Raw genomic sequence first — 55,728 nt, 5'->3', positions numbered from 1 at the left:
CACATGCAGGAAGAGGCCCCCGGTCAGGTGTTCTGGCATCCCAATGGCTGGACGATCTACACGACGCTGCAAGACTACATGCGCCGCAAGCAACGTGCAGGCGGCTATGTCGAGATCAACACCCCGCAAGTGGTCGACCGAAAGCTCTGGGAAGCCTCGGGCCACTGGGACAAGTATCAGGAGCATATGTTCATCGTAGAGGTGGACGAGGATCACGCACGGGAAAAGACCGTCAATGCGCTCAAGCCCATGAACTGTCCCTGCCACGTTCAGGTTTATAATCAGGGACTTAAGTCCTATCGCGACCTTCCTCTGCGCATGGCCGAGTTCGGGTCCTGCGCGCGCTACGAGCCGTCCGGCGCGCTGCACGGCATCATGCGGGTGCGCGGGTTCACCCAAGACGACGCGCATATCTTCTGCACCGAGGAGCAGATCGAATCGGAATGCGCCCGCTTCATCGAATTCCTGGCGTCCGTCTACAAGGATCTTGGGTTCGAGAAGTTCGAGATCATGTTCGCCACCCGTCCCGAAAAGCGCGTCGGCACGGAGGAATCATGGGATCACGTTGAAAACGCCTTGGAAAATGCGATCAAGGCAACCGGCAACGCGTATACGCTCGACCCCGGAGAAGGCGCGTTTTACGGCCCCAAGCTGGACTTCAAGCTGACCGACGCCATCGGGCGCGAGTGGCAGTGCGGCACGTTCCAAGTCGACCCCAATCTGCCCGAGCGCCTCGACGCCACCTATATCGGCGAGGACGGGGCCAAGCATCGGCCCTATATGCTGCACCGCGCAACACTGGGAAGCTTCGAGCGGTTCATCGGCATCCTGATCGAAAACTCTGCGGGCAAGCTGCCGTTCTGGCTGGCCCCGCGTCAGGTCGTTGTCGCCTCCATCGTGTCGGATGCGGACGAGTATGTGCTTGAAACCGTTGAGAAACTAAAGGCCGCAGGCATTCGTGCCGAGGCGGACATCCGCAACGAGAAGATCAACTACAAGGTGCGCGAGCACTCGGTCGGCAAGGTGCCGGTAATCCTTGCGGTCGGCAAGAAAGAGGTCGAGGACGGCACGGTCACGCTGCGCCGTCTGGGGGAAAAGCAAACCTCCGTCGTGGCGACGGATGCGCTGATCGCGGACCTCAAGGCCGAGGCCTGCCCGCCCGATCTTAAGTAAGCGCGGCCTGCACGTCCTTGCCCCAGCCCAGATAAAGCGTCCCGTCGTCAATGACGGGGCGCTTCATCAGGGTCGGGTGCGCCACAAGCTGGTCCAGCGGGTCGGCGGCGCGCTCTGACTCGGATAGGCCGCGCCATGTGGTGGAGCGGGTGTTGACCAAGTCGGCCCCGAACGCGTCCAGAAACCGCTGTAGCTCCGCGCGGTCAAGGGGCGTGGCGCGGACGTCTATGAACTCGGCATTCGGCAGGGCTTTGAGCGCCTTTCGGCAGGTGTCACAGGTCTTGATTCCATAGAGTTTCATGCGGTTTTCCTCTTTGATTCCCTTGGTTTTACAGGGTTTGTCACAAAAATTGTCCAGAAACTGCTCAGAGAAGCGTTTTCTGGAACAATGGCTTACGCAGCGGAAACTTGCCGATGCGCGGGCAGTTGATTTCTGTCATTGAAGTTTCACGAACCGTGCATAATCTATTGTTTGTGAGACAGACTTTACGTTTCGGCCTACTTCTACGGATGCACGCGCCCAACTTGAAGACACTGCTGCACCACCCCGCCGCATACCGCGGGCGGAGACTAGAAGGAGACACGGAATGGCCACTGGCACCGTAAAATGGTTCAACACAACCAAAGGCTTCGGCTTTATTGCACCTGACGATGGCGGCAAGGACGTCTTCGTCCATATTTCCGCGGTCGAGCGCGCTGGTCTGACCGGCCTGCGTGACGACCAGAAGATCCAGTACGAGATGATCGAAGGCCGCGACGGCCGCGCATCGGCTGGTGATCTGGTCGCGCTAGACTAAGCCCCAGAGTGTTAAGAAGCGATGAAAGCCCGCCCCACCGGCGGGCTTTTTGCTGCGTGGCGTTAAGGTTTGAGGGCTGTCTGCAAGGCGTGGCACAGTGTCGGCTTTTTGTCGGGCATGGTTTTGGGTGGGATTACGATCCGTTAATTTCTTTCCAAATAGATTTTTTCGAAAATCCTCGCGCAACTTCTGCCAAAACACTCTGGGCAGAGATTAGAACGTCCCTTACTTGAATTCGCGTCCAAGCCTTTTCTTCATATCGGCTACGAACAAAATGTGGCAACTTTTGTAAGGCTTCACCTATTAATTTAATGTCATAATTGCCGACCTTGTCGAGATGGACAATCGACTTGGTCAAGTCATGGCCGATTTCATTTCTCAAAAAATCTTCGCTTTCTCCCGACACCAATAATGCGGATTTAATTGCTAATTCGGAACAGATGAGCGCTGATTGAATGCTCCCGCGGAGATCGTAGGCACCTAGCGCCGTCGCTGCGGCCGCTTGGTTGTGGAACGCAGCCATATCAAAATATTTTCCGGCCTCGCCATCCGGCTTCTTAAATCCGCTCCACGGTGCTAGACACGCCCCAATATCAAGCACGTCACAAACCGCTTTAAAGAACTCAACCTCATCTTTCGCATTCCCACGAAGGCGCTGGAGTTGCATCTCGGTCGCGTCTGTCAGTGACGCAAGTTCTAGCTTGACCGTCCCATATGCGATGGGGACACTTACTTTGAAGAACAGATCAAGGTGTACAGTGAGCCCTACGAACTCTCCTCCAATTTGGACATCTTTCGGTCGATAAAACCTCTTGAGTGCAGCTCGAATTCTGTCCACGTCACTATTTGGTGTTGCGCCCATTATAAACACAACGCCAGTTCTCTTGCATACTTCGGATACAGTATGAAATTGTCTTTGTGCGGGAGTATAGTTTGAGTCGATAACCTCTCTATCAACTTCATCGACAAGTCTTAGAAGCTCGGTTTCTGAGAGCTTTCCCAGTTCTCTCACCCAATAACCCCCATAAACTCCCGCCACTCCCCCTTGGACATCCCAGAGGTTTCCTGCGTGACCTCCTCGCCCTTGAGCATCCGGCGGACGCAGTCGACGGCTTTGCCGCTGAGTTGCGCGCCGCCCAGACGGTAGTCCTCGAAGGCGGAGTATGCGGCGGGGACCCAGTCGGCGACGACTTTGCAAATCGCGTCGGCGTAAACCCTTATTTCATACTGTGCATGGCTATCTGCACGCAGGCGCAAGAAGTGAAACAGATTGTGGAGGTCCACCTTCCAGTACCATTGAGTATAGATATTCGCAGGCAGGTTCATGCGGGCCAGCTCGCGGGCGAGGCCGTCCTGGCCGTCGTCGGAGATCATCGCCTCGTAGTTGTCATAGGCGCGGGTGCTGTCGGCTTTGAGGATTTCGAGGACGCGGGCGGCCTCCTCCCCTTCGAGGATTTTGCCACGGCCCTGGTTGTTCACCACGGACTGCGCGTTGATATGCTCGGGCGCGGGGATGTAGAACTCGCGGTCGAGGATCGAATAGCGGGCGGAGTATTCGTTGACGTTGGCGGTCCGGTGGCGGATCCACTGGCGGGCGACGAAGACGGGCAGTTTGACGTGCAGCTTGATCTCGCACATCTCGAAGGGCGTGGAGTGCCAGTGGCGCATCAGGTAGCGGATCAGGCCCTCGTCGTTTTGCACCGACTTGGTGCCCTTGCCGTAGGAAACGCGGGCGGCTTGGCAGATGGCGCTGTCGTCGCCCATGTAGTCGATGACGCGGATGAAGCCATGGTCGAGCACCTCGTGGGCGGTGTAGAGATGCGCCTCCATCCCCGGCACGGTGGCGCGCATGGTGGTGTGCGTCTGGGACCGCGCCTCGGCGATTTCCTGAGCTTGTTCGGGGGAAATAGGCATGGGCGGGTCTCCGGCGTGAGGGGATTCGTGGGTTGAGACCATATATTGCGTCAAAGGGGGCGTATGCATCAAGATGATGTTGGGGTTATCCACAGACTAAAGCCTATCCGGCCCCTGATCGGCGATTGTTTGGCAACACTCGCCATTTTCACCCCTTAACGGGCAGGTGCAGCGTTGACTTTTGAGCGGCGGCGACGGATTTTCTGACAAAACGCGCCAAGAGCGCCAGTCGGGCAGTGAGAAAAGCTATGATCCTAAATTCCGCCGTGAAGGCCCTTGGTATTCTATCCATCACCGCACTTGTCGCCTGTGGCGGCTCGGGCTCGAACCCGGTGACGGGGGGGGATTCAGATGATGGTGCGATTGATAATCCGGGTTCAGATCCGAATGTTAATTTGGAAAATGCGGCGTTTCTATTCGACACCGACAAAAACCTCATTGCCAACAGCTTCGTCTTCAATCCGGGGGCCACACCGGGAACGGGGACCATTTCGATCAACAACCTGCCCTTTGACGGCGTTAGCTCCCAAGGCGGTGAATACACTCCAAGACCAGGGGTCGTTTTGCCAAATGGGACGTTGTACGAAAACAATCCTCAGAGGCGTCCCGATGGAAGCTTAATTGAAGACCAGTACTTCGCAGTCGTTCTGACATCTCCCAACAACACCGGGACCCTCGTAGGGACAGTCGCAACTAACACCTACGTAGATGCAAATCGTAGTTTCGGCGGCGCCTATGCGAGCCGAACCGATAGAGGTTTGCCTGGCACACGACCAGCATCATACGTTTACGAAGGCAGCTACAACGGGCTAAGAATTGTCCGTCAAGTGGCGTTGCCAGGCCAGCCGACCAATTTTGCTAACAACACCGTACAGGCAACAACAGGAGATGCCGAAATCCTATTGGACATGCAGGATTTCGACCTGACCGGAGCAATCAGAGGCGATATTATCAATCGCCAGCTTTTCGACCTGAACGGAAATCCGCTTGGTGCATTGAGCCCGGTTCAACTCATCGTAACCGACCTAGACCCAGACACTTTGAAAACCACCGAAGGGCAAGCGATCGTCCAAAACCGGAACACTACAACATCCCAGTCCGGTGAATGGACAGGCTTGATGGCTGGGCCGAACGGCGAAGAAGTCGCAGGGTTTCTGCTGCTGGAAGGTCTTTTAGACGACGCAGACCCGAACTTCGACACAAATTTGGGCAACAATGCTGTCACCGGCCGCGAAACTGGCGGCTTCATCGCCTCGCGGCCCTAACTGCCCGATGAGATGGCTGTACACATCGGCCGTTCTGATCGTCTTGACGCTGTTGCCCATGGCATCAGCTCAAACGCAGATCAACCTTGATGAAGCGCGCGCCCTGACGTTTCAACTGGTGGCCGAGGGCCAGTATGACAGCGCTGCCGCGCTTGCGCGGACGATACTACAAAGCGACCCCAATGATCAGGCGGCGCTTCTGGCGTTGGCGCAGGCCGAGCATGGGGCCGGGCGAATGCCCGCCGCGATCAAAGCAGCCAAAGCCGCGTGGCGGAATTCTGACACCGATGCGGAGAAATACGCGTCGTCGGTCGTCGCCGCGCAGGCGTTGAGTTCGGACGGCAAGCCGCTGCGTGCGCAGTTCTGGCTGCGCCGCGCGGCGCAACACGCGCCGAACGATCTGTTCAAAGCCCGCGCCAAGCGCGATTTCGGCTATGTCCAGCAGACCAACCCGATGCGGATCGACCTGCGTTTCTCGGTCGCTCCGTCCTCCAACATCAACAACGGCTCCAAATCCGACACGATTGAGATCGCGGGCCTTCCCTTTGCGATCAGCGGCGATGCGCAGGCCTTATCAGGCATCGAATACAACCTTGGCGCGACCCTGTCCTACCGCCTGCCGCGTGCGGGGGACTGGAACCTGATGGCAAGCACGTCGTTTGACGCCAAGTTCTACAGCCTGTCATCTGACGCGAAGGCGCTTGCGCCAAGTGTTTCCAGCTCGGACTACGCATTCGAGGAGCTTGAGGCGCGGCTTGGTGCGCGGCGTGTTGATGAAGATGGCAACGGCCTCACCAGTCTGAGCTTCAAGGTGGGGCAAAACTGGTATGGCGGGAACACGCTCACCAGATTTGCGGGTTTCGACGTCGGCAGGCGGGTCAGGGCAGGCGAGCGTTCAACTCTTGCGTTCCATGCCGGGCTGGAACGGCAATGGCGTCAGGACAGCAAGCTGCGCTCGGCTGACGTTGTCTCGCTGTCGACCACTTGGGGCCACCGTTTCGAGCAGGGGAGCGCAATGTGGATCACGGGCTATGTCAGCGACACAGCCTCCGACTCGGCGGCCATCGCGCAGGAGACGCTTGGTGCGGTGGTGCGCTATGCGCCTGCCAAACCGGTCTTTGCGGACACAAGGCTGGAGCTGTCGCTGGGCTACCAGACCCGCAGCTTCGACCGCGCCCTGCCCCTGTTTGACCGTCGGGTCGACAATCGCGTGACGGCGTCGGCCACGATGATCTTCAACGATCTGGACTATTTCGGCTTCGCCCCCACCGCCGAGTTGAGCGCGAGCAAGACCTCGTCGACGGTGGACCAGTATGACATCGAGGATTTGGGGCTGAAACTGGGCCTTCGGTCCACGTTCTGACGTGACCCGCCCCCTGCCCACCACCCAACGCCTCGAGCGTGCCCTTGGCGACTTTGTCCGCACGCGGATGCAGGGGGCTATGGGCGAGTTGCTCATGTTCTTCCTCAAGCAGGGCTGGGCCGCCTTGTTCGGGTTGCTGTTCATCATCGCCCTGATCGGCAGCAAGCTGGTCTGGCAGGACGACTGGGCGTTGCAGCGCTATGACGGGCTGTTCATCTTCGCGGTGACGACGCAGGCGGCGATGCTTTATTTCAAGCTGGAGACATGGGACGAGGCGCGGGTGATCTTGCTGTTCCACATCACCGGCACGGCGATGGAGCTGTTCAAGATCCGCATGGGATCGTGGTCCTACCCCGAGCCGGGGCTGTTCGTGCTGGGCGGCGTGCCCATGTTTTCGGGGTTCATGTATGCCTCCATCGGCAGCTACATCGCGCGGGTGATCCGGATTTTCCACATGCGCTTTGCGCCCTACCCGCCCTTGTGGGTCACCTTCGTGTTCGGCGCGGCGATCTATGTGAACTTCTTTGCCCACCACTACACGGTCGATATCCGGATGGGGCTGTTCGCAGCCTCGCTGATCCTGTTCGGGCGTACCCGCATCTGGTTCTACGCAGGCCAAACGCCGCGCTGGATGCCGATGCCGGTCGCCGCACTCCTGTGTGCCTTCGTGGTGTGGATCGCGGAGAATGTGGGCACCATGACCGGGACCTGGATATATGCGGGGCAGTCGGCGTTGCAGATGGTGAGCTTTTCCAAGATGGGATCTTGGTATCTGCTGCTTTGGGTGGCCTTCGTGACGGTCACTCTGGTGTCGCGCAAGGCCCTGTCGCGGGAAGCGATGTACCCGGCGCGGCCCCCCTCGCCTTCCGTGGTGGAGGCGCTAGAGTAAGGGGGAACGCAACGTAAGGAGCCCCTGATGAAAGTCGAATATCTGCACACCATGGTCCGCGTGAAGGATCTGGAGAAATCCATCGAGTTCTACAAAATGCTGGGCCTGATCGAGCGCCGTCGCACGGAAAACGAGGGCGGCCGGTTCACGCTGGTGTTCCTGTGCCCGCCCGATCAGGCCGACGGGCGCGCCGATGTGGAGCTGACCTATAACTGGGACGGCGACGACGGGCTGCCATCCGACGGGCGGCATTTCGGGCATCTGGCTTACCGGGTCGAGAATATCTACGAGATGTGCCAGCAGCTTCAGGACGCGGGCGTCACCATCAACCGCCCGCCGCGTGACGGGCATATGGCGTTTGTGCGCTCGCCCGACAATATCTCTGTCGAGCTGTTGCAGATGGGCGATCCCTTGCCTGCGCAAGAGCCTTGGGCGTCGATGGAAAACACCGGCCATTGGTAAAAGCGGCCCTACTGGCGCTGGCCCTGCTGTCCGGCGGGGCCGAGGCTGCGTGCCGTCAGGCATTGGCGTTGGGGTTGGACATTTCCGGCTCGGTCGATGCGCAGGAATACGGGCTGCAACTGGGCGGGCTGGCGGCGGCGCTGCTGTCGCCGGAGGTGGCCGCGAAGGCATTGGCGAGCCCCGAGACGCCCGTCCACATCGCAGTGTTTGAATGGGCCGGGAAAAGCCAGCAAAGGCTACTGGTGGACTGGACAGCCCTGCGCACGCCGGCTGATCTGGAGAATATCGCCGCAATCTTGCGCGGCACGCAGCGGGTCTCGCGCAAGGGGGCGACCGCCATCGGGCACGCAATGCGCTACGCGGAGGGCTTGTTTCGCCAAGCTCCCGACTGCTGGTCGCGCACGCTGGACCTGTCTGGCGACGGCAAGAATAATGACGGCCCGTCGCCCCGCACTGTGAGCGAAGGCGACGCCTTCAAACGGGTGACGATCAACGGGCTGGTGATCGGGTCGGACAACACAATGGGGCGCGACGAGCGGCAGATGGAGATCATGGACCTGTCGGCCTACTACCGCAGACGCGTGATCCACGGCCCCGGCGCGTTCATTGAGGTTGCCTTGGGCTTCACCGACTTCCAACGGGCGATGGAGCGCAAACTGCTGCGCGAGTTGGAAGGGCTGGTGCTGGGGCAGCTGCGCTAGTCTCGCTTGGTGCAGATTTGATCTTGAACAAAGAGCAAGCCGTCCAGCGCTGGTATGAGTTGACCATACGTCAGACCAGACGCCTTCAGGGAGGCGTCGGCGGAGGAGGCCCATATGACCGTATTGATCATCTATGCAACCATCGAGGGGCAGACCGGAAAGATCGCCCGTTTTGTCGAAACCCAACTCAAGGATTCGGGGCACAACGTCCGGCTACTGGATGCCAGCGACAAGCTGGCGGAGGTGTCGTTCGACGGTGTCGACAAGGTGATTCTGGCAGCACCTGTCCACGAGCGGCGTCACCCGAAACCTTTCGAAGTGCTTGTGACGTCCGTGCAAAAGGAACTGGCAGCACGCGAAACGCTGCTGTTGTCCGTCAGCATGAATGCGGCGTTTCCCGAGGGTCGTGACGAGGCCAAGGACTATGTGGATGAAATGGTCCTACGCACGGGCATCTCGCCGAACACAACGCTGCTGGTCGCAGGCGCGGTGCGCAACCACCGCTACGACTACTACGCCAGTCAGGTGCTGCGCCATGTGGTAATGCGGGACCGCGAGTTCGACCCGAACGAGGAAAGCCACGAGTTCACCGACTGGGACGCGGTGAAAGCCGCGGTGGAGAAGTTCGTGGGCGCGACCGAGACGGCCAATTAGCGCGTGACGTCTACACCGGAATAAGCGCGGCCCCGATGCGGCGGCCCTCGGATAAGAGCACGTTGTAGGTGCGGCAGGCGGTGGGGGTGGCCATGAGCTCCACGCCGATTTCCGCCTCGTCCAGCGCGTCGCGCAGGGCTTTGGGGATTTGGGTGATCTCGGGACCGGTGCCGATGAACAGCACGTCAAGCAGGCTTGCACGGCTCAGGATGGTGTCGCGGTCGTTGAGCCCGTCCCACGCGAAACGCTCGGTCGGCAGCAGCAATACGCTCCCCTCCACGACTTCGCCGCCGATGCGGAAAAAACCCGGCCCGTAGCCGTCAACAGGGGGCGCGGTGTCGTAGGTGATTTCGGTCAAGCGCATGGTGTCAGTCCCAGATTGGCAGGCCCATAAGGATGGCCGCCGCAATTATGGCATAAGCTATATTGCGATAAAACACCGCAAAACGCGGAACGAAAATCGCCTGCCCCAGCTTTGCGCCAAACCCGTAAGGGATCAACAGCACCAGGCCCAGAACGATCGCCTCGGTCGTCAGGATACCCTGCATCGCCATGCTGGGGAGCAGCAGCAGGCTGCTCAGGGTCAGAAAAACCAACGCATTCGCGCGCACGCGGGTGACCGTGTCGGTGCCGCTGAGTTGGAACAGCAGCATGACCGGACCCAGCAGACCGGTCGCCCCGCCGACAAACCCCGTCGCGGCCCCTACTCCGGCCTGCGTGCTGCACAGGGAGGACAGGCTTTGCCGCCAGCCGCTCATCAAGGCTGCAAGGGTGATGGCCGCGACGATCAGGACGGCCCAGCGGATGTGGGTGACGTCACTGGTGCGCAGAAGGTAGATGCCAAGAGGCGCGCCCAGCATGGAAAACAAGATCATGGTGAAGACCGACGGTTTGTCCATCTGAGGCCAAGCGCGGGGGACCAGCGTGACGAGGGACGCAAGCGCGGAGACCGAGAACGCGGCGACCGCCAGTTCCGGTGCCCAGAAGATGGTCGCGACCGGCATGAAAATCAGCGCCGCACCGAAGCCCGCGAAGCCGTAGACGATACCTGCAACGATGGTGATAAAGGTGACCCAGCCCAAGCCCGGTTGGGCAAGGGCCGAGCCCAGCAGGTCAAGCATCAATGTTGGCGTATTGCCCACCGGCCTTCGGGTCTTTCTTGGACCAGTCGCGTTTGACGCCAAGGAACAGCAGGATCGTGGAGGCCACGAAGATCGAGGAATAGGTGCCGACGATGATGCCCCAGATCATGGCGAAGACGAAGCCACGGATCACATCCCCGCCCAGCACGAACAGCGCGATAAGCGCAACCAGGGTGGTCACGGAGGTCATTACGGTGCGCGACAGGGTTTCATTGATCGACAGATTCAACACCTCGGACAGGTCCTTGGTCTTGTACTTGCGCAGGTTCTCGCGGACCCGGTCGAAGACAACCACCGTATCGTTGATCGAATAGCCCACGATGGTCAGCAGCGCCGCGATAATGGCGAGGTCGAACTTGATCTGCAGCTCGGAGAAGATGCCCAGCGTCAGCACCACGTCATGCACAAGGGCAATCACCGCGCCTACCGCGAACTGCCACTCGAAGCGCAGCCAGATGTAGATCAGCACGGCGGTGATCGCCAGAATGACAGCAATGGAGGCGGTCTTGATCAACTCGCCGGACACTTTGGGGCCAACGGATTCCACGGAGGGGAACTTGATGTCGGGGTCGACGGTCTGAAGCGCCGCCTCCACGGCCGCGATGGTTTCCGGCGTGACCGCTTCCGCGCCCTCTTGCGCCTGAATGCGGACCATGGCGACGTTCCGGTCATCGCCGAAGGTTGGGTCAAACACTTCGGTGATGGAGATATCGCCCAGCCCCGCAGGCTCCAACGCCGCGCGGTAGGCGGCCACGTCCACGGGCTGTGTGCTTTCGGTGCGGATCGTCGTGCCGCCACGGAAGTCGATGCCGTAGTTGAGGCCCTGGATCAGGAAGGACGCGAAGCCGATTACGATCAGGACGGCGGAGATGCCGAGCCAGAGCTTCCACTTGCTGAAGAAATCCCAGGACGTCTCGGAGGGGACGAGTTTCAAACGCATGGCTTAGACCTCGATCTGTTTGGGGCGACGGCGCTCGAACCAGAACACGATCATCAGGCGCGTCACGTAGATCGCTGTGAAGACCGAGGTCAGGATACCAAGCCCCAGCGTGACGGAGAAGCCGCGCACCGGGCCGGAGCCCATCACGAACAGGATCACGGCGACGATGAAGGTGGTGATGTTGGCGTCGAGAATGGCTGACAGGGCTTTCTCGTAACCCAGCTCGATCGCGCGGGCGGGACCTTTGGAGGTTTTGAGCTCCTCGCGGATCCGCTCGAACACCAGCACGTTGGCGTCGACCGCCATACCGATGGTCAGCACGATCCCCGCGATCCCCGGCAGGGTCAAAGTGGCCCCGATCAGCGACAACAGGGCGAATATCATCGCCACGTTGATGATCAGCGCAATATTGGCGAAGACCCCGAAGGTACCGTAGCTGAGGAACATCAGAACCAGCACGCCGATGAAAGCGACGATGCAGGCGATCTTGCCCGCGTCGATGCTGTCCTGGCCCAGTTCCGGCCCGATGGTGCGTTCTTCAAGGAAGTTCATTTCGGCGGGCAAGGCACCCGCGCGCAGCAGCACAGCGAGGTTGGTCGATTCCGTCACCGAGAAATTGCCGCTGATCTGGCCGGAGCCGCCAAGGATCGCCTCGCGGATGACCGGGGCGGAAATGACCTCGTTATCCAGCACGATGGCGAAGGGTGCGCCGACATTTTCGCTGGTGAAGATGCCGAACTTGCGCCCGCCGGACGTGTTGAAGCTGAAATTCACCGAGGGCTGCCCGTTCTGGTCGAAAGCGGGCTGGGCGTTGGCCAGATCCTCGCCGGTGACGACGGGGGTCTGTTCCAGAATGTAGAAGGTGCCCTGCTCTTGCGGGTCAATGGAGGGGACCAGTATCTGGCGGCCCGACACTCGCTCGTTGGCGTTGGAGGTGCGGGAGATCACCGGATGGAAGGTCAGCTTGGCGGTGGTGCCGATCAGTTCTTTCAACTCGGTGGCCGACCCGATGCCGGGCACCTGAATAAGAATACGCCGGTCGCCCTGACGCTGGATCGTCGGCTCGCGGGTGCCTGCCTCGTCCACGCGGCGGCGGATGATCTCCAGCGATTGCTGCATGGTGCGGTCGTCGGTGGCGATCTTCTCGGCGTCGGACAGGGTGACAGTCAGAACGTCGCCCTGCCCCGACACCTCTATGTCGTCGGAGTTGTTGCCGGTCAGGCTATAGACCGGCGACGCAAGCGCACGCACGCGGGTGATGGCCTCTTGCAGCCCGTCGGGGTTCGATATCTTGACGCTCAGCACACCGGGGGCGGCGGGCTGGCGGCGGATGGTTCCGACCGTGTCCCGCGCATCGCGCAGCGCGTCGCGCACTTCCGGCCAGAGGCCGTCCATGCGGCTGTCATAGACGTCTTCTACCTGCACCTCGGCCAGCAAATGCGCCCCGCCCCGAAGGTCGAGCCCCAGATTGACCAGACCGGACGGCATGAAATCGGGCCAGCCCGCAACGTCGGCAGTCAACTCCGGCGTGGTGGGTGCACCCGCTTCAAGCTGCAACACCGCGTCATTATGCTTTTCGACCTTGGTGTAGAAGCCGTTGGGCAGAGCCAGCACCAAACCCAAAAGCACCGTCAGCAGGATCAGAACCCGCTGCCAGGAAGACATCTGAAGCATGAGCTTACTTCGCCGGTTCGGTCTTGCTGACCACCGAGGCCAGTGTCGACTTGATCACGCGAACCTTGACGCCGTCCGCGATCTCGACCTCGACCTCGCCGTCTTCCTTGACCTTCGAGACCTTGCCCACGATGCCGCCTTGGGTGATCACCTGATCACCGCGGCGCACGGCTTCGACCATCGCCTTATGGTCTTTGAGCTTCTTTTGCTGCGGGCGGATCAGCAGGAAATACATGATCCCGAAAATCAGGATCAGCGGGATGAAAGAGGTGATGGCGCTTCCCGCGCCTCCGGCGGCTTGTGCGTAGGCAGGTGTGACGAACATCTGCGGTCCTTTTGTTTGTGGGCCAAGAGCGGCCTTTGTCAGTTGCGGCGCACCCTACCTTCGGGGCCATGAAGCCGCAAGGCGGGTTGAAGCCGAAAATATCGGTTCAATTGATCTTTGTGATGAGGCATATGGGGCCTCACCATCAACTTTTGAATAAGGACGACCCAGAGATGCACGACATCCGCATGATCCGCGAGACCCCGGAGGTCTTTGACGCCGCCATGAAGCAGCGGAAATCGGACGTGTCCTCTGCGGACGTGCTGGCGATTGACGCCGCCCGCCGCGCCAAGATCAGCGCCGCCGAGGAGGCCAAGGCCGCGCAGAATGCTGCCTCCAAGGAAGTGGGCGCGGCGAAGACCAAGGGCGACGAGGCCGAATTCGAGCGGCTGCGGGCGCTGGTGGGCGAGAAGAAGGCCGAAGTGGCGCGTCTGAACGACGAGGCCAAGGCCGAGGACGACAAGCTGACTGACTTGCTGATGGGCCTGCCCAACCTGCCGCTGGACAGCGTGCCGGAAGGCGACAGCGAGGAGGACAATGTCGAGATCAACCGCTGGGGCACCCCGCGCCGCTTTCCGTTCACGCCGAAAGAGCATTACCAGCTGCCCGGCGTGATCCCCGGCATGGATTTCGAGACGGCGGCGAAGCTGTCCGGCTCGCGCTTCGTGGTGCTCAAGGGCGCCGTGGCCCGCATCCACCGTGCGCTGGCGCAGTTCATGCTGGACACCCATGTGGAAAACGGCCTGACCGAGACATGGACCCCCGTGCTGGTCAACGAGGCGATGATGTATGGCACCGGCCAGCTGCCCAAGTTCGGCGAGGACAGCTACCAGACGACTGACGGCCAATGGCTGATCCCGACTTCCGAGGTGACGCTGACCAACATCGTCAACGGCGAGACCGTGGACGAGGCCAGCCTGCCGATGCGCATGTGCGCCCATTCGCAATGCTTCCGCTCGGAAGCAGGCAGCGCGGGGCGCGACACGGCGGGGATGCTGCGTCAGCACCAGTTCGAGAAGGTCGAGATGGTGTCGATCACCAAGCCAGAGGCCTCGCGGTCGGAGCTGGACCGCATGACCGCTGCCGCCGAAAGCATCCTCGAGACGTTGCTGCTGCCTTTCCGTACTGTGGTGCTATGCACCGGCGACATGGGGTTTGGTGCGCAGCGGACGCATGACATCGAAGTGTGGCTGCCGGGGCAGAACCTGTATCGCGAGATCAGCTCGATCTCGGTCTGCGGCGCGTTTCAGGCGCGGCGGATGAATGCGCGGTTCAAGCCTGCGGACGGTGGCAAGCCGGAATATGTCCACACGTTGAACGGCTCCGGCCTTGCCGTCGGGCGCTGCCTGATCGCGGTGCTGGAGAACGGGCAACAGGCGGATGGCTCGGTCGAGTTGCCGGTGGCGCTGCACCCGTATCTTGGCGGCAAGACCACGCTGGACCCGTTCGGCACGCTGATCTAGGTGCCCCGCCGCGCCTACTACCTCAGCCATCCGCAGGTTCTCATTGACCCTGACGTGGCGGTTGGGGAATGGGGGCTGTCTGATGAAGGTCATGCAAGGGTTGCCGCGCTGATCGAGCGCGGCCTGCCCCAAGTGAGCATGATGTTTTCCTCGTTGGAAGTGAAGGCGTTGGAAACCGCCCGCCCCTTGGCGGACGCTTTAGGGTGCCCCTTGATAACCCGTGCGGAGATGGGCGAAAACGACCGCTCCGCCACCGGCTTCCTGCCGCCTGCGGAGTTCGAGGCCACGGCGGATCGCTTTTTCGCGGAACCGGATGTCAGCGTGCGGGGTTGGAAGACGGCATGCGCGGCGCAACGACGGATCGTCGGGGCCGTCGAGGCCGCGTTGCTGGAAACTTCCGGTGACGCGCTATTTGTCGGGCATGGCGCGGTTGGCACGTTGCTCTACTGCGCTTTGTGCGACGTGGGCATCGACCGCCGATACGACCAAGGCCCAGGCGGCGGCAATGTGTTTGACTGGCAGGTTGGACATGCGCCGAAGGCGGGCTGGAGACCGATGGAGGATTTATGAAGGCTTGGGCAGTATTGATCGCGGCGGTGGCTTTTGTCGTCTCGCCGCTTGTGACCGAAGGCTTCGCGGGGTTCGAGCCGAACCAGTTCCCGATCCCGCAGGACGACGCGCCGGTGCAACCGGCGGGCTATGCGTTTTCCATCTGGTCGGTGATTTACCTCTGGCTGCTGGTGTCTGCCGTGATCGGGGTGTGGAAGCACCGCGATGATCCTGCATGGGACGCGGCGCGCGTGCCGCTGGTTCTGTCGCTGGCGGTCGGGGCGTTCTGGATCAAGGTTGCGACCCTGTCGGTCATCTGGGCGACCGTGCTGATCTGGATCATGCTGGTCACCGCCATCTGGGCGCTGATCGCTGGCCGCAATATCAAGCCCGCGTGGGAGTTTGCGTTGCCTACGGGGCTTTATGCGGGCTGGCTGACGGCGGCGTCCTGTGTCTCCATCGGTCTGCTGGGCGCGGGATACGGCATCGCGGCTGGGGCTGTGGTTTGGGCTCTGGCGATGATCGCGGTGGCGTTAGTGCTTGGCGTTGTGGTGCAAAAGCAAGCCTTCGGCATATGGACCTACGCCTTCGCCGTTGCATGGGCATTGGTCGGGATCATCGTCAGCAACGGAACGCAGACCCTGTCGGTCTCTCTATTTGCGCTGGCGGGTATTGTGGTAATTTCGGGACTTGCCTTGCGTCAGTTGCGCTCTGCGGCGTGAGCCTGCTTTACCGACCGCCTGATTTTCCCTAAAGCTAGGCGAAAAAGGCGGTCAGCACATGCGAATTCTCATCACCAATGACGACGGCATCAACGCGCCGGGTCTTGAGGTCCTCCACACCATCGCCACGGAAGTGGCGGGGGACGGCGGCGAGGTCTGGACCGTGGCCCCTGCCTTCGAGAAATCCGGCGTGGCCCACTGTATCAACTACGCCCACCCCACCATGCTGGTCGAGTTGCGCGAGCGCCGCTTTGCCGCCGAAGGCTCGCCTGCCGATTGCGTGCTGGCCGGCGTGCACGAGGTCATGGGACTGGCGAAGCCGGACCTGATCCTGTCGGGGGTCAACAAGGGCAACAACTCTGCCGAGAACACGGTCTATTCCGGCACTATCGGGGCCGCCATGGAAGGCGCGCTGCAAGGGGTGAAGTCGATTGCCATGTCGCAATATTTCGGGCCTGCCAATGCGAAGCTGAAAAACCAGTTCGAAGCATCGGCCCAACATGGCGCGGCACTTGTCAAAAACCTGCTTGAAAACGGTATCTGGGGCGGTGATGGCTACCAAACCTTCTACAATGTCAACTTTCCACCCGTCGCGGGCGCGGATGTCAAAGGCACCCGCGTGGTGCGCCAAGGACTACGGCCCACAGGTGGTATGGGTGTGCAAAGTCACATGCCGCCAAACGGGCGCAAATACCTGTGGATCAAGGGCAACCCGCAGAACGTATGCTCCGGCAAGAACTCCGATGCGTCGGTCAATATCGACGGCTGGATTTCCGTCACGCCGATGCGGTGCGATCTGACAGCCCACGACCTGCTCGACGATCTGGAGAGCCGTCTGGCATGAGCGACGAGGCGACCAGCGACGCGGAACGCAAGATGCAGTTTCTCTACGGGCTGCGCTCCAAGGGCGTGATGGACCAACGGGTTCTGACCGCCATGGAAAAAGTCGACCGTGGCGCGTTTATCACCGGCACGTTCGCCGGTCGCGCCTATGACGACATGCCGCTGCCGATTGCCTGCGGACAGACGATTTCACAACCTTCGGTTGTGGGGCTGATGACGCAAGCGCTGGACGTGCAGCCGCGCAACAAGGTTTTGGAGGTCGGCACCGGCTCCGGCTATCAGGCGGCTGTTCTGAGCCACCTTGCCCGCCGCGTCTACAGCATCGACCGCCACGCCCGCCTGACGCGGCCCGTGCGCAAACTGTTTCAGGACCTGGATATTCACAACGTCACCGTCGTGACAGGCGACGGCAGCCATGGGTTGCCCGAACAAGCGCCGTTCGACCGTATCTTGGTGACCGCAGCGGCGGAAGATCCGCCCGGACCCCTCTTGGCGCAACTGCGAGAGGGCGGTATCATGGTTGTGCCGGTGGGACAGTCCGATGCGGTGCAAAGCCTGATCAAGGTGACAAAGACCCCGCAAGGGTTTGACTACGAAGAACTAATGCCGGTTCGCTTCGTCCCTCTACTAGAGGGTTTGGGGCAGGACTAAACCAAAAGGCCCAGCTATAAGGGCCATGGATTGAGGAAGAAGATTATGCGCAGCAGGCGTTTTAGCAAGATATTGCCTATCGTGGCTTTGGGATTTGGTCTTTCGGCCTGTGACGGGCAGATCGGTCAGAGCATCGCCAATCTGGATCTGGACCTGCGTGGAACAGCCGGTGGGCTGGATACGTCCGGTGCGGCGCGTCAGGCCACAGGGACGCGGCCCAGCCCCGACAGCAGGGGCGTTATTTCCTATCCGAATTACCAAGTGGCCGTGGCAGAGCGTGGCGACACCGTCACGACTGTTGCCAATCGCATCGGCGTCAGCCCGCAAGAACTGGCAAGCTACAACGGCCTGCGCCCCGATGACCGCCTGAACAAGGGCGAAGTGCTGGCCCTGCGCGGCACCGTTGCGACCGCCCCCGCTGCTGGCGGCGACACCAGACCGCTGGACATAACCCAGATCGCGACCACCGCCATCGGGCGGGCACCGCAATCGCAGATCAATCAGGGCACAGCGTCCAAGCGCATCGACGGCCCCGAGCCGATCCGCCATCAGGTCAGCCGTGGCGAGACCGCCTACTCGATCGCGCGGCTCTACAACGTCTCTGCCCGCTCGCTGGCGGAATGGAACGGGCTTGGCCCCGATCTGGAAGTCCGCGAAGGGCAATACCTGCTTATTCCCGTGGCAAAAGACGGCTCGCCTACGGTCAAGACACCTGTGACCGAGACCGCCGCCGTGGCACCCGGCGCAGGGACACCTACCCCGCAGCCGCCATCAGCGACCAAGCCGCTGCCCGCCGAAAAGATTCCACCGAAGGTGACACCCGCCGCCGCCCCTGCTGCGACCCCTGCTGCGCCAGCCGCTGCGAGCAAGGCGTCGAAGCTGCTGGCCCCTGTGTCGGGCAGCGTACTGCGGCCCTACAAGAAGCGCACGAACGAGGGGATCGACATTGCCGCCAGCACCGGCACGCCCGTGAAGGCGGCGGCGGATGGCGAGGTTGCGGCAATCACCCGTGACACCGACCAAGTTCCCATTCTGGTGCTGCGTCACCCGGGCAACCTGCTGACAGTCTACGCCAACATCTCCGACATCACGGTGAAAAAGGGCGATAAGGTCTCGCGTGGCAAGACGATCGCCAAGGTCGGCAAGGGCTCCCCGAGCTTCCTGCACTTCGAAGTGCGCGAAGGGTTCGAGAGCGTCGATCCGGCACCGTTCCTGAAATAGGGATTAGGGAAAACCGGCGGGGGATGGAACGCAATCATTCCCCGCCATTGTCACAATTGAACCACTGAATACCCAGATTTGAGAGCCATTTTCCGCCCGAGTTGAATGGTAATCGGGGCTGATATGCCAATCTTTTACGGGTATTCCAATGCCATCTTTGGCACGCAGAGCACGGTCAACGGCTCGGTGCATAACTATGCGTTCGGCCCGCCATCGGGCGGCATCTGGTCATGGACAGGTGCCACGACCAGCTTTCACGTCCGTGAAAACAATGGCGCCACCCAGTATAACGGCGACCCCGTCAACGAGCAGATCAGCGCGCAAGAGCAATTTGGCGGCGTGGGCGAGCAGGTCACGCTGATCAACGGCACCTATTATCAGACCATCTGGGACTACACATTTCAGGTCACGGCCCCTGACGGGACGGTCTACCGCGTAGCCGTCATTGACGTCGACCTGAACACCGATGACGACGTCGAAGACACAGTCGGCGGCGTCGCCGAGAACGGCTACTATCTGGTGTTCCCGGACGGCGTGCCGCCTGCGGGCGTCAATTACACCATTGGTGGCATTGTCGAGAACGACAACATGACTCCGCATAACGGGCTTGGCGCGCAAGTGGTCTGCTTTGCCGCGGGCACCCTGATCGAGACGGAGCACGGGGCCGTGGAAGTGCAGTTTCTGCAACCGGGCGATAAGGTCCTGACCCGTGACGCAGGCCTACAGGAATTGACGTGGACCGGCGGTCGCCGTGTGGAGGCTTGTGGCGATCTGGCCCCTATCGTCATCACGAAAGGCGCGCTTGGCAATACGCGCGATCTGATCGTGTCACCGCAGCACCGGATGTTGCTCGAAGGTTGGCAGGCGCAGCTTTGGTTCGGTGAGGACGAGGTTCTGGTCAAGGCGAAAGACCTGGTGAACGATACGACGATTTACGTCCGCGAGGGCGGAAAGGTGAATTATCACCACATCCTGTTTGACGCGCATCAGGTGGTTTACGCCGAGGGCGCGGCCTCGGAAAGTTTCCACCCCGGTCCGCAGGCAATCGGCGCATTGGAGCAGGGTCCGCGCGACGAATTGTTGAAGCTGTTTCCCGAACTCACCCATATGGCCGCGCCAAACATGCCCGCGGCACATAGAAGTCTCAAGGGCTTTGAGGCGGCGTGCCTGCTGAACTGAGACAGGACCAATCTTTCGTTAAACCGACAGCCCCTGACGCCCCGCCAGATCGGTGAAGTACTGCCACGCGACGCGGCCGGAGCGGCCACCGCGGGTCTGTTGCCACTCGATCGCTTCGGCGCGCAGGGTCGCATGGTCAATCTCGACGTCATGCGCATCGCAGTATCCCCGGATCATCGCGAGGTATTCGTCCTGCGTGCAGGGGTGGAAGCCCAGCCACAGGCCGAAACGGTCGGACAGGGAAACCTTCTCCTCGGTCGCCTCGGACGGGTTGATCGCGGAGCCGCGCTCGTTCTCGATCATGTCGCGCGGCATCAGATGCCGACGGTTGGAGGTTGCGTAAAAGATGACGTTGTCGGGGCGGCCTTCGATGCCCCCGTCCAGAACCGCCTTCAGCGATTTGTAGTGCTGGTCGTCATGGCTGAAACTCAGATCGTCGCAATACAAAACGAAGCGGTGGTCGGAGGCACGCAGCAGGTTCAACAGCCGACCGATGGAGGGCAGGTCTTCGCGCTGCACCTCGACCAGTTTTAGCGGCAGGCCGGAGGCCACGATATCGCCGTGAACCGCCTTGACCAGCGAAGATTTTCCCATCCCGCGAGAGCCCCAGAGCAACGCGTTATTGGCGGCAAACCCGTTGGCGAATTGCAAGGTGTTGGCGTGAAGCGTGTCACGTGCCCGCTCGATCCCGATCAGCAGGTCAAGAGCAACGCCGTTCACCTGCGTAACGGGCGCCAGCCGGTCGGGATCTACGTGCCACAAAAACGCGGACGCCGCGTCGAAATCGGGGGTCGCGCCCGGTGGCGGGGACATCCTCTCCAGCGCCGCCGCGATGCGGTCCATAGGGTCGTCAATCATGCTCATGCTAAGGGCCGCGATCCTCGGGATGATGCTCCGGATCGGCGTCATCGTCATCGTCCCACAGGCCCTCTTCGCGGAGTTTGACTTCACGCTCTTTCTCGACGCGGGCGACGAGAAAGATCGAGATCTCGTAGAGCCCGTAGACCACGACAAAGAGGATCAATTGCGTCGTCACATCCGGCGGTGTCACCAGCGCGGCGACGACCAGAATACCGACAACGGCGTATTTGCGGGTGTTGCGCAGACCGGCGGCGGTGGCCAGACCGGCCTTCCCCATCAAGGTCAGCAGCACCGGAAGCTGGAAGCACAGACCGAAGGCCACGATCATTTTTAGCGTGATATCAAGGCTCTCGTTGACCTTGCCGTTGAAGACGATGTCGATGCCGGATGTGCGCGTGGCTTCCGCCACCTCCCCTGTCGCCACCATTGCGGCGAAGAAGGACGGCAGGTCGGCAAAACCAAGGAAGAACTGCATCGCCAGCGGCACAACGATGTAATGCGCGAAGGCCGCGCCGAGCGCGAACAGCATGGGCGACGCGATCATGAACGGCAGAAAGGCGTTCTTTTCGTTCTTGTAGAGACCAGGCGCCACAAAGCGCCAGAGCTGATAGCCGATGATCGGGAACGCCACGAACAGCCCGCCCACCATCGAGATGCGGATCAGCGTGAAGAAATATTCCTGGGGCGCGGTGTATTGCATCACCGGGTTCGGGTTGCCCAGTGACCGCATCGTGTTTTCGATCGGCACCAGCAGGAAGTCGAGGATGGCGCTGCCGAAGGTAAAGCAGATGATCATGCCAACCAGAAACGCCAGCGCGGAGCGGATCACGCGCGTGCGCAGCTCGGCCAGATGCTCGATCAACGGGGCGGAGCTGTCGTCGATATCGCTCTCGGCGCTCATGTGTCGGCCTTCTTGGCTTTAGGCCTGGGTTTGGTTGCGGGTTTCGCTTTGGTCGCAGTTTTCGGCTTTGGTGTCGCCTTGGCTTTCGGCGCGGCCTTCGATTTGGGGGTAGGTTTAGGCTTTGCAGCGACTTTCGGCTTTGGCTCGGCTTTGGCCGCCTCGGCCTCAGCCTCTTTGGCTTTCCGGGCCTCAGCCGCCTTCGCGGTCGCTGCCTGAATCTTCTCGGCGTCGGCGGCGCGTTTCTTGGCCAACTTTTGCGTCTCTGAACCTTCGGCGTATTTGTCGAAGTTTGTTGCTTCGCGGATCTTGTCGATGCCCATCTTTTTTGGGTTCGCCGCCGCCTGCAACGTCTTGGAGACGTCCTTGACGCCGGCCTCGTCGGCGGCGTCCTCCATGGCGCGGCTGAATTCGCGCGCCATGCGCTTTGCCTTGGCCGTGAACTGCCCCAAAGTGCGGAACATGCCCGGCAGGTCTTTCGGTCCCACCACCACAAGGGCGACAAGTCCGATCACCAACAGCTCTGTCATGCCGATGTCAAACATCGCAAGCGCCCTTTGTCCGCGTCATGGTCGTGCCCACCAAGCTCAGACTTTGTCTTTGTCTTTTTCGTCTTCGGGCGTGACGTCCTTGACCACTTTGTCGGCGTCATCAAGTTCTTTCGTGCCGTCATCGACGCCCTTCTTGAAAGCGGTGATGCCCTTGCCGACTTCGCCCATCAGGCCGGAAATCTTGCCGCGCCCGAAAAGCACCAACACCACAACCGCGATCAGCAGCAGGCCCGGCAGTCCAATATTGTTCAACATGAGATAGCTCCCCTTGGATGCGCACATCTGTATTGCGCGCAGATGGATAGGTGTGTCTGGCCTCTATCTAGGCGCTCGGAGGCGCGGGGAAAAGGCGCAAATCGCCTCATTACGCGTGAAAGGCGGGGCAATTTGCATGAAGCTGCGCTTGCGCAAACACTCCTGACAGGTTTATGTCAGTTTTGCGGCGCCATAAAGGCCTGCGATGAATAGAATCACTTCGAGCGCATTCCGAACCCAGCCAAAGGTGACCCTATGCGGCGCACAGATCGTCTTTTCGACCTGATCCTGCTCCTTCGTGACGGGCGGCTTCACCGCGCCGAGGATATGGCCCGCCAGCTGGAGGTCTCCGTGCGGACAATCTACCGTGACATGGAAACCTTGCAGCTATCCGGCGTGCCCGTGCAGGGCGAGCGCGGCATGGGCTACATGATGACCGCACCGATCACGCTGCCCCCGCTGAACCTGACTTTGCCGGAGCTTGAGGCGCTGCATCTGGGCATGGCGATTGTCGGCGAAGTGGCGGACGAGGAATTGCAAGGCGCGGCCAAGTCACTGTCCGCCAAGATAGATGCGGTGCTGCCGGAAGACCGCACGGCGCCGCCGACCGGCTGGGGGTTTGCGGTCTACCCGTTCAAGGACGCCGCCGGGGGCTTCCGCTTCATGCCACAGCTGCGCACGGCAATCCGTAACCGGCAGAAGTTGCAGATCACCTATGCGACGGCGGAGGGCACTCCCAGCGATAGGGTCATCCGGCCTTTGCAGATGGAATACTGGGGCCGCGTCTGGACGGTTTCAGCGTGGTGCGAGTTGCGTCACGATTTCCGTCTGTTTCGCGCGGACCGCATCCGCGCGCTGAAACCATTGGCCGAGCTGTTTGTGGAAGAGCAGGGAAAATCACTAGCTGATTTCATCGCGCAACAAAAGGCCAATTGCTAGGGTCGCGTGTAGCGCGAGATCATGCGGTAATCCTTCGATGGGCCGACGACGCGCCAAATAGCCTCCCACTCCGGCCAGCGGGTGAAGTCATAGCTGACATGGTAGAAATCCGGATCGCACTGGTGGTTGTCGTCGGGCATCAAGCGGTCCAGCGCGATGACATGGAACGGACGCCCATCCTCGAATTCCACCGCGATCTTGTCAGCATGCTCACCGTCGAAACCCCGCCAGATGTAGCGGCGGGTCGCAATCATTGCGGGCTGCTGGCCGTATACCAACTCCCCCTCCTCGGCATAATGCAGCTCCAGCGGCCCTGCCCGCTCAAAACGCGCAACGCCGGTCAACCGGCCTTCCGCGTCGTTGCGACGGTCCTCAATGATACGATCAAGCTGCCATTCACCCTCGAACTGGTCCAAGCGTATATGCATCCGGCCCTCTTGCTTCTCAAAGACACCAACTGTCCGGGCGCCACTGTCGCCGATAAACTTTAAAGCCACGTTATCCGAGCCGCAGCAAGCCCGCCGGTTATTGTTTGCCAGCTAAACGACCATAGCACAGAAATCGTGATAAGTGCAGCGAGGTCGCGCCACATATTGCCATCCGCGGTTGTTCCTCACGCAGGGTCAGTCTAAGACCGCCGCAACTGCCACACAAACTTTGAGAGCGCATGTCATGATCCCCCGCTATTCCCGCCCCGAGATGGTCGCCATCTGGTCCCCCGAGACCAAATTCCGCATCTGGTACGAGATCGAGGCCCATGCCTGCGACGCCATGGCCAAAATCGGCGTGATCCCCGCCGAGAACGCCGCCGCCGTGTGGAAAGCCAAGGACGTGGAGTTCGACGTCGCCCGCATTGACGAGATCGAGGCCGTCACCAAGCACGACGTGATCGCCTTCCTTACCCACCTGGCGGAGATCATCGGCAATGACGAAGCCCGCTTTGTGCATCAGGGCCTGACCTCCTCGGACGTGCTGGACACCACCTTCAACGTGCAACTGGTGCGTGCCGCCGACCTGCTGCTGGCGCAGATGGATAAGCTGCTGGCCGCCCTGAAAACCCGCGCGATGGAGCACAAGATGACGGTGCGCATCGGTCGCTCCCACGGTATTCACGCGGAACCCACGACGATGGGCCTGACCTTCGCGCGTTTTTACGCCGAGATGGACCGCAACAAGCGCCGCCTTCAGGTGGCCCGCGAGGAGATCGCGACGGGTGCTATCTCCGGTGCGGTTGGCACGTTTGCCAATATCGACCCGTCCGTTGAAGAGCATGTGTGCGAGCAGCTTGGCCTGACGCCTGAGCCTGTCAGCACCCAGGTCATCCCGCGCGACCGTCATGCTGCTTTCTTCGCGGCACTCGGCGTCATCGGCTCGTCTATCGAGAACGTCTCCACCGAAATCCGCCACATGCAGCGCACGGAAGTGCTGGAGGCAGAAGAGTTCTTCTCTGCCGGTCAAAAAGGCTCCTCCGCGATGCCGCATAAGCGCAACCCGGTGCTGACCGAAAACCTGACCGGCCTTGCCCGTCTGGTGCGCATGGCGGTGGTCCCCGCCATGGAAAACGTGACCCTGTGGCACGAGCGCGATATCTCGCACTCCTCGGTGGAGCGCAACATCGGGCCGGATACCACGATCACGCTGGACTTCGCCTTGGCGCGCCTGACCGGCGTGATCGAGAAGCTGGTGATATATCCCGACAACATGCTGGCAAATATGAATAAATTCCGTGGCTTGGTGATGTCGCAACGGGTGCTGTTGGCATTGACCCAAGCAGGTGTGTCGCGTGAAGACAGCTATAAGCTGGTGCAACGCAACGCGATGAAGGTCTGGGAGGAAGGCAAGGATTTCAAGACTGAACTGCTGGCCGACGAAGACGTTCTGAAAGCCCTGTCAGCCGAGGAAATCGAAGAAAAATTCGACCTTGGCTACCACACCAAGCATGTCGACACGATCTTCAAGCGCGTGTTTGGCTGACCCGCCCTTTGCGAAACAATCCGCCTGAACGCCCGCCAATTGTGCGGGCGTTTTGATTTTCTCCTGACCCGTGCTACCTTTGACTGATAGACAATAGGAGAGATATTCAGATGAAGACCAAAACGCTCTTGGCCACTCTGGCCCTCACCTTGGCACCGGCACTTGCCTCGGCAGAATGTGCTTTCGGCAAGCAACAGCAGGCCGCTACTTGTCAGGCTGGCGCCACTTGGGACGCTGAAAAAGGCACCTGCGTGGCATTGCCAACCGGATAGGCCTTTGGCCGGTGAAATAGCTTGAAAAAGGCGACGCAGGACATCAGCGCCGCCTTTTTTTGCGGATAGTTTCGCTAAAACTTCACCGATCTACGTCGAGGCCGAATACCTCCCGTTAAGACCTCCCCGATCTACTGAGCGGTGCGAGAATATTAACGGGATGGGATCAGGCCATGGATTTGGTGACACTACCGCGCGGCAGCGCGGGGTTGGGTATTGGCGGCAAGATTGCCACCACGACGTTCAGCTTCGACGGCTCGGACACACCGCTAAAGCTCAACGGGGCGCAAAAAGCGGCGGTCATCGTGCAGATGATCCTGCGCGCCGGCGGGGCCATCCCGCTATCCGTCATGTCAGAGGCGACGCAGGTGCATCTGGCACGCGTCTATGCCTCCATGGGGCCGATCAATAAGGCAACGGTCGCGTCGGTGCTCACGGAATTCGCCACCCATCTGGACGCGCATGGCCTCAGCTTTCCCGTCGACACCTCCTCAGCCCTTGACGCGCTGGAAGGGAATCTGAGCGAAAGCCTGCTGGAGCGGATGCGACAGGTTCACAGCCCCAGCCTGCCGAAAAACACATGGGAGTTGATAGCCGATCTTCCGCCGGAACTTCTGGCCGAACGGATAGCAAAAGAAAGCCCCCGCGTCGGCGCAATCATCATGTCCAAGCTGCCCGCCGCCGCCGCGACGAATGTGATGGAGCTTCTCGATGGTGAGACTGCCAATGCCGTCACCTTCGCCATGTCGGAGACCGAGGCGGTGCGCTCTGAAACTGTAGACATCATCGCGCAAACAATTCTCGACAGCGGCGATACCCCCGACGAGAGCAGCGCCTTCGCAACCAAGCCCGTGGCGCGCGCGGCGTCACTCCTCAACGCCGCCGGTGCATCGCAGCGTGATGCCGTGTTGGAGGCACTCGAGACGCTAGACGCTGTTTTCGCAGCACAAGTGCGCAAAGCGATCTTCACCTTTGCGGACATTCTGACACGTCTGAAACCAACCGATATCCCCGCCGTGATCCGTATCCTGCCGGGCGACGAATTGAACGCGGCGCTGAAAGCAGGCTCCGAAGCGCACGAGGATGTGGTCGAGTTCATTCTGGAAAACCTGTCCAAACGCATGGCTGACGCCATTCGGGAGGAAATGTCGGAGCTCTCACCTTTGTCAGGCAAAGCAGCCGAGACTGCGATGGGCAAAGTGACCGCCGCAATCCGTCAGTTGGAAGAAAGCGGGGATGTGACCCTGATCACCATCGACGACGAAGATACGGGCTAGAGCAACTCCAGCAGTTCTATCCGGTTGCCGAACGGATCTGCGATGTAGACCCGTTTCAAATCGGGCAGATCGTCACCGCCGCTGACCTCCAGATCGTGCGCACGCAGTTCGCGCACGACCTTGTCCAACGAGGCGACCTGAAAGCCCGGATGGGCCTTTTTCGCGGGAACAAAGGGGTCTTCCACGCCGAGATGTAGTCGAACCTGCCCCGCCTCAAACCAGACACCGCCGCGGCCTTGCAGCACATCCGGTTTGGGGACTTCGACAAATCCCAAGATGCCGCAGTAGAAGTCCCGCGCAATGTCCTCCTGGCCTTTCGGCATGGCGATCTGGATATGATGCAGTGCTTCGATCATAACGGTTCCCTCGTCGTCTACCGCAAAAAATTAGGGCGAGCCAATCAGGCCCGCCCCAATAATAATCATGCCAGGCGCTGCTTGCTCAATGAGCCGTAGCGCTGGTGCCATCATCGGACTTCGAGGCCAAAACCGCTGCGGCGGCCTCCTCGGCGGCCTCGTCCCACTCGATCTCCTCCGGCTCGGAGACCAAGGCAAGTTTCAGCACTTCGGAGACGTGGCTGACCGGAATGATCTCCAACCCCGCTTTCACATTGTCGGGAATGTCCGGCAGATCCTTTTCGTTCTCCGCCGGGATCAGCACGGTCTTGATGCCGCCCCGCAACGCCGCCAACAGTTTTTCCTTCAAACCGCCGATGGGCATCGCGTTTCCGCGCAAGCTTACCTCGCCCGTCATGGCAATATCTTTGCGCACGGGGATTTGCGTCAGCACCGACACGATGGACGTCACCATGGCAAGACCCGCAGACGGACCGTCCTTCGGGGTCGCCCCGTCAGGCACGTGGACGTGGATGTCGATCTTGTCGAAGGTCGGTGGCTTCACACCAATCTTCGGCGATACGGAGCGCACGTAGGACGACGCCGCATCAATCGATTCCTTCATCACATCGCCCAGCTTACCGGTGGTTTTCATCCGACCCTTGCCCGGCAAACGCAGCGCCTCGATCGACAGCAATTCGCCCCCGACAGAGGTGTAGGCCAAGCCCGTCACCACACCGATCTGGTCGTCCTTTTCGGCCAAACCATAGCGGTACTTCTTCACGCCAAGATAGTCGTCCAGATTATCGGGCGTGATCTTAACCGAAGTTTCGTCCTTGCGAACGATCTTGGTGACCGCCTTCCGCGCCAGCTTGCCGATTTCACGCTCCAGATTCCGCACGCCCGCCTCGCGGGTGTAGGTGCGGATCATTTCCAGCAACGCCTCGTCGGTCAACTCGAACTCGCCCTTTTTCAGGCCGTGGTTCTTGATCTGCTTGGCGATCAGGTGCTGTTTGGCAATCTCGGCCTTCTCGTCCTCAGTATAGCCCGCCAGCGGAATGATCTCCATACGGTCGAGCAAGGGCCCCGGCATGTTGTAGCTGTTCGCCGTAGTCAGGAACATCACGTTCGACAGATCGTATTCCACCTCAAGATAGTGGTCGACGAACGTGCTGTTTTGTTCCGGGTCCAGCACCTCAAGCATGGCCGACGCAGGGTCGCCACGGAAATCCTGCCCCATCTTGTCGATTTCATCGAGCAAGATCAGCGGGTTGGTCGTTTTGGCCTTCTTCAGCGCCTGAATGATTTTACCCGGCATGGAGCCGATGTAAGTCCGGCGGTGACCACGGATTTCCGACTCGTCACGCACGCCGCCTAGCGAGATGCGGATAAACTCGCGGCCAGTCGCCTTCGCCACGGACTTCCCAAGCGAGGTCTTACCCACACCGGGAGGGCCGACAAGGCACATGATCGGACCTTTCAGCTTTTTGGAGCGCTGCTGCACTGCCAGATACTCGACGATACGTTCCTTAACCTTTTCAAGGCCATAGTGGTCATCGTCGAGCACTTTCTGAGCTTTCACGAGGTCCTTCTTGGTGCGTGAAGTCACGCCCCACGGAATCGCCAGAATCCAGTCCAGGTAGTTGCGAACGACGGTGGCTTCTGCCGACATCGGGCTCATGTTCTTGAGCTTTTTCAGCTCGGCATCGACCTTTTCCTTGGCCTCTTTGGACAGCTTGGTCTTGGCAATCTTCGCCTCAAGCTCGGCCACTTCGTTCTGGCCTTCCTCGCCGTCGCCCAACTCCTTCTGAATGGCTTTCATCTGCTCATTCAGATAGTATTCACGCTGGGTGCGCTCCATCTGGTTCTTGACGCGGGATTTGATCTTTTTCTCGACCTGAAGCACGGACATTTCGCCCTGCATCAGCCCGTAGACCTTCTCCAGGCGTTCGGCCACGGAAAGCGTTTCCAGAAGCTCCTGCTTCTGGTGAACTTCCACACCCAAGTGGCCGCCCACAAGGTCGGCCAACTTGTCCGGCGCTTCCGTTTCGGCAACGGAGGCGAGGGCTTCTTCGGGAATGTTTTTCTTCACTTTGGCGTAGCGTTCAAACTCTTCACCCACAGAGCGTGTCAGTGCGTGAATCGTGGTCTCGTCGCCAATCGTCTCGTGCAACTCTTCGGCCACGGCTTCGAAAAAGCTATCGTTTTCAACATATTCAACGATTTGCACACGGGAGCGGCCTTCGACCAGCACCTTCACGGTGCCGTCCGGCAGCTTCAGCAGTTGCAGCACATTGGCGAGCACGCCAACGTCGTAAATGCCGTCTGTATTGGGATCGTCCTCGGACGGGTCGATCTGGCTCGACAGCAGGATTTGCTTGTCGTCCTTCATCACCTCTTCCAGCGCACGCACCGATTTGTCACGCCCCACGAACAGGGGCACGATCATGTGCGGAAACACGACAATGTCGCGAAGCGGCAGGACGGGGTAGGACAAGTTCTGTTGCTCGGTCATCATTTTTCCTTTTTGGCAAGATCGCAAAGGTCCCGCATTTGCAGCAACCCATGGGCGATCTCCGGTCTCGATCTAAGAGGTGGGGGCGGCCCGAGCCTCTTTCAACCATCCACCGATTGGCTTGACGTCAGTGTGACTGCGCGGGGAGGCAGATACAAGTCGGTGACGCGCGTTTTCTGACGTCATTTTTTAATTCTGAGGGCCTTTGAAAGGCCAATTCCAGCCTTACTGATGCCCCAATACTGGTGCATCAATATCCAATAACAAGTCATACCCCAATTCGCAGGTTGAGAGAATGATCGAGCTTTTGTTACGTCACTACCGCCGTTTCGCCCTGTTTGCAGGTGGTTTGGGGCTTTATGTTGCTTTCGCTTTGGCGGCATTCGGGCTGGAGTTCTCTTCGCTGGAACTGGCAGCCATATTCGCCGCAGTTTGCGTTGCATCATGTGCGATGGCGGTAGGGCTTTATTTTACCATTCCGGGCAAGCGGGGTCTTCTTGAGGTTACAGGGACCTCGGCATTGATCTGCGCTGCGCTCATTTACTTCACGTCCAATGTGTTCACAGCTGGCCTCACCAAAGGCATCTTTGTCGTCATACTTCTGATCATGCTCACTTGTGGCATCTGGATAGGCCTCAACGGCAAGTGGTCCCGCAAGATCGGGGAGCAGACGACTTGGCGCGACCGGCATTCCGGTCACGTGCCCTACCCGGCCCGTCTGGTCTGGCGGCATGCCGTCCCCGGCGCAGCCGACCCGGCCGACCACTGTACGGGAATGATGGAACACTACCGCGAAGACGATGAAGATCCGGATACTGTTCACGTCACCTTCAAGGGCCGCAAAGACAGGGCAGCCGATTACACACTGACATTTCTGGAGCGCGATCAGCCCTCGGCCTGCCGCTTCTTCTTTCAGGGGACAGAGGCAGATGGCACCGTGGTGGATGGCATCTTCTCCCTACGCCTGACCGTGCTGGAACGCGACGCCTGCTTCATGTCCTGCGTCGAAGAGCGGTGCGGGTTGAGCCTGGGACGACTTGTGGAGCGTTGGTTCGACGACACGCTTGGCTACCAGTACGACAAGCTGCTTGAAAAGCTGGACGCGCTTTACGGCGACACCTACGGGCCACGCCGATCCTCCATGATGGCTGCGGAATAGCGGGCCATGAGATCCTTCTTCGCCACACTCTTGCGTCAACGCCGTCGGCTGTTCGTCGGCTTACTGCTCGGATGGTTCTTTATCCTGAGCCACTCGGAATATCTGTTCACGGGGGCACCCATGTGGGCGGTCGTCTTGACGCTGCTCATCATGGCACCGGTTTTCCTGCTGCCGATGGTAGCCTTCATCATGTTGTTGCCGTCAATGCGGACGATCGTCGAAGTTCTAGCAGTCAACGCTGCACTCAATTTCGCGCTGCGCGCAGCTCTACCCGGCGTGTTCGAGTTGTTTGACGCCTACGGAATGGGCATAGTTCTATGGCTGGCTATATTCCTGACCGTCAATTTTTCGATGTATGGTACGCTTCTAGATGGGCTGCCCGGTTGGTTCTCCTACACCGGCCGCGCAGGATTTAGGACCAAGGCCGCTGCAAGCGACATCTTTGCGGCCTTCATTCCCGCCGAAGGCCATGAGGGCAGTTACAGATGCGGCACCTTGCAGTATCTGGGTCCCGACCCAGATGACCCCGAAAGCTACAACGTTCGATATGCTGTTGGCGAAGGTCTGTTTGAAATGCAGAAGATCACGCCACTGGAGGACTTCGAGGCGCCGTATCGCGCCCGCTATTACTTCATCGGCGACGTCACCGCGCAAAACGCAGCCTTCGCGGAAGGCGTCTTCGACCTCACTATTACCGAACTCGAGAACGACACCCGCAGTGTCCGGGTCATCGAGGAGCACCCGGCCTTGCGACTGCGCACGGCGTTGTTCTTGTGGTTCGACGATCATACAGGGGATGTGGTCAACTCGGTGCGGGCTCAGGTCGAGGGCAAGCGCGATTTCAGCTATACGGGTCGCTTCTGGCGCAAGCAGGCAAAACTGGTCTAGATGGCCTCATGGCCATTACGCTCACCTACAGCTTCACCGAGGATCAGTTCATGCAGGCCGCCCGCGCATTTTGGGCGTATCAGGGCATCGGCGACCGCGGCAATTTGGTTTTGTCCGCCCTCACTGGCCTTGTAGGGGCATGGCTGTTGCTGACGGGCATGAGCGTTGGCTGGATATGGATAGGCGCGGCAGGTCTCTTTGTCGCAATCACTCTGGTGCGCAACGCGCTGTGGCGGCGCGGTTTTCGCAAATCCGTGAAATACAGCGCCCCGATCACAGCGCGGTTCAGCCATGGAGACGTGAGCACCGACTCCGCCGAGGGCAATTCCACGCTACTATGGACCACTTTCAGAAAATATGCGGAGACGCCCGACTACTTCTTCCTGCTGCTTCCACGGCGGGGGCTGTCGATCCTCCCCAAACACGCGGTGCAAGACGAATGGCAGCTTGAGACGCTCCGAGACATGATTACGTCAAACCTTCCCCGCGCCAAAAAGCACTGGACCTGAGCTTTACACAGGCTCGATATCGCCCTGCGCACGGGTCGCATGGAACTGCTTGACGAAACCCGACAGATTCCCTTCGGAGATTGCCTCGCGCAGACCGCTCATCAACTCCTGATAGTAGTGAAGGTTGTGCCACGTCACCAGCATCGAGGAGATGATCTCCTGCGCCTTGAACACATGATGCAGATAGGCCCGCGAGTACTGCGAACAGCACGGGCAGGTGCAGTCGGCGTCCAGCGGTCGCGGGTCGTCCATGTGCCGCGCGTTCTTGATGTTGACCACCCCGCGCCGCGTGAACGCCTGGCCGGTGCGCCCTGACCGAGACGGCAGCACGCAGTCGAACATATCAATGCCCCGCTCCACCGCGCCGACGATGTCGTCGGGCTTGCCAACGCCCATCAAATAGCGCGGTTTGTCCTGCGGCAACTGGTCGGGCGCATAGTCGAGACAGCCGAACATTGCCTCCTGCCCCTCGCCCACCGCAAGGCCGCCGACCGCATACCCGTCAAAGCCAATCTTGCTCAGCGCCTTGGCGCTTTCTTCGCGGAAATCCTGCTCCAGCCCGCCTTGTTGAATGCCGAAAAGCGCGTGCCCCGGTCGGTCGCCGAACGCCTCGCGCGACCGCCCGGCCCAACGCATGGACAAGTCCATGCTCTGCTTGATGCGGTCGCGGTCCGCAGGCAGTGCGGGGCATTCGTCGAAACACATCACAATGTCAGAGCCAAGCAGCTTCTGAATCTCCATCGACCGCTCAGGGCTGAGCATGTGCTTGGAGCCGTCGATATGCGATTTGAACGTCACGCCCTCTTCCGTCAGCTTGCGCAACTCTGCGAGGCTCATCACCTGAAACCCGCCGCTATCGGTCAGAATCGGGCGGTCCCAGTTCATGAATTTGTGCAAACCACCCAGATTGGCGATCCGCTCCGCAGTCGGGCGCAGCATCAGATGATAGGTGTTGCCGAGCAAAATATCCGCCCCTGTGGCGCGCACGCTTTCGGGCATCATCGCCTTTACGGTGGCGGCGGTGCCGACCGGCATGAAGGCTGGCGTGCGGATGTCGCCGCGCGGAGTGGAAATCAAGCCGGTGCGGGCCTTACCGTCGGTCGCGCGAATGTCAAACTGAAATCTCTGTGTCATGCCCGCCGCTTTAGGGGTAAAAGTGACGTCTGCGCAAGGGAGACCGCCACAAATGAACGACGATACAATTCTGAAACTGGGCTGGGAAGAATGGCTGAGTTTGCCTGACCTATCGCTTCCGACCATCAAGGCGAAAGTCGACACAGGCGCTAAGACTTCCGCGCTACATGCCTTCGACATCGAACCGTTCGGCTCTGCCACGCGTCCGAAGGTGCGCTTTGCGATTCACCCGATCCCAGGCAATGACAGCCTGATCATCCCGTGTTCCGCGTCGATCATCGACCGGCGCGACGTCATTTCGTCCAACGGCGAAGCGGAACTGCGCTACGTGATTGAAACGCATCTGTCAGTTGGCGGGCAAAGCTGGCCCATTGAGGTGACCCTGACCAATCGCGGTTCCATGGCGTATCGCATGTTGCTGGGCCGGCAGGCTTTGCGCGAAAACACTGTCGTCGCCCCGTCAGAGCGGTTCTGCCAGCCGGAACTCAGCTATGACGTCTACACGGCCTCCAAGCTGCGCACGGCAACCAAGGCGCGGGCGCTGCGCATCGCGGTGCTGTCGCGGGAGCCGGGCAGTTATTCGACCGCCAAGCTGGTCTCCGAAGGGGAGCAGCGCGGCCACGTGGTCGAGGTCATCGACACCACCCGCTGCTACATGGCGATCAACGCCAAGGCCCCCGAGGTCTACTATGATGGCAAACGCCTGCCCCGTTTCGACGCGGTGATCCCGCGCATTGGTGCGTCGATCACTACCTATGGCTGCTCCGTGCTGCGCCAGTTCGAGACGCTCGGCACCCATTGCGTAAACGGCTCCGAAGGTATCGCCGCATCGCGCGACAAGCTGCACGCGCACCAAATTCTGGCCCGCCACCGCATCGGCATGCCGACCACCGCTTTCGCGGCGTCACCCAAGGACACCAAGAACCTGATGGACCTTGTCGGCACCGCACCGTTGATCGTGAAACTGCTGGAATCCACCCAAGGCAAGGGCGTCGTGCTGGCGGAAACCAAAAAGGCTGCCGAGTCGGTGATCGACGCGTTTCGCGGCCTGAAAGCCAATTTTCTCGTGCAGGACTTCGTCAAGGAATCCGCAGGCGAGGATATTCGCTGTCTGGTTATCGGCGGCAAGGTTGTCGCCGCGATGAAGCGCACCTCCGACGGGGACGATTTCCGATCCAACCTGCATAGGGGCGGCACCGCCGTCGTGACGAAGATTTCCAAGACCGAGCGGGATATGGCAACCCGCGCCGCAAAGGCCTTCAAGCTGGGCATGGCAGGCGTCGATCTGCTGCGCTCCTCCGAGGGGCCGAAGATCCTTGAGGTGAACTCGTCCCCGGGACTTGAGGGGATCGAGAAGGCCTCCGGCAGGAACATCGCGGCCCTGCTGTTTGATCAGATCGAGATGCGCGTCCGCCCCGAGCCTTTGAAGAAAGCGCCTAAGAAAACGGCATGAAACGTCGGGCTTTCCTTCTTTGCGCCCTTGCGTCCACCGCGACCGCGCCGGCATCCGCCCAATCGGCGCGGTACGAGTTGGAGAACTCGCTGACCGAACGGGCCAAATGGCGCAGTTTCGGCAACAAGGACTGGATCACCGGCGACCCGATCGAGCGCGCGCGGTCGGGGCGTCCGCGGATTCGCACCATCGAGCTGTCACAGGTCGGCGGCAACTCTCCGGTGGCAAGGCTGAAATCGCTGATTGCCTTGGCGGAGGCTGGTCCAAAAGGATATGACGCGGTGCATGTGGGCGCCAAGGTAAAGACGCCAAAGCGGCCAACCCAGATGACCCTTGGTCAAATTCTCGCATGGATCAAACGCACGCCAGGCCAGCCTCACGCGATTGGGCGCTATCAGTTCATCCCCTCCACCTTGCGGGTTTTGATCGGGCGTGCCGGATTGTCCGGCAAGACCCGGTTCTCGCCTCAGGTGCAGGATCGTCTGGCGGACTTACTGCTCGCAGATGCGGGGCTGGCCCAGTTCGAAGCTGGCCGCATGTCGCGCAAGCGCTTCATGAACCGGCTCGCACGGATCTGGGCAGGATTGCCGACCTCGTCAGGCAAAAGCTACTATGATGGCTACGCAGGCAACCGCGCGACACTTACCCGCGCGTTTTTCGACGCCAAGATGCGTGAATTCTTTCCGCGCGCTTGACGCTGTCGCGTCCCCACTCACGCAGGGGTGACAAATTGGTTCGGGTGCAGCACTGGACGATGGCGGGACTAATCCTTATATCTTTACTCAACAATCCCCGTTTGGATGCAAAACATGAACCAGCCCACTGAACATCTGGAAGGCGCGCCGCTCATCAAGCCGTCTTCAACGGACCACCCGCTATACGAGAACGTCGTCGAGGCGTGCCGTTCTGTCTATGACCCTGAAATCCCGGTCAATATCTACGATCTTGGACTGGTCTACACGATTGACATCAACGACCAGAACGAGGTCTCGATCATCATGACGCTGACCGCGCCGGGTTGTCCTGTCGCCGGTGAAATGCCCGGCTGGCTAGCCGAAGCGGTGGAGCCGCTTGACGGTGTCAAACAGGTCGATGTGGATCTTACTTGGGAGCCGCCCTGGGGCATGGAGATGATGTCTGACGAGGCCCGTTTGGAACTGGGGTTCATGTGATGTTTTCCATTCCCGGCAAACAGGCGGTCACGATTACCGACAAGGCTGCCGCGCAGATTTCCAAACTGATGGCCCGTGATGGCCACAAGGCGCTGAAGATCGGCGTCAAGAAGGGTGGCTGCGCGGGCATGGAATACACCATGGAATACGTGGACGAAGTCGCCGAACACGACGAGATGGTCGAACATAACGGCGCCCGCGTCGTGATCGCCCCCATGGCGCAAATGTTCCTGTTCGGCACGCAGATCGACTACGAGACCAGTCTGCTGGAAAGTGGCTTCAAGTTCATCAACCCCAACGTCTCCGAAGCGTGCGGGTGCGGCGAGTCGATCAAGTTCGACGAAAGCCTCTTCGCCAAGGAATGAGCGTCGGCGAGGCGGATATCGCCTTCGCCCGCGAGCTGTTCGCATCCCTTCCCGCCATATCGACCCGCAAGATGATGGGTGGCCTGTGTCTTTATTCCGAAGGCACGATCTTTGCGTTGCTGCATTCTGACGGCCAGATTTACCTCAAAGCCCAAGGCGGATTCATAGCAGAAATCGAAGCCCTTGGCGGAACGCGCTGGACCTACACGCGCAAGGACGGCAAAGTGACAGGTATGCCCTACTGGTCGCTGCCCGACCGGTTCCTTGACGACCCGTCCGAGGCCAGCGCCCTTGCCGCGCGGGCCTTGGAGCACCTTTGAAGGACACTCGCCCATGCGCCGCAAACTCGCCGCCGGAAACTGGAAAATGAACGGGCTGTCAGCCCAACTGTCCGAGGTAGAGGCGCTGTGCGCGGCCCATCCCGACCCGAAAGTCGATTTGCTGATTGCCCCACCAGCAACGTTGATTTCCTCGATGGTGGTGACGGCCTCCGACCATCCGCTCGCGGTGGCCGGTCAGGACTGCCACGCGCAGGAAAGCGGTGCGCATACCGGCGATATTTCCGCCGCCATGCTGAAAGACGCAGGCGCGTCGCATGTGATACTCGGCCATTCGGAGCGCCGCGAAGACCACGGCGAGAGCGACGACGACGTGCGGTCCAAGGCCCGCACCGCACTGGCCGCTGGCTTGAAGGTGGTGATCTGCATCGGCGAGACGCTGGAAGAGCGCGAGGCGGCAAACACGCTCGACATTATCGCGGGCCAGCTTGCCGGCTCCCTGCCCGATGTGCTGACCGGCGAGAACACGATAATCGCCTATGAGCCCATCTGGGCCATCGGCACCGGAAAAGTCCCGACGATGGGCCAGATCGGCGAGGTGCATGACTACATCCGATCCAAACTGGAAATCCGCTATGGCGAGGGCGTGGGCCTCTCCATCCGCCTGCTCTATGGCGGCTCGGTGAAGCCGTCGAACGCGGCCGAGATATTCGCCGTGTCGAACGTGGACGGCGCGTTGGTCGGCGGGGCGTCACTGAAGGCGGACGACTTCTCTGGCATCATCAAAGCGTTGGAAGACGCGATCTAGATGCAACGCGTTACCCAAGCGCCGACCGATCCGGCACTGAACCAGAACCCGTACCCGTTCTATGACCGTATCCGCCCGTTTGGGCCGCTGGTGTGGTGGGAAGACTACAATATGCCGGTTGCCGCATCCCATGCGGTGGTGTCGGCCCTGCTGCGGGACCGCCGGTTCGGGCGCGAAAACCCGTATCCTCCGACCATTCCCGATCACCAAAAACCTTTCTACGCGGTCGAGGCCCATTCCATGCTGGAACTGGAGCCGCCACGACATACCCGCTTGCGCGGTCTGGTTTTACGCGCCTTCACTTCGCGGCGGATCAAGGAACTGGCTCCCGAAATCGAAGCACTCAGCCACGAATTGATCGACGCTTTTCCCGAAAGCCCGTTTGATTTGCTGGAGCACTTTGCCCAGCATCTGCCGGTCATCATCATCGCCCGCCTTCTTGGCGTGCCTGAGGCCAAGGCCCCCGACCTGCTCCGCTGGTCGAACGCGATGGTGCGGATGTATATGGCGGGCCGGACACGGGCGGATGAAGACGCGGCGTCACAGGCGGCGCAGGACTTCTCGGCTTACCTGACCGGCTATGTCACCGCGCGGCGGCAGGAGCCGCGCGACGACCTGATCACACACCTCATTGCCGCAGAAGAAGACGGCGAGCGTCTGAGCACGGATGAGCTGATAACGACCTGTATCCTGCTGTTGAACGCCGGTCACGAGGCCACCGTTCACGCGCTTGGGAACGGTGTCAAAGCTGCGCTGGAAACTGGGTTGCGCCCCGATGACCCCGATGCCTTCGCCGAGGAGGTGCTGCGCTACGACCCGCCATTACACATGTTCACGCGCTACGCGATGGAGAATGTCGAAGCCTTCGGCCACGAGTTTGCCAAAGGTGACGAGGTCGGGCTGCTTTTGGGGGCGGCGAACCATGACCCTGACGTGTATCCGGACGCAAATCGCTTCGACCCTACCCGCGCTATGCCCGCCCATACGAGCTTTGGCGCTGGCCTGCATTTCTGCGTCGGCGCACCGCTGGCGCGGCTGGAGCTGTCAATTGCGCTGAAGGCATTGTTTGAACGATGCCCGAACCTCGCGCTGGCCGCGCCGCCGGAATATGCACCGGCCTACCACTTTCACGGGCTTACCCGCTTGATGGTGAGCGCCTGAACTCAGGCGGGAAACACGAAACACCTGTCGCGGCGCATCGTCAGCCACAGTGTCGTTCCTTCGTTCGGCAGGAACACCGCAGGCACGGTGGCCTTCAAGTATGAGCCGTCAGACTCCATACGAAACTCCACAAGGCTCTCCCGCCCCATGAACCGCGCACGGGTGACGACGGCGCGGGCCGGTGTGCCGTCTTGCGGCGTGGGGTTGGGGCCGTGGCCGCTGCGGTCGAAGTCGATCTTCAGGTGCTGCGGACGGATCACAATTTCGACCGCCCCGCCATCCGCATGGCCCGGCGTCAGGAACTGGCCGAACGGGGTGTCCGTCAGGGCACCGTTGGATTGCCCGCGTATCACGTTGATATCGCTAAAAAAAGCAGCGGCTTCTTTGTCCACCGGCGCGTTGTAAAGGTTATACGGATTGCCTTGCTGCACAATTCGCCCGCCGCGCATCAGCGCGATTTCGTCGGCCATACGCATGGCTTCATGCGGCTCGTGGGTCACCAACAACACAGCGGTGCCGGCCTCCTTCAGAACCGACAGCGTCTGGTCGCGAATTCCATCGCGCAGCCGGTCATCAAGGCCCGAAAACGGCTCGTCCATCAGCATGATCTTCGGTCGAGGAGCCAGTGCACGGGCAAGCGCCACGCGCTGTTGCTCGCCGCCGGATAACTCGTGCGGATACTTGTCATCGAAGCCGCTCAAGCCCACGCGCTCCAGCAACTCGCCGACGCGTGGAGTGTTGTCTGCTTTGCTGCCCGTCAGCCCGAATGCCACGTTCTGCGCCACGCTAAGATGCGGAAACAGCGCGAAGTCCTGAAACATCAACCCAATGGAGCGGCCTTCCGGCGGCACGCGGACGTCGTCCCCGCTGATCAGTTTGCCGTCCACCCAAATCTCGCCGCTGGTTTGATGCTCGACCCCGGCGATGATGCGTAAGGTGGTGGACTTGCCGCATCCCGACGGCCCCAGAAGGCAGGTTACTTGCCCCGGCGCAACGCTGAGCGACAGGTCGGAGACAACCTGTCTGCCTGCAAATTCCTTGCAGATGTTTTTCAGCTCCAGCCTTGGTGTCACGTCCTGCGCCGCCTCTTACCCGATCAAAACAATCGGAAAATCTTGACGGCGGTGGTATCAGGCGCGCCGCAGGTCGGCAACCCTGCGCGCGCAGCCAGCGATCCGATCATGCGCCAAGGCCTTAAAGGGTGGAATTCACGCCGCCGCCATCCAGAAGGATGTTTTGCCCAACGATGAAGCCCGCATGTTGCGAACACAGAAAGGCGCAGGTCGCACCGAACTCCTGCCTGGTGCCGTAGCGGCGGGCCGGGATGGTCGCCTCGCGGGCGGCGCGGGCCTCTTCAGGCGATATCCCTTGCTGCTTGCTCACACCTGCGTCCAGCGACACCGCGCGGTCAGTGGCATGAATACCCGGCAGAAGGTTGTTCATCGTCACACCCGACGGCGCGACCTGCCGCGAGGTGCCGGCGACGTAGCCGGTCAGCCCTGCGCGCGCAGAGTTGGACAGCCCCAGCACGGCTATAGGTGCCTTGACGGATTGCGAGGTGATGTTGACCACGCGGCCCCAGCCGCGGTCCATCATGGCAGGGACCAGCGCTTTGATCAGGGCGATCGGCGTCAGCATGTTGGCATCCAGCGCGGCAATGAAGTCGTCACGCTCCCAGTCGGTCCACATGCCGGGGGGCGGGCCGCCCGCGTTGTTGACCAGAATATCGACGTCGCCTGCGGCTTCGAGCACCTTCGCACGGCCGTCCTCCGAGGTGATGTCGGCCGCCACCGCAACGACCTCCACCCCGAAGCGGTCACGGATGTCCTGAGCCGCCGCCTGCAACGGACCATCAGTGCGGGCATTCATCACCAAATTCACACCGGCCTCTGCCAACGCCTCGGCGCAGCCGAGCCCCAGCCCCTTGCTGGACGCGCACACCAACGCCCGCTTTCCCTTGATCCCCAAATCCATGTTAAGCCCTTTCAAAGAAGTCAAATATTGTCTCGAACTCTGGGTAGCATCAATTCCCTCGCAAAAGAAGAAAGCCATTTGGCCCGATCTGCGGGGAAGTCTTGAGGCAGCGTTCCGTTCACCAATCTCTCTGGAGGCCGAGTTGTCACAGATGTGATCACTTTTTGAGGTGATTGCTACGGTTTTCATCTTAAACCGTTGCCTCTGGCGCGACAACTAAGGTAAGGTATTCCTTACCTCAAGCCGAGAGTACCTAGATGGTGTTGCATGGGTGCTGGTTGTCATTGCGGCCTCAACAGGCCGCTTTCTAAAAATATGTTGTGAGTTAGATATTAAATGCAACACCATCTACCAAACGACTTCATCGCCAACCATGCGTTTCTGGTCTATCCGGCCGCAGAGTTTCGTGTGGTCAACGGCGTGAATCATGGTGATCCGATATCAGACATGAACGACGTCTGCCTAGGCGACGCATACGGTCTCAAACGCAGCGCCCGGCCCTACTCAATAGACCTTTCGGAACCCGCAGTCTCTGGCGCGCACCCGGTGTTTTCCGTTTCGAGCGGCAGCCAGATCGAAGTCCCTGGCACCCAGACCCGTATCGCAGCACACCTCACCTTCATGACCCAAATCGGCGCGTCGGTGGACGCGCTCATCATCTCCTGCGACGCCACGAACACCCGCAACTACATCTACCCTCTCGGCCCGATCGAACCCGGTGTGGAGTACACCCTGATCGCAGCCGAAGACTCGCCGCGCGAAATCCCGTTGGCGGACCTGACTGGCATGAGCTTTGGACGCGGCACCCGCATCACCATGTCGGACGGCTCGCAACGCCCCGTCGAGAAATTGAGTATTGGCGACCGCGTATTGACCCGCGACAACGGAATGCAGGAGATTCGCTGGATCGGCACCCGCACGGTTCAAGGCGCAGGGGAGTTCGCGCCGGTGGTCATTTCCCAAGGTGCCATGGGCAATGCCGAAAACATCACCGTCAGCCAACAACACCGCATGCTGGTGTCCGATTGGCGGGCCGAGGTCATGGTCGGCTCCCGCGATGTGCTGATTTCCGCGATTGATCTGGTCAATGACGATACGATTTTCATCCGTAAGGGCGGCTTCGTCGAGTATACGCAACTGGTCTTCGACCAGCATCAGATTCTTTATGCAGAAGGTGTGCCAACCGAAAGCCTGCATATGTCACACCATATCCTCAAAGGTCTGCCTGACGACATCGCGACCGAAGTGCTGCAACTTTTCCCCGACCTGCCGTCAGCAGAGCCCAAATTCAGCCGCGTCCCGCTGGAAAGCAAGGACGCGGCTAATTTGCTGAAGCAAACGGGGCGGCTTTAGGTTACTCGCCCGCGTAGAAGAACTCCTCTCGCACGATCTTCCCGTCCGCGACGTGGTAGACCGCGACCTCCTTCATCACTTCCGTCTCGCCGGTCTCCTTGCTCTTGGCGTTCATCTCGAAGATCACCGCGAAGCGGTCGTCGCCATGGGGGAACGGGTCCGATACCTCGCCGCTCAAGATTTCATACATGCTGTCAAACCACGCGTGCTTGCCCTTGATGCCCTCAACTCCGGTAATTTCGCGCCCGTTGCCCATGTCCATGGCTTCCACCGACACCGCATCCTTGGCATAAAGCTTGTCCAGATTTGCCAACTCGCGGTTTTCACGACATCCGGCGACCAGTTCGTTTGCGACATCCATCATTTTCATACTTTCACTCCCGCTAAATGTTCTATCTATGTTCCGAGCATGCCCGACTCGCCTCCCCCGATCAAGACAGACCGTCTGACCGATTGCGGAACCCCGCCGACGCCTCTATATCCCACCCCATGTTAGACCGCGCCCATAACCAGCCCGAACTTCCGCCCGAGATTGCCCGGCGCCGGACCTTCGCCATCATCTCGCACCCTGATGCGGGCAAGACGACGCTGACCGAGAAGTTCCTTCTCTATGGTGGCGCGATCCAGATGGCGGGCCAGGTGCGCGCCAAGGGTGAGGCGCGGCGCACACGGTCGGACTTCATGCAAATGGAGAAGGATCGCGGGATTTCCGTGTCGGCCTCCGCCATGTCCTTCGACTTCGACGGGCACCGGTTCAACCTTGTTGACACGCCCGGTCACTCCGACTTCTCGGAAGACACCTACCGCACGCTGACGGCGGTGGATGCAGCCGTGATGGTCATCGACGGGGCCAAGGGCGTGGAGAGCCAAACGCGAAAACTGTTTGAAGTCTGCCGCTTACGCGACCTTCCTATCTTGACCTTCTGCAACAAAATGGACCGTGAAAGCCGCGATACGTTCGAGATCATTGATGAAATTCAAGAAAACCTGGCGATCGACGTGACACCTGCATCCTGGCCTATTGGTGTCGGCCGTGACTTTCTCGGCTGCTACGACCTGATCAATGACCGGCTTGAGTTGATGGACCGCGCCGACCGCAACAAGGTCGCCGAGAGCATCGAAATCAACGGTCTGGACGATCCGAAGCTGGCCGAACATGTGCCAGAAGCGCAGTTGAAGCGATTCCTTGAAGAGATTGAAATGGCAAAGGAATTGATGCCCGATTTCAATCATCAGGACTTCCTCGACGGCACCCTGACGCCGATCTGGTTCGGCTCCGCGATCAACTCTTTCGGGGTGCAGGAACTGATGCAGGGAATCGCGGATTTCGGCCCGCAGCCGCAGCCGCAAAAGGCGAGCCCAAGGCCGATTTCCCCTGACGAGCCAAAGGTTTGCGGCTTTGTCTTCAAAGTGCAAGCCAACATGGACCCCAAGCACCGCGATCGCGTCGCCTTTGTGCGGCTGGCGTCAGGACACTTTCTGCGGGGCATGAAGCTGACCCATGTGCGCTCTAAAAAGCAGATGTCCATCACCAACCCGGTGTTGTTCCTCGCCTCTGACCGCGAACTGGCGGAAGAGGCTTGGGCAGGTGACATCATGGGCATCCCCAACCACGGCCAGTTGCGCATCGGTGACACACTGACCGAGGGCGAAATGATCCGCGCCACAGGCATCCCCTCCTTCGCGCCGGAACTTTTGCAAACCTGCCGCGCAGGTGACCCGCTGAAGTCCAAGCATTTGGAAAAGGCGTTAATGCAATTCGCCGAGGAAGGCGCGGCTAAAGTGTTCAAACCCGCCTTCGGCTCCGGCTTTATCGTAGGCGTCGTGGGCGCGTTGCAATTCGAGGTTCTGGCGTCACGGATCGAGCTGGAATACGGCCTGCCCGTCCGCTTCGAGGCGTCGCAATTCACCTCTGCCCGCTGGGTCACGGGGCCGAAAAATGCTGTGGACAAGTTTATCGAGGCGAACAAGCAGCACATCAGCTACGACAATGACGGCGACGTCGTTTTCCTGACCCGCCTTCAATGGGACATTGACCGCGTCGTGCGCGACTACCCCGACGTGACGCTAAGCGCCACGAAGGAGATGATGGTCTAGCGTCAGCTTTGAAGCGTCGCGTCCATGGTGATGTCGCAATTCAGCAGTTTGGAAATCGGGCAGTTCTCCTTCGCGCCGTTGGCAGCCTCTTTAAAGGTCTCCTCCGTCGCGTCGGGTATCTTGGCCTTCACGGTCAGGTGCGACTTGGTGACGGTAAACCCGCCCGCCTGCTGTTCCAGCGTGATATCCGCCGTGGTCTCGATGCTGTCGGGTGTCAGGTCATGTTCCCCCAGCACCATCGACAGCGCCATGGAAAAGCACGACGCATGTGCCGCACCGATCAACTCCTCGGGGTTGGTGCCGGGAGCGTCTTCGAAACGGGTGTTGAAGCCATAGGGTTGGTCGCTCAGCGCGCCGCTTTTGGTTGATACGTGGCCCTTGCCCTCTTTGAGGCTGCCAGTCCATTTGGCCGATCCGGTGTTCACAGTCATGATAATCTCCGTTTCTGGGTGAGTGTTTCAAGCTAACGTCTGCCTTGCGCACTATGTTCCATTGCGCACAGTATCACTGTCGATTTGTGCAAAAACATCTGCTACCGTTCGGCGATAAGGGCGTTTAGCGCACCAAATCACAATAAAAACAAAGAAATAGAGCAGCGACAGTGACCACATCCCAAACCGAAGAGAAGATGCCCAAGGGCCTCTTGTCCGCCGCCCGCTGGGCAGCCGAGCGCACGCCCGAGACCCGCAACCGCGCCGTGGACCTCTACCGCGCCATCGCAATCATGTTCGTGATACTGGGCCACTGGCTCCTGGTCGCAGGCGTCATCCGCGACGGGGAGTTGCAATTCGTCATCCTGCTGGCAGAGCAGCGCTGGACTCACTACGCCACATGGCTGTTTCAGGTCATGCCGGTCTTCTTCTTCGTCGGCGGGTTTTCCAACGGTCTGTCATGGACGTCCGCCCGCAAAGACCCTGTCAAAAAGAACGCTTGGGCCGCCTCGCGCCTGTCGCGTCTTCTGAAGCCCACCGTTCCTATCGTCATTGTATGGGCGCTCGCAGGCCTCGTCGCTCACGCCATGGGCGTCCCGGTGGAGCTGATTTCAGACGCATCGCAAGCCGCCCTCGTGCCGGTGTGGTTCCTTGCGGTCTATATCGTCATGACCATGGCCGTGCCTGTCACCGTCGCGGTCTGGGACGGGCTGGGCATCTGGTCCGTCGTCCTGCTGGCCCTTGGTGCCATCGCCGTGGACGCGATCGCGTTCGGTGCGGATCAGGGCTGGCTGCGGTGGGTGAATTACGCCTTCGTCTGGCTCGCGGTGCATCAGCTTGGCTACTGGTGGCGCGACGCGGAGCGCCCGAAGACATGGGCGCTTGGCTTCATCGCCTTGGGCGTGGCGTGGCTTTATCTGTTGATCGTCCAGTTCGGCTTCCCCGTCGCCATGGTCAGCGTGCCGGGCGCGGAGATGTCAAACACCCGCCCGCCAACCACGGCCATGCTAGCCATAGGTGCCGTCCAGATCGGGGTTATCCTGCTGCTGACCGATCTGGCGCAGGCATGGTTGCAAAACGTTAGGGCATGGACATGGGTGATCGTGTTCAACCAGATGATCATGTCGATCTACCTGTGGCACATGACCGCCCTGCTCATCGTTGTGGGCCTCGCCACTTATGTCTTCGGCGGAGTCGGCCTGCACGAGCCGCCCGGAACCGGCCTCTGGTGGGCCGTCCGCCCCATATGGGTGGCGCTGTTCACCGTGGTGCTGATCCCCTTCGTGCTGATCTTCGTGCGCTTCGAGGCGGGCAGCAAAACCACCGCCGACAAACGCCCGCGCCCATGGCAGGCCATGCTGGGCGCGGTGATGACCTGCGCGGGGCTGGTCGTCATGGCGATGGTAGGCCTTGGCAAGGAAAATGCATTCGGCGTCAACTGGGTCGCCGTGGGACTGGTCCTTCTGGGCGTGCTTGTCGCAACACGGCGCATGGGGCGCGGATAGCTGCATCCGCGCCTTTGTTGACCTTCCTGCCCGATGGGTCTAAACGCTTCTTACCTGTGGAAAACGTCCGCAGGTCGACGCAGGGACGCGTTGACACCTGCGTCCCAAATTTCTGACGCTCTTCGCCCCATTACGGGGCCGCGCAATTTGGATATACATGACAAAATTCTCAGACCTGAAACTCCACGCCAAAGTTCTCAAAGCCATCGACGAGGTCGGCTATACCGAGCCTACCCCAATTCAGGCGGGCGCAATTCCCCCCGCCCTTGAGGGCCGCGACGTGCTTGGCATCGCGCAGACAGGCACCGGCAAAACGGCCAGCTTCACCCTTCCCATGATCACCATGCTGAACCGTGGGCGCGCGCGGGCGCGCATGCCCCGCTCTCTGGTGCTCGCCCCTACGCGGGAACTGGCAGCGCAGGTGGCCGAGAACTTCGACCTCTATGCGAAATACACCAAGCTGACCAAGGCGCTGCTGATTGGCGGAGTCTCGTTCAAGGAACAGGACGCTTTGATCGACCGCGGCGTCGACGTGCTGATCGCGACGCCGGGTCGCCTGCTCGACCATTTCGAGCGCGGCAAGCTGATCCTGTCCGACGTGAAGGTCATGGTGGTGGACGAGGCCGACCGGATGCTCGACATGGGCTTCATTCCCGATATCGAGCGCATCTTCCAGATGACGCCCTTCACCCGCCAAACGCTGTTCTTCTCCGCCACCATGGCGCCGGAAATCGAGCGGATCACCAACACCTTCTTGTCAAACCCCGCACGCGTCGAGGTTGCCCGTCAGGCGACCACATCAGCCACCATCACACAGGCGGTCTATGAGTTGCCCGGCACCCGCCGCGACGCGCAGGCAAAACAGAAACGCGACTTCCTGCGGACTCTGATTGATCTCGAAGGCGAGAAAGTCACCAACGGGATCATCTTTTGCAACCGCAAGGTGGATGTGGATATCGTTGCCAAGTCGCTGAAGAAATACGGCCACGACGCAGAGCCGATCCACGGCGATCTGGACCAGTCCTACCGCACACGCACCCTTGAAGGCTTCCGCGACGGCAAACTCCGCTTCCTCGTGGCCTCCGACGTGGCCGCCCGTGGTCTGGACATCCCCAACGTGAGCCACGTGTTCAACTTCGACGTCCCCAGCCACGCCGAGGATTACGTCCACCGCATCGGCCGCACGGGTCGCGCTGGCCGCTCTGGCACGGCAATGATGATCTCCACCCCGAAGGACGAGAAACTTCTGGCCGCCATCGAAAGCCTGATCGAAACCACCATCCCGCGCGGTGACTTGGGTGAACAGAAAGCGCCTGTGTCGAAAGCGAGCGAGGCCGACGTTGCCGCCGACAGCAAGGAAGAGCGCCCGAAGTCTCGGTCGCGTTCCCGCTCGCGGAGTAGCTCGAAGCCGAAGGACGAGCCAAAGCCAGACACGGTCGAGACACCGGTCGAGGCAACAGCGCCCGACACAAAGCCGGAACCTGCCGCCAAGCGGAAAGCCGAGAAACCTGCTGAGCCGCAGGAAAAACCACAGCAGAGCGAGGCCAAGGCCAACTCCTCCCGCTCCCGCGGTGGCAAAGGCCGCGGCCGCAACGAAGATCGCGGCCCCAAGGTCGTGGGGCTGGGCGATCACCTGCCCACCTTTATCGAGAAAAGTTTCGACGAGCGCCGCACTGACTAGGCCCCGCTCCGACAGCAACAAAAAGGCCCTGAAGCGGTGATGCTTCAGGGCCTTTTTTGTTCACTGAGGAAGGGTCGCGTCAGGCGGTCAAACGCGAAATCAAGACCACGACTTCCGGCTTCTTGCCAATCTCGTTTTGCGAGGTCTGACGCACAATCCGTTTGATCTTTTCCTCCAGCTTGTCGTCGTCGGCAATGGTCTTGGCATCGGCACGACCAAGGAACTGGCCCACCTCTTCTTCCAGAACGTCCTGCAACGGGGCTTTGGAGCGTCCCGTTTCCGGCAAACCACGCAGCTCGCACCACGCATCCGTCAGCGGCTCGTCATCCTCGTCGATCAGAATGCCGATCACCGCCTGCCCGTTCAGCGCCATGCGGATACGGTCACGCACGACCCCGTCCAGCGCGCCGATCTGCACGGAACCATCCAGATACAGACGACCCGTCTCAATGAACTCCACGATCTCGGGACGGTTGCCCGACAGCGACACCATGGTGCCATTCGGGGCCACCACGGACGCGATGCCATTGGCCTCCCCCACCTTGGCGTGCTCGCGCAGCATCCGGTGCTCGCCATGGTTCGGGATCAGGATTTGCGGCTGCAACAGCCGATGCATCTCTTCCAGATCAGGGCGGTTTGCGTGGCCCGACACATGGATATCAGCCAGCTTGTCGTCGATCACATCGACGCCCAACTCACTGAAGTTATTTACAATTTCACCGACGGACCGCTCATTGCCGGGAATAGTCTTGGACGAGAACAGCACCGTGTCGCCTTCCCGCAGCGATATCCCTAGGAATTTACCGCGCGAGAGTTGCGCCGTCGCCGCACGCCGTTCGCCCTGCGATCCGGTGGCAAGGATCATCAGGTTTTCGCGCGGCACGTCGCGGGCTTCTTCCGGCAAGATGTACGGTGGGAAGTCTTTAACCACACCGGTATCCGTCCCGGCCTGCACCATGCGCTGCATGGAGCGGCCCATCAGGCAGATCGACCGCCCGGCCTCACGGCCCGCCTGCGCCAATGTCTTCACCCGCGCAATGTTCGACGCAAAGGTGGTCGCCACGACCAAGCCGGTCGCCTCGCGCACAAGGGGGACGATGTTCGGGCCAACGGTGGCTTCGGAACGGCCCTCGTGGCGCGAGAACACGTTGGTTGAATCGCAGATCAGCGCCTTCACAGGGGCAAGTGCGGCCCATGCTTCGGGGTCGAACGGCTCCCCCACACCGGGCGTCAGGTCAATTTTGAAGTCGCCGGAATGCACCACACGCCCGTCCGGCGTGTCGATAACAAGGCCGGAGCTTTCGGGAATCGAGTGCGAGATCGGCATGAAGCCGACCTTGAACTTGCCCACCTGAACTTGACTTGGCATCTTGTCGACCACAGTGATTTCGGAGCCGTCATAGCCGTGCTCCGCCATTTTCAGCGCCGCGATATGGGCGGTGAATTTGCGCGCGTAGACCGGCGCTTTCAGTCGGCCATAGAGATGCCCGAGTGCGCCGACATGATCCTCATGCGCGTGGGTGATAAAGATCGCATCAAGCTGCTTCGCGCGATCCGCGATCCACTCGATGTCGGGGAAAATCAGGTCGACACCCGGGGTGCCGTCCATATCGGGGAAGGTCACCCCCGCGTCGACCAGTATGAACCGCTCCTTGCCCGGTTTCCCGTAGCCGTAGAGATACATATTCATGCCGACTTCACCCGCCCCGCCAAGGGGAAGGTAGACCAATCGTTCGCCTGCCATATTAGATATTCTTTCTGTTGTACTCGTTGATAACCACCAAGCCGCGCGAGGTCAGGTCATCGTGAAATTCGTCAAAGAGAGCGTCTGCCTGTTGGAACAACGGCGCCAACCCTCCGGTGGAAATTACTTTCATCTCGCGGCCATGCTCGGCCTTGATGCGGGCGCAGATCTCCTTGATCAGCCCGATATAGCCCCAGAACACACCCGACTGCATACACGCAACCGTATTCGTGCCGATGACGTTCTGCGGTTTGGTGATGTCGACATGCGGCAACGCTGCCGCCGCTTGGTGTAAAGCCTCAAGCGAGAGGTTCACACCCGGTGCGATGACGCCCCCGATATAGGCTCCGTCGGTGTCGACCACATCAAAGGTGGTCGCGGTGCCGAAGTCGACGACGATCAGGTCACCCCCGTATAGATTGTAACCCGCGACCGTGTTTACAAGGCGGTCCGGTCCGACGGCGGTGCCTTCATCCACGCGCACGTCGACCGGCAGTTCGCAGCCCTCCTTGCCGACGACAAGAGGGCGGGTGTTGAAATAGCGGTCCGCAAAGACCCGCAGATTGAACACCACACGCGGCACGGTGGAGGAGACGATCACCTCGGTGATCTCGACGTCGATCTTCTGGAAATGCATCAGGGTCGACAACCAGACGTAATACTGATCCGCCGTGCGCTGCCATTCGGTCGAGGCACGCCACGTCGCGATGAACCGCTCCCCGTCCCAAATGGAAAACACAGTGTTGGTGTTGCCGCAGTCAATCGCCAGTAGCATATCTCAAGCCCTCTCGCTTCGTATCCCGTCTCTATAGTGCGCGTCGATCAGGGTCAAAACGCACTCTGTGACGCCCCTTACTCACGAGAAAAAGACATCCGCCGCAGCAATCGCCTGCGCGCCTTTCGGCGTGCGCAGGATCAGGTTGCCAGCCTCGTCTATGCTCTCAAAAGTGCCGGTGATTTCCTCGCGGGACGTCCGGGCGGTAATGACCTCCCCCAGACGCGCGGCGCGTTTTAACCAGTTCTCGCGGATCTTGCCAAAGCCAAGTTCGGCAAATATCGCCTCCTCGGTGGCGAAATTCGCGGCCAGTGCGTCCAGAAACTGCTCCGGCGCGACCATGTCCCCATGTTCTGCCAAAGCCGTGGGCGGGAACGAAGCGTCCGGCACGCCCTTTGGCACCGCAGCCAGATTGACGCCCACGCCAATCGCCAGCCAATCGACACCCTGCGCCGATCCCATGCTTTCCAGAAGAATACCCGCGACCTTGCCGCCCGACAGCAGCACGTCGTTGGGCCATTTCACGGCCAGCTTTGTGCGGTCCACATAGAGCGCCAGCGCCTCGAAGAGTGCGTTCGCCGCCATAAAGGATCGCAACGCCGCATCCGCTGGCCCGCCCTCGGGGCGCATCAGCAGCGTTGCGGCCAGATTGCCTTCGGGGTTAGCCCACTTGCGCCCCTGACGCCCGCGTGCGTCAGTCTGGTGGTGCGCCATGATCCATGTCGGGCGCTTCAGCTCAGGCGCAAGGCGTGCCGCCTCGGCCATGGTGCTGTCGACCTCATCAAGAATGATGCGGTCGACGCCTTCGGGCCAGAGGTCAGTTGACAAGCGCACCTGCGGCGGTCAGCGCCAGTCCTTCAACCCCGAACAGGTTGATCACGCCCAGCACCATCACCGCAGCGGAGCCGACCAGCAACAGCCAGTTCACCATCGGCATCGAGCCGTTCAACGCATCCCGCTCCTCGCCGAAATACATGTAGTAGACGATGCGCAGGTAGTAATACGCGCCGATTACCGAAGCGATCACACCGGCCACAGCCAGCCACGCCATGTTGGCGTCCACGGCGGCTTTCAGCACGTAGAACTTGCCGAAGAAGCCGACCAGCGGCGGAATACCTGCCAGCGAGAACATCAACACCAGCATCGCCAGCGCACGCAGCGGTTCCTTGCTGGAGTAGTTTTGCAGCGAGTCGATCTCGGTAACGGGCTGGCCGTCTTTTTCCATCGAGAGGATGAAGGCAAAGGTGCCGACGCTCATGGTGACGTAGATTGCCATGTAGATCAGCATCGCCTGAACGCCCTCGGCGGTGCCAGCGGCTAGACCCATCAGCGCGTAGCCCATATGCGCGATGGAGGAATAGGCCATCAGCCGCTTGATGTCGCGCTGGCCGATCCCGGCGATTGCGCCAAGGAACATGGAAGTCAGCGAAAGGAAGGCCACGATCTGCGTCCAGTCCGCCACCGCGCCCCCAAATGCGTCGAACGCCACACGGGCGAACAAGCCCATGGCGGCGACCTTCGGGGCCGTCGCAAAGAACGCGGTGATCGGCGTGGGCGACCCCTCGTAGACGTCGGGCGTCCACATATGGAACGGCACGGCGGAGACCTTGAAGGCCAGACCTGCCACAATGAAGACCAAGCCGAACAGCAGCCCCAGCGAGATGTCACCCGCGTTCACGGTCGTGAAGATGCCCGCAAACAGCGTGGTGCCCGCATAGCCGTAGACCAGCGACGCGCCATATAGCAGCATGCCCGAAGACAATGCACCCAGCACGAAATACTTCAAACCGGCCTCTGTCGACCGCACCGAGTCGCGGCGCAGCGCGGCGACCACGTAAAGCGACAGGGATTGCAGCTCCAAACCCATATACAGCGCCATCAGGTCACCGGCGGAGACCATCATCATCATACCCACGACGGCCAGTGCCACCAGAATGGGATACTCGAACCGGAACAGCCCGTGGCGGGACATGAAGTCCTGGCTCAGCACCAAGATTGCAGCGGCGGAGAGCAGGATCATCACCTTGGCAAAGCGCGAAAACCCGTCGTCGATGAACGCGCCACCGAAGGCCGCATTCGCGCCCTCCCCGTTGATGCCGATCCACGCGGCCAGCACCACGAACAGCGCGCTGGTGGCCCACAGGATCACAGGCGCGGATTTGTCCTTGGTCGTGTAGACCCCGCCCATCAGCGCCAGCATGGCGAAGACCGCCAGTATGACTTCGGGCAGAACGATATTCAGGTCAGCTTGGATCATCTCACGCGTCCTTAGTTTCCGGCCACAGCCGTGACCACGCCGCTGTCGAGCAGCGCGGTATCATAATTGGAGACCAGCGCCTCGACGCTTGGCCCGATCAGGTCCAGCACCAGCGCGGGGTAGACGCCAAGCAGGATCGTCATGAACACCAGCGGCGCAAAAATGGCCTTTTCGCGGGAGGTCATGTCGGTGATCGACTTCAGGCTTTCCTTGATCAGATCGCCCATAACCACGCGGCGATAAAGCCACAGCGCATAGGCCGCCGACAGGATAACGCCGGTCGTGGCGAAGAGAGCCACCCAGGTGTTGACCTGAAACACGCCCATCAGCGTCAGGAATTCGCCCACGAAGCCCGAGGTGCCCGGCAGACCGACATTGGCCATGGTGAACAGCATGAAGATCAGCGCATAGGCCGGCATCTTGTTGACCAAGCCGCCATAAGCGTCGATCTCGCGGGTGTGCATGCGGTCGTAGATCACGCCCACACACAGGAACAACGCGCCGGAGATGAACCCGTGGGAAATCATCTGGAAGATCGCCCCGTCGATGCCCTGTTGGTTGGCCGCGAAAATGCCCATGGTCACGTAGCCCATGTGGGCGACTGACGAATAGGCGATCAGCTTTTTCATGTCCGACTGCGCCAATGCCACCAGCGAGGTGTAGACGATCGCAATGACCGACAGCCACAAAACGTAGATGCCCAGCACATCCGCGCCCACCGGGAACATCGGCAGCGAGAAACGCAGGAAGCCGTAGCCGCCCATCTTCAACAGGATCGCCGCCAGCACGACCGACCCTGCGGTCGGCGCCTGCACGTGCGCATCGGGCAGCCAGGTATGGACCGGCCACATCGGCATCTTCACCGCGAAGCTGGCGAAGAAAGCGAGGAACATCAGCGTCTGCATGCCGCCCACCACAGTGACGCCCGCAACGCTGAACGTCTCGGAGGCGAAAGTATGGGTCAGCAGCGTCGGGATATCCGTGGTGCCTGCGTCCAGATACATGGCAATCATGGCGATCAACATCAGGACCGAGCCCAGCAGCGTGTAGAGGAAGAACTTGAACGACGCGTAGATACGGTTCGCCCCGCCCCAGATGCCGATGATCAGAAACATCGGGATCAGGCCCGCCTCGAAGAACAGGTAGAACAGGATCAGGTCCAGTGCGCAGAACACGCCGAGCATCAGCGTCTCCAACAGCAGGAACGCGATCATGTAGTCCTTCACACGATGCTTCACGTCCCAGCAGCTGGCAATGACCAGCGGCATCAGGAAGGTGGTCAGCAGCACGAAGGTGACAGAGATGCCGTCCACGCCCATCTTGTATTGCAGCCCCATGAGCCAGTCGCGTTCCTCCACGAACTGGAAGCCCGTGTTGGAAGCGTCGAAGCCCGTGTAGACGAAGATCGACAACAGGAACGTCACACTCGTGGCGATCAGCGCCAGCCATTTGGCGTTGCGTTGCGCGGCCTCGTCGTCGCCGCGCAGGAACAGGGCCAGTATCAGGGCCGCAACCAGCGGCATGAAGGTGATAACGGAAAGCAGGTTGTCCATTATTCGGCCCCCCCGACGCTCGGGCCGCCAATGGCGAACCATGTGATAATCAGCACTACGCCGATGACCATGGCGAAGGCGTAGTGGAACATGAAGCCGGACTGCGCGCGTCCTGCAAGGCGGGTCAGCAACGGAACTGCACCCATCGCCAGCCCGTTGATCGAGCCGTCGATGACCCTACCATCGCCCCGCGTCCACAGGAAGTTGCCAAGCCATTTGGCCGGGCGGACGAAGATCACGTCATAGATCTCGTCGAAATACCACTTGTTCAGCAGGAACTGGTACAGATGCGGCTGGTTCGCCGCCAGACGACCCGGCAGGCTGGGGTTCTTGATGTAGAACATCCAGGAGGTGAACAAGCCCAGCAGCATCGCTATGAACGGTGCCACCTTGACCCATGCAGGCGCATGGTGGGCGTTGTCCATGGTGTGGTTGTCGGGGGCCATGTAGATGGCGCCCTGCCCCGGCAGCGCGGCCTCGCCTTCGCCGCCCTCAACTTCGCCCTCGTCAGAGGTCGCGGCCAAAGCCGCCATGCTGAGCGTATCAGGGTCCACCAGCGCATGTTGCTCGCCCTGGGTGATACCAAAGAACTTCTCGACGTCGTGGTGGTCGCCGAAGAACGGCTTGAAGAACACCATCCCCGAGAACACCGCGCCGATCGCCAGAACACCCAGCGGGATCAGCATGGTTTTCGGGCTTTCATGGGCATGCTCATGGGTGTGCTTGTCGCCCCGCTCCGTGCCGAAGAACGTCATGAACATCAGACGCCACGAATAGAACGAAGTGAACACAGCAGCGATGACCAGCAGCCAGAACGCGTAGCCGGAACCACCGCCCCAAGCGCTCTCGATGATCGCGTCTTTGGACAGGAACCCGGCGAAGCCGATATGGGTCAGCGGAATGCCGACGCCGGTGATGGCCAGCGTGCCGATCATCATCGCCCAGAAGGTGTAGGGGATTTTCTTACGCAGGTTGCCGTAGTTGCGCATGTCCTGCTCGTGGTGCATCGCATGGATGACCGAGCCCGCGCCAAGGAACAACATCGCCTTGAAGAACGCGTGGGTCAGAAGGTGGAACATGGCGACCGAGTAGACCCCAACGCCCGCGGCCACGAACATGTAGCCAAGCTGCGAACAGGTCGAATACGCAATCACGCGTTTGATGTCGTTTTGCACAAGACCCACGGTCGCAGCAAAAAACGCGGTCGTCGCACCGATGATCACGATGAAGTTCTTCGCTTCCGGCGCGAATTCGATCAGCGGCGACATGCGGCAGACGAGGAACACACCTGCCGTCACCATGGTCGCGGCGTGGATCAGGGCCGACACAGGAGTCGGGCCTTCCATCGCGTCCGGCAACCAGGTGTGCAGGAACAGCTGAGCCGATTTGCCCATGGCCCCGATGAACAGCAGGGTGGCCAGCAGGTTCGCGGCGTTCCACTCGGTCCACAAGAACTGCAACTGGGTCTCCGCAATCTGCGGCATCGCTGCGAAAATGTCGTCGAAATTGATGCTGTCGGCCAGAAGATACAGCCCGAAAATGCCCAGCAGGAACGCGAAGTCACCGACGCGGTTCACCACGAACGCCTTGATGGCGGCGGCATTGGCGGAGGGCTTTTTGTAGTAGA

The 55,728-nt window shown here is 60.5% G+C and carries 59 protein-coding genes (2 of these 59 cut by a window edge); 33 read left to right on the top strand and 26 right to left on the bottom strand.

Annotation, left to right across the window (positions count from 1 at the left end; translation table 11 throughout):
• Positions 1–1,173, top strand: partial view of a threonine--tRNA ligase gene (gene thrS, locus THALAR_RS02545; RefSeq protein WP_021099908.1) — the 3' portion only. It extends 774 nt beyond the left edge of the window; 1,173 of the gene's 1,947 nt are visible here — the last part of the coding sequence; the start codon falls outside the window, past its left edge; its stop codon occupies positions 1,171–1,173.
• On the opposite strand, the gene THALAR_RS02540 is transcribed toward thrS, so the two are convergent.
• On the bottom strand, positions 1,166–1,474 hold the full coding sequence (locus THALAR_RS02540) for an arsenate reductase family protein (protein ID WP_021099907.1): 309 nt from the start codon (positions 1,472–1,474) through the stop codon (positions 1,166–1,168). The two genes, thrS and THALAR_RS02540, sit on opposite strands and share 8 nt — an antisense overlap.
• Positions 1,475–1,760: 286 nt before the next feature.
• Between THALAR_RS02540 and THALAR_RS02535 the strand changes: the two genes are divergently transcribed.
• Positions 1,761–1,970, top strand: coding sequence for a cold-shock protein (locus tag THALAR_RS02535; protein ID WP_021099906.1), 210 nt, complete (start codon positions 1,761–1,763; stop codon positions 1,968–1,970).
• Between the two features lie 133 nt (positions 1,971–2,103).
• On the opposite strand, the gene THALAR_RS02530 is transcribed toward THALAR_RS02535, so the two are convergent.
• On the bottom strand, positions 2,104–2,982 hold the full coding sequence (locus THALAR_RS02530; protein WP_154666734.1) for a ribosome-binding factor A: 879 nt from the start codon (positions 2,980–2,982) through the stop codon (positions 2,104–2,106).
• Positions 2,979–3,884 carry an FAD-dependent thymidylate synthase gene (thyX, locus tag THALAR_RS02525; protein WP_021099904.1) on the bottom strand — a complete coding sequence of 302 codons (906 nt, stop codon included), beginning with the start codon at positions 3,882–3,884 and terminating at the stop codon, positions 2,979–2,981. Before thyX ends, THALAR_RS02530 begins: the two co-directional genes overlap by 4 nt.
• A 248-nt stretch (positions 3,885–4,132) precedes the next feature.
• Between thyX and THALAR_RS18305 the strand changes: the two genes are divergently transcribed.
• The 6 genes from THALAR_RS18305 to THALAR_RS02490 all read left to right on the top strand — a co-directional run bounded on the left by THALAR_RS18305 (position 4,133) and on the right by THALAR_RS02490 (position 9,218).
• Complete coding sequence (locus THALAR_RS18305) at positions 4,133–5,149, top strand: hypothetical protein (RefSeq protein WP_021099903.1); 1,017 nt, start codon at positions 4,133–4,135, stop codon at positions 5,147–5,149.
• Between the two features lie 7 nt (positions 5,150–5,156).
• A complete protein-coding gene (locus THALAR_RS02510) occupies positions 5,157–6,512 on the top strand; it encodes a surface lipoprotein assembly modifier (protein ID WP_040817060.1) in 1,356 nt (451 codons plus the stop codon).
• A gap of 1 nt (position 6,513) precedes the next feature.
• A complete protein-coding gene (locus THALAR_RS02505) occupies positions 6,514–7,401 on the top strand; it encodes a DUF817 domain-containing protein (RefSeq protein ID WP_021099901.1) in 888 nt (295 codons plus the stop codon).
• A 27-nt stretch (positions 7,402–7,428) separates the two neighbouring features.
• Positions 7,429–7,863, top strand: coding sequence for a VOC family protein (locus tag THALAR_RS02500; RefSeq protein WP_021099900.1), 435 nt, complete (start codon positions 7,429–7,431; stop codon positions 7,861–7,863).
• Positions 7,857–8,564 (top strand): DUF1194 domain-containing protein, encoded by a 708-nt coding sequence (locus tag THALAR_RS02495; RefSeq protein ID WP_021099899.1) that lies wholly within the window; start codon positions 7,857–7,859, stop codon positions 8,562–8,564. The genes THALAR_RS02500 and THALAR_RS02495 overlap by 7 nt, the downstream gene beginning before the upstream one ends.
• A gap of 114 nt (positions 8,565–8,678) precedes the next feature.
• Positions 8,679–9,218 carry a flavodoxin domain-containing protein gene (locus THALAR_RS02490; protein WP_021099898.1) on the top strand — a complete coding sequence of 180 codons (540 nt, stop codon included), beginning with the start codon at positions 8,679–8,681 and terminating at the stop codon, positions 9,216–9,218.
• A gap of 10 nt (positions 9,219–9,228) precedes the next feature.
• On the opposite strand, the gene THALAR_RS02485 is transcribed toward THALAR_RS02490, so the two are convergent.
• From THALAR_RS02485 to yajC, 5 genes are read right to left on the bottom strand one after another with little or no spacing between them, the layout of a single operon-like run.
• On the bottom strand, positions 9,229–9,582 hold the full coding sequence (locus THALAR_RS02485; protein WP_021099897.1) for an Mth938-like domain-containing protein: 354 nt from the start codon (positions 9,580–9,582) through the stop codon (positions 9,229–9,231).
• Between the two features lie 4 nt (positions 9,583–9,586).
• Positions 9,587–10,339, bottom strand: coding sequence for a sulfite exporter TauE/SafE family protein (locus THALAR_RS02480; RefSeq protein WP_040817056.1), 753 nt, complete (start codon positions 10,337–10,339; stop codon positions 9,587–9,589).
• A complete protein-coding gene (gene secF / locus THALAR_RS02475) occupies positions 10,332–11,300 on the bottom strand; it encodes a protein translocase subunit SecF (RefSeq protein WP_021099895.1) in 969 nt (322 codons plus the stop codon). The genes THALAR_RS02480 and secF overlap by 8 nt, the downstream gene beginning before the upstream one ends.
• Before the next feature lie 3 nt (positions 11,301–11,303).
• Positions 11,304–12,974, bottom strand: coding sequence for a protein translocase subunit SecD (gene secD / locus THALAR_RS02470; RefSeq protein WP_021099894.1), 1,671 nt, complete (start codon positions 12,972–12,974; stop codon positions 11,304–11,306).
• A gap of 4 nt (positions 12,975–12,978) precedes the next feature.
• Positions 12,979–13,299: a preprotein translocase subunit YajC gene (gene yajC / locus THALAR_RS02465; RefSeq protein ID WP_021099893.1), complete on the bottom strand. Its 321-nt coding sequence runs from the start codon at positions 13,297–13,299 to the stop codon at positions 12,979–12,981.
• A gap of 173 nt (positions 13,300–13,472) precedes the next feature.
• Between yajC and serS the strand changes: the two genes are divergently transcribed.
• The 7 genes from serS to THALAR_RS18755 all read left to right on the top strand — a co-directional run bounded on the left by serS (position 13,473) and on the right by THALAR_RS18755 (position 19,927).
• Positions 13,473–14,762, top strand: coding sequence for a serine--tRNA ligase (gene serS, locus THALAR_RS02460; protein WP_021099891.1), 1,290 nt, complete (start codon positions 13,473–13,475; stop codon positions 14,760–14,762).
• Positions 14,763–15,332 (top strand): histidine phosphatase family protein, encoded by a 570-nt coding sequence (locus THALAR_RS02455; protein WP_021099890.1) that lies wholly within the window; start codon positions 14,763–14,765, stop codon positions 15,330–15,332.
• Entirely contained in the window at positions 15,329–16,033 is a 705-nt protein-coding gene (locus THALAR_RS02450; protein ID WP_021099889.1) for a tryptophan-rich sensory protein, read from the top strand. Before THALAR_RS02455 ends, THALAR_RS02450 begins: the two co-directional genes overlap by 4 nt.
• Positions 16,034–16,091: 58 nt before the next feature.
• Positions 16,092–16,877 carry a 5'/3'-nucleotidase SurE gene (gene surE, locus THALAR_RS02445; RefSeq protein ID WP_021099888.1) on the top strand — a complete coding sequence of 262 codons (786 nt, stop codon included), beginning with the start codon at positions 16,092–16,094 and terminating at the stop codon, positions 16,875–16,877.
• Positions 16,874–17,527, top strand: a complete 654-nt coding sequence (locus THALAR_RS02440; RefSeq protein WP_021099887.1) for a protein-L-isoaspartate(D-aspartate) O-methyltransferase — start codon at positions 16,874–16,876, stop codon at positions 17,525–17,527. The genes surE and THALAR_RS02440 overlap by 4 nt, the downstream gene beginning before the upstream one ends.
• A 45-nt stretch (positions 17,528–17,572) precedes the next feature.
• Positions 17,573–18,748, top strand: coding sequence for a M23 family metallopeptidase (locus THALAR_RS02435; RefSeq protein WP_021099886.1), 1,176 nt, complete (start codon positions 17,573–17,575; stop codon positions 18,746–18,748).
• Between the two features lie 123 nt (positions 18,749–18,871).
• Complete coding sequence (locus tag THALAR_RS18755) at positions 18,872–19,927, top strand: Hint domain-containing protein (RefSeq protein WP_055688140.1); 1,056 nt, start codon at positions 18,872–18,874, stop codon at positions 19,925–19,927.
• Between the two features lie 18 nt (positions 19,928–19,945).
• Here the strand turns inward: THALAR_RS18755 and THALAR_RS02425 are convergent, their stop codons facing one another.
• Genes THALAR_RS02425 through THALAR_RS02410 form a run of 4 tightly spaced genes read right to left on the bottom strand, consistent with a single transcriptional unit; the run spans position 19,946 to position 22,492 of the window.
• A complete protein-coding gene (locus tag THALAR_RS02425) occupies positions 19,946–20,785 on the bottom strand; it encodes an ATP-binding protein (RefSeq protein ID WP_040817555.1) in 840 nt (279 codons plus the stop codon).
• Between the two features lie 7 nt (positions 20,786–20,792).
• On the bottom strand, positions 20,793–21,689 hold the full coding sequence (tatC, locus tag THALAR_RS02420) for a twin-arginine translocase subunit TatC (protein ID WP_021099883.1): 897 nt from the start codon (positions 21,687–21,689) through the stop codon (positions 20,793–20,795).
• Entirely contained in the window at positions 21,686–22,231 is a 546-nt protein-coding gene (tatB, locus tag THALAR_RS02415) for a Sec-independent protein translocase protein TatB (RefSeq protein ID WP_021099882.1), read from the bottom strand. The genes tatC and tatB overlap by 4 nt, the downstream gene beginning before the upstream one ends.
• A gap of 42 nt (positions 22,232–22,273) precedes the next feature.
• Positions 22,274–22,492 (bottom strand): twin-arginine translocase TatA/TatE family subunit, encoded by a 219-nt coding sequence (locus tag THALAR_RS02410; RefSeq protein ID WP_021099881.1) that lies wholly within the window; start codon positions 22,490–22,492, stop codon positions 22,274–22,276.
• 255 nt (positions 22,493–22,747) lie between these two features.
• Here THALAR_RS02410 and THALAR_RS02405 point away from each other — a divergent pair, with 255 nt between their 5' ends.
• A complete protein-coding gene (locus THALAR_RS02405) occupies positions 22,748–23,431 on the top strand; it encodes a helix-turn-helix transcriptional regulator (RefSeq protein WP_021099880.1) in 684 nt (227 codons plus the stop codon).
• Here the strand turns inward: THALAR_RS02405 and THALAR_RS02400 are convergent.
• Complete coding sequence (locus tag THALAR_RS02400) at positions 23,428–23,859, bottom strand: DUF6314 family protein (RefSeq protein ID WP_021099879.1); 432 nt, start codon at positions 23,857–23,859, stop codon at positions 23,428–23,430. The genes THALAR_RS02405 and THALAR_RS02400 overlap by 4 nt on opposite strands.
• A 244-nt stretch (positions 23,860–24,103) precedes the next feature.
• Between THALAR_RS02400 and purB the strand changes: the two genes are divergently transcribed.
• The 3 genes from purB (at position 24,104) to THALAR_RS02390 (ending at position 26,954) form a co-directional block, all read left to right on the top strand.
• On the top strand, positions 24,104–25,405 hold the full coding sequence (gene purB, locus THALAR_RS02395; protein WP_021099877.1) for an adenylosuccinate lyase: 1,302 nt from the start codon (positions 24,104–24,106) through the stop codon (positions 25,403–25,405).
• 110 nt (positions 25,406–25,515) lie between these two features.
• Positions 25,516–25,677 carry a hypothetical protein gene (locus tag THALAR_RS18295; protein WP_021099876.1) on the top strand — a complete coding sequence of 54 codons (162 nt, stop codon included), beginning with the start codon at positions 25,516–25,518 and terminating at the stop codon, positions 25,675–25,677.
• A 173-nt stretch (positions 25,678–25,850) separates the two neighbouring features.
• Positions 25,851–26,954, top strand: a complete 1,104-nt coding sequence (locus tag THALAR_RS02390; RefSeq protein WP_021099875.1) for a FliG C-terminal domain-containing protein — start codon at positions 25,851–25,853, stop codon at positions 26,952–26,954.
• Here the strand turns inward: THALAR_RS02390 and THALAR_RS02385 are convergent.
• Both THALAR_RS02385 and lon read right to left on the bottom strand, forming a co-directional pair.
• Positions 26,951–27,310 carry a VOC family protein gene (locus THALAR_RS02385; RefSeq protein ID WP_021099874.1) on the bottom strand — a complete coding sequence of 120 codons (360 nt, stop codon included), beginning with the start codon at positions 27,308–27,310 and terminating at the stop codon, positions 26,951–26,953. The genes THALAR_RS02390 and THALAR_RS02385 overlap by 4 nt on opposite strands.
• Positions 27,311–27,395: 85 nt before the next feature.
• Positions 27,396–29,804, bottom strand: coding sequence for an endopeptidase La (gene lon, locus THALAR_RS02380; RefSeq protein ID WP_021099873.1), 2,409 nt, complete (start codon positions 29,802–29,804; stop codon positions 27,396–27,398).
• Between the two features lie 295 nt (positions 29,805–30,099).
• Here lon and THALAR_RS02375 point away from each other — a divergent pair, with 295 nt between their 5' ends.
• Genes THALAR_RS02375 through THALAR_RS02365 form a run of 3 tightly spaced genes read left to right on the top strand, consistent with a single transcriptional unit; the run spans position 30,100 to position 32,360 of the window.
• Entirely contained in the window at positions 30,100–30,963 is an 864-nt protein-coding gene (locus THALAR_RS02375) for a hypothetical protein (RefSeq protein ID WP_021099871.1), read from the top strand.
• A 6-nt stretch (positions 30,964–30,969) separates the two neighbouring features.
• The gene (locus THALAR_RS02370) at positions 30,970–31,851 is read left to right on the top strand and encodes a hypothetical protein (RefSeq protein WP_021099870.1); all 882 of its coding nucleotides are present in this window, start codon (positions 30,970–30,972) and stop codon (positions 31,849–31,851) included.
• 8 nt (positions 31,852–31,859) lie between these two features.
• Complete coding sequence (locus THALAR_RS02365) at positions 31,860–32,360, top strand: YcxB family protein (protein WP_021099869.1); 501 nt, start codon at positions 31,860–31,862, stop codon at positions 32,358–32,360.
• 3 nt (positions 32,361–32,363) lie between these two features.
• Here THALAR_RS02365 and tgt read toward each other — a convergent pair whose 3' ends face one another.
• Complete coding sequence (tgt, locus tag THALAR_RS02360; RefSeq protein WP_021099868.1) at positions 32,364–33,494, bottom strand: tRNA guanosine(34) transglycosylase Tgt; 1,131 nt, start codon at positions 33,492–33,494, stop codon at positions 32,364–32,366.
• A 52-nt stretch (positions 33,495–33,546) separates the two neighbouring features.
• Between tgt and rimK the strand changes: the two genes are divergently transcribed.
• The 7 genes from rimK to THALAR_RS02325 all read left to right on the top strand — a co-directional run bounded on the left by rimK (position 33,547) and on the right by THALAR_RS02325 (position 38,731).
• Positions 33,547–34,947 (top strand): 30S ribosomal protein S6--L-glutamate ligase, encoded by a 1,401-nt coding sequence (rimK, locus tag THALAR_RS02355; protein WP_021099867.1) that lies wholly within the window; start codon positions 33,547–33,549, stop codon positions 34,945–34,947.
• Positions 34,944–35,642 carry a lysozyme family protein gene (locus THALAR_RS02350; protein WP_021099866.1) on the top strand — a complete coding sequence of 233 codons (699 nt, stop codon included), beginning with the start codon at positions 34,944–34,946 and terminating at the stop codon, positions 35,640–35,642. The genes rimK and THALAR_RS02350 overlap by 4 nt, the downstream gene beginning before the upstream one ends.
• 114 nt (positions 35,643–35,756) lie before the next feature.
• Positions 35,757–36,119: an SUF system Fe-S cluster assembly protein gene (locus THALAR_RS02345; RefSeq protein ID WP_021099865.1), complete on the top strand. Its 363-nt coding sequence runs from the start codon at positions 35,757–35,759 to the stop codon at positions 36,117–36,119.
• Positions 36,119–36,484, top strand: coding sequence for a HesB/IscA family protein (locus THALAR_RS02340; protein WP_021099864.1), 366 nt, complete (start codon positions 36,119–36,121; stop codon positions 36,482–36,484). Before THALAR_RS02345 ends, THALAR_RS02340 begins: the two co-directional genes overlap by 1 nt.
• The gene (locus THALAR_RS02335; RefSeq protein WP_021099863.1) at positions 36,481–36,804 is read left to right on the top strand and encodes a TfoX/Sxy family protein; all 324 of its coding nucleotides are present in this window, start codon (positions 36,481–36,483) and stop codon (positions 36,802–36,804) included. Before THALAR_RS02340 ends, THALAR_RS02335 begins: the two co-directional genes overlap by 4 nt.
• A 13-nt stretch (positions 36,805–36,817) precedes the next feature.
• Positions 36,818–37,570 carry a triose-phosphate isomerase gene (gene tpiA, locus THALAR_RS02330; RefSeq protein ID WP_021099862.1) on the top strand — a complete coding sequence of 251 codons (753 nt, stop codon included), beginning with the start codon at positions 36,818–36,820 and terminating at the stop codon, positions 37,568–37,570.
• Positions 37,571–38,731 carry a cytochrome P450 gene (locus tag THALAR_RS02325; RefSeq protein ID WP_021099861.1) on the top strand — a complete coding sequence of 387 codons (1,161 nt, stop codon included), beginning with the start codon at positions 37,571–37,573 and terminating at the stop codon, positions 38,729–38,731.
• Between the two features lie 2 nt (positions 38,732–38,733).
• On the opposite strand, the gene THALAR_RS02320 is transcribed toward THALAR_RS02325, so the two are convergent.
• On the bottom strand, positions 38,734–39,804 hold the full coding sequence (locus tag THALAR_RS02320; RefSeq protein ID WP_021099860.1) for an ABC transporter ATP-binding protein: 1,071 nt from the start codon (positions 39,802–39,804) through the stop codon (positions 38,734–38,736).
• A gap of 121 nt (positions 39,805–39,925) precedes the next feature.
• Positions 39,926–40,705, bottom strand: coding sequence for an SDR family oxidoreductase (locus tag THALAR_RS02315; RefSeq protein WP_021099859.1), 780 nt, complete (start codon positions 40,703–40,705; stop codon positions 39,926–39,928).
• A 336-nt stretch (positions 40,706–41,041) separates the two neighbouring features.
• On the opposite strand from THALAR_RS02315, the gene THALAR_RS02310 reads away from it, so the two are divergent.
• Complete coding sequence (locus THALAR_RS02310) at positions 41,042–42,058, top strand: Hint domain-containing protein (RefSeq protein WP_021099858.1); 1,017 nt, start codon at positions 41,042–41,044, stop codon at positions 42,056–42,058.
• 1 nt (position 42,059) lies between these two features.
• On the opposite strand, the gene THALAR_RS02305 is transcribed toward THALAR_RS02310, so the two are convergent.
• Positions 42,060–42,428: a nuclear transport factor 2 family protein gene (locus THALAR_RS02305; protein WP_021099857.1), complete on the bottom strand. Its 369-nt coding sequence runs from the start codon at positions 42,426–42,428 to the stop codon at positions 42,060–42,062.
• A gap of 119 nt (positions 42,429–42,547) precedes the next feature.
• Here THALAR_RS02305 and THALAR_RS02300 point away from each other — a divergent pair, with 119 nt between their 5' ends.
• Positions 42,548–44,155 carry a peptide chain release factor 3 gene (locus tag THALAR_RS02300; protein WP_021099856.1) on the top strand — a complete coding sequence of 536 codons (1,608 nt, stop codon included), beginning with the start codon at positions 42,548–42,550 and terminating at the stop codon, positions 44,153–44,155.
• A gap of 2 nt (positions 44,156–44,157) precedes the next feature.
• Here THALAR_RS02300 and THALAR_RS02295 read toward each other — a convergent pair whose 3' ends face one another.
• Positions 44,158–44,586 carry an OsmC family protein gene (locus tag THALAR_RS02295; RefSeq protein WP_021099855.1) on the bottom strand — a complete coding sequence of 143 codons (429 nt, stop codon included), beginning with the start codon at positions 44,584–44,586 and terminating at the stop codon, positions 44,158–44,160.
• 170 nt (positions 44,587–44,756) lie between these two features.
• Between THALAR_RS02295 and THALAR_RS02290 the strand changes: the two genes are divergently transcribed.
• Positions 44,757–46,091, top strand: coding sequence for an acyltransferase family protein (locus tag THALAR_RS02290; RefSeq protein WP_021099854.1), 1,335 nt, complete (start codon positions 44,757–44,759; stop codon positions 46,089–46,091).
• Positions 46,092–46,248: 157 nt separating this feature from the next.
• Complete coding sequence (locus tag THALAR_RS02285) at positions 46,249–47,772, top strand: DEAD/DEAH box helicase (RefSeq protein WP_021099853.1); 1,524 nt, start codon at positions 46,249–46,251, stop codon at positions 47,770–47,772.
• A gap of 79 nt (positions 47,773–47,851) precedes the next feature.
• On the opposite strand, the gene THALAR_RS02280 is transcribed toward THALAR_RS02285, so the two are convergent.
• The 6 genes from THALAR_RS02280 to nuoL form a co-directional block, all read right to left on the bottom strand.
• Positions 47,852–49,516 carry a ribonuclease J gene (locus THALAR_RS02280; RefSeq protein WP_021099852.1) on the bottom strand — a complete coding sequence of 555 codons (1,665 nt, stop codon included), beginning with the start codon at positions 49,514–49,516 and terminating at the stop codon, positions 47,852–47,854.
• Between the two features lies 1 nt (position 49,517).
• Positions 49,518–50,291 carry a type III pantothenate kinase gene (locus THALAR_RS02275; RefSeq protein ID WP_021099851.1) on the bottom strand — a complete coding sequence of 258 codons (774 nt, stop codon included), beginning with the start codon at positions 50,289–50,291 and terminating at the stop codon, positions 49,518–49,520.
• Positions 50,292–50,372: 81 nt separating this feature from the next.
• Positions 50,373–51,119: a biotin--[acetyl-CoA-carboxylase] ligase gene (locus THALAR_RS02270; protein WP_021099850.1), complete on the bottom strand. Its 747-nt coding sequence runs from the start codon at positions 51,117–51,119 to the stop codon at positions 50,373–50,375.
• Complete coding sequence (gene nuoN, locus THALAR_RS02265; RefSeq protein WP_021099849.1) at positions 51,109–52,548, bottom strand: NADH-quinone oxidoreductase subunit NuoN; 1,440 nt, start codon at positions 52,546–52,548, stop codon at positions 51,109–51,111. Before nuoN ends, THALAR_RS02270 begins: the two co-directional genes overlap by 11 nt.
• Positions 52,549–52,559: 11 nt before the next feature.
• Complete coding sequence (locus tag THALAR_RS02260) at positions 52,560–54,101, bottom strand: NADH-quinone oxidoreductase subunit M (protein ID WP_021099848.1); 1,542 nt, start codon at positions 54,099–54,101, stop codon at positions 52,560–52,562.
• A protein-coding gene (gene nuoL, locus THALAR_RS02255) for an NADH-quinone oxidoreductase subunit L (RefSeq protein WP_021099847.1) crosses the window boundary here: on the bottom strand, positions 54,101–55,728 show its 3' portion. The gene runs 472 nt beyond the window's last position; the window shows 1,628 of its 2,100 coding nt (coding positions 473–2,100); its start codon lies beyond the right edge, outside the window; the stop codon is at positions 54,101–54,103. The genes THALAR_RS02260 and nuoL overlap by 1 nt, the downstream gene beginning before the upstream one ends.

Source organism: Litoreibacter arenae DSM 19593, from assembly GCF_000442275.2.
Taxonomy (GTDB): Bacteria; Pseudomonadota; Alphaproteobacteria; order Rhodobacterales; family Rhodobacteraceae; genus Litoreibacter; species Litoreibacter arenae.
Note: the sequence above shows the minus strand (reverse complement) of the source record. Positions and strands in the feature narration are given on the sequence as shown.

Bases quoted from the DNA above. Each gene is read 5' to 3' on its own strand.
- THALAR_RS02410 (WP_021099881.1), bottom strand. From the start codon at position 22,492: ATGTTGAACAATATTGGACTGCCGGGCCTGCTGCTGATCGCGGTTGTG.
- THALAR_RS18295 (WP_021099876.1), top strand. From the start codon at position 25,516: ATGAAGACCAAAACGCTCTTGGCCACTCTGGCCCTCACCTTGGCACCG.
- THALAR_RS18755 (WP_055688140.1), top strand. From the start codon at position 18,872: ATGCCAATCTTTTACGGGTATTCCAATGCCATCTTTGGCACGCAGAGC.
- thyX (WP_021099904.1), bottom strand. From the start codon at position 3,884: ATGCCTATTTCCCCCGAACAAGCTCAGGAAATCGCCGAGGCGCGGTCC.
- THALAR_RS18305 (WP_021099903.1), top strand. From the start codon at position 4,133: ATGATCCTAAATTCCGCCGTGAAGGCCCTTGGTATTCTATCCATCACC.
- THALAR_RS02390 (WP_021099875.1), top strand. From the start codon at position 25,851: ATGGATTTGGTGACACTACCGCGCGGCAGCGCGGGGTTGGGTATTGGC.
- THALAR_RS02400 (WP_021099879.1), bottom strand. From the start codon at position 23,859: ATGCATATACGCTTGGACCAGTTCGAGGGTGAATGGCAGCTTGATCGT.
- THALAR_RS02425 (WP_040817555.1), bottom strand. From the start codon at position 20,785: ATGATTGACGACCCTATGGACCGCATCGCGGCGGCGCTGGAGAGGATG.
- tgt (WP_021099868.1), bottom strand. From the start codon at position 33,494: ATGACACAGAGATTTCAGTTTGACATTCGCGCGACCGACGGTAAGGCC.
- yajC (WP_021099893.1), bottom strand. From the start codon at position 13,299: ATGTTCGTCACACCTGCCTACGCACAAGCCGCCGGAGGCGCGGGAAGC.
- purB (WP_021099877.1), top strand. From the start codon at position 24,104: ATGATCCCCCGCTATTCCCGCCCCGAGATGGTCGCCATCTGGTCCCCC.
- THALAR_RS02325 (WP_021099861.1), top strand. From the start codon at position 37,571: ATGCAACGCGTTACCCAAGCGCCGACCGATCCGGCACTGAACCAGAAC.
- THALAR_RS02485 (WP_021099897.1), bottom strand. From the start codon at position 9,582: ATGCGCTTGACCGAAATCACCTACGACACCGCGCCCCCTGTTGACGGC.
- THALAR_RS02275 (WP_021099851.1), bottom strand. From the start codon at position 50,291: ATGCTACTGGCGATTGACTGCGGCAACACCAACACTGTGTTTTCCATT.
- tatC (WP_021099883.1), bottom strand. From the start codon at position 21,689: ATGAGCGCCGAGAGCGATATCGACGACAGCTCCGCCCCGTTGATCGAG.
- THALAR_RS02300 (WP_021099856.1), top strand. From the start codon at position 42,548: ATGTTAGACCGCGCCCATAACCAGCCCGAACTTCCGCCCGAGATTGCC.
- rimK (WP_021099867.1), top strand. From the start codon at position 33,547: ATGAACGACGATACAATTCTGAAACTGGGCTGGGAAGAATGGCTGAGT.
- THALAR_RS02540 (WP_021099907.1), bottom strand. From the start codon at position 1,474: ATGAAACTCTATGGAATCAAGACCTGTGACACCTGCCGAAAGGCGCTC.
- THALAR_RS02490 (WP_021099898.1), top strand. From the start codon at position 8,679: ATGACCGTATTGATCATCTATGCAACCATCGAGGGGCAGACCGGAAAG.
- THALAR_RS02375 (WP_021099871.1), top strand. From the start codon at position 30,100: ATGATCGAGCTTTTGTTACGTCACTACCGCCGTTTCGCCCTGTTTGCA.
- THALAR_RS02365 (WP_021099869.1), top strand. From the start codon at position 31,860: ATGGCCATTACGCTCACCTACAGCTTCACCGAGGATCAGTTCATGCAG.
- nuoN (WP_021099849.1), bottom strand. From the start codon at position 52,548: ATGATCCAAGCTGACCTGAATATCGTTCTGCCCGAAGTCATACTGGCG.
- THALAR_RS02335 (WP_021099863.1), top strand. From the start codon at position 36,481: ATGAGCGTCGGCGAGGCGGATATCGCCTTCGCCCGCGAGCTGTTCGCA.
- THALAR_RS02350 (WP_021099866.1), top strand. From the start codon at position 34,944: ATGAAACGTCGGGCTTTCCTTCTTTGCGCCCTTGCGTCCACCGCGACC.
- THALAR_RS02260 (WP_021099848.1), bottom strand. From the start codon at position 54,101: ATGGACAACCTGCTTTCCGTTATCACCTTCATGCCGCTGGTTGCGGCC.
- tpiA (WP_021099862.1), top strand. From the start codon at position 36,818: ATGCGCCGCAAACTCGCCGCCGGAAACTGGAAAATGAACGGGCTGTCA.
- THALAR_RS02340 (WP_021099864.1), top strand. From the start codon at position 36,119: ATGTTTTCCATTCCCGGCAAACAGGCGGTCACGATTACCGACAAGGCT.
- THALAR_RS02315 (WP_021099859.1), bottom strand. From the start codon at position 40,705: ATGGATTTGGGGATCAAGGGAAAGCGGGCGTTGGTGTGCGCGTCCAGC.
- THALAR_RS02345 (WP_021099865.1), top strand. From the start codon at position 35,757: ATGAACCAGCCCACTGAACATCTGGAAGGCGCGCCGCTCATCAAGCCG.
- THALAR_RS02535 (WP_021099906.1), top strand. From the start codon at position 1,761: ATGGCCACTGGCACCGTAAAATGGTTCAACACAACCAAAGGCTTCGGC.
- THALAR_RS02450 (WP_021099889.1), top strand. From the start codon at position 15,329: ATGAAGGCTTGGGCAGTATTGATCGCGGCGGTGGCTTTTGTCGTCTCG.
- serS (WP_021099891.1), top strand. From the start codon at position 13,473: ATGCACGACATCCGCATGATCCGCGAGACCCCGGAGGTCTTTGACGCC.
- tatB (WP_021099882.1), bottom strand. From the start codon at position 22,231: ATGTTTGACATCGGCATGACAGAGCTGTTGGTGATCGGACTTGTCGCC.
- THALAR_RS02480 (WP_040817056.1), bottom strand. From the start codon at position 10,339: ATGCTTGACCTGCTGGGCTCGGCCCTTGCCCAACCGGGCTTGGGCTGG.
- THALAR_RS02310 (WP_021099858.1), top strand. From the start codon at position 41,042: ATGCAACACCATCTACCAAACGACTTCATCGCCAACCATGCGTTTCTG.
- THALAR_RS02405 (WP_021099880.1), top strand. From the start codon at position 22,748: ATGCGGCGCACAGATCGTCTTTTCGACCTGATCCTGCTCCTTCGTGAC.
- THALAR_RS02510 (WP_040817060.1), top strand. From the start codon at position 5,157: ATGAGATGGCTGTACACATCGGCCGTTCTGATCGTCTTGACGCTGTTG.
- THALAR_RS02370 (WP_021099870.1), top strand. From the start codon at position 30,970: ATGAGATCCTTCTTCGCCACACTCTTGCGTCAACGCCGTCGGCTGTTC.
- THALAR_RS02280 (WP_021099852.1), bottom strand. From the start codon at position 49,516: ATGGCAGGCGAACGATTGGTCTACCTTCCCCTTGGCGGGGCGGGTGAA.
- THALAR_RS02305 (WP_021099857.1), bottom strand. From the start codon at position 42,428: ATGAAAATGATGGATGTCGCAAACGAACTGGTCGCCGGATGTCGTGAA.
- THALAR_RS02435 (WP_021099886.1), top strand. From the start codon at position 17,573: ATGCGCAGCAGGCGTTTTAGCAAGATATTGCCTATCGTGGCTTTGGGA.
- secF (WP_021099895.1), bottom strand. From the start codon at position 11,300: ATGCGTTTGAAACTCGTCCCCTCCGAGACGTCCTGGGATTTCTTCAGC.
- THALAR_RS02440 (WP_021099887.1), top strand. From the start codon at position 16,874: ATGAGCGACGAGGCGACCAGCGACGCGGAACGCAAGATGCAGTTTCTC.
- secD (WP_021099894.1), bottom strand. From the start codon at position 12,974: ATGCTTCAGATGTCTTCCTGGCAGCGGGTTCTGATCCTGCTGACGGTG.
- THALAR_RS02500 (WP_021099900.1), top strand. From the start codon at position 7,429: ATGAAAGTCGAATATCTGCACACCATGGTCCGCGTGAAGGATCTGGAG.
- THALAR_RS02385 (WP_021099874.1), bottom strand. From the start codon at position 27,310: ATGATCGAAGCACTGCATCATATCCAGATCGCCATGCCGAAAGGCCAG.
- lon (WP_021099873.1), bottom strand. From the start codon at position 29,804: ATGACCGAGCAACAGAACTTGTCCTACCCCGTCCTGCCGCTTCGCGAC.
- THALAR_RS02295 (WP_021099855.1), bottom strand. From the start codon at position 44,586: ATGACTGTGAACACCGGATCGGCCAAATGGACTGGCAGCCTCAAAGAG.
- THALAR_RS02285 (WP_021099853.1), top strand. From the start codon at position 46,249: ATGACAAAATTCTCAGACCTGAAACTCCACGCCAAAGTTCTCAAAGCC.
- surE (WP_021099888.1), top strand. From the start codon at position 16,092: ATGCGAATTCTCATCACCAATGACGACGGCATCAACGCGCCGGGTCTT.